This is a genomic window from Streptacidiphilus sp. PB12-B1b (assembly GCF_014084125.1).
Lineage (GTDB): Bacteria > Actinomycetota > Actinomycetes > Streptomycetales > Streptomycetaceae > Streptacidiphilus.
In genome coordinates this window covers 6,387,909-6,444,928 of sequence record NZ_CP048405.1, presented here as the reverse complement: position 1 = coordinate 6,444,928, position 57,020 = coordinate 6,387,909, and the positions used below count along the sequence as shown (strand labels likewise).

Sequence of the window (57,020 nt, the reverse complement as noted above, 5' to 3'; positions counted from 1 at the left end):
GGGGAAGGTGTCGTCGTACGGGCCGACCGGGCCGAAGTCGCCGCCGTACTGCTGCCCGTCGTCGTACCGGGTGTCCGGGTAGCGGGCCTCGGCGTACTGCGCGTCCGGGTACTGCTCCTGCTGGTACGGGTCGCGCGGGTAGCCGGTGTCGGCGGGGTAGGGCTCCTCCGGGTACTGCGTGTCCGCGCCGTAGCCCCCGGCGGGCCCCTGCTCGTAGCCGGTGTCGGCGGCGGGCTGGTCCGGGGTGCCCGGCTCCAGGGCGACCGCCTCGCGGCGCTGGCCGAGGCGCAGCGCGCGCTGCACCGGGCCGAGGGCCGCCGTCTGCTCGGCCTCGGGGAGCTCCCCGGCGGCCTCGTAGCGGCTGTCGTCGAAGCCCAGGTCGCTTGCGGTGCGGGCACCGGGCTCGGCGAAGGCGCTGGGCTCGGCCTCGGCGTAGACCCGGGAGACGGTGAACTGCTCCTCGGGCTCGCCGACCCGGGGCAGCTGGGTGAGGTGGTCGGGGACCATGACCAGCGAGGTCGTCCCGGCGGATTCGCCGGACGGGCGGAGCTGGACCCGGATGCCGTGGCGCTCGGCCAGGCGGCCGACCACGAACAGGCCCATCTGCCGGGAGACCGAGGCGTCCACGGTCGGCGGGTCGGCCAGCTTGCTGTTGATCCCGGCGAAGTCCTCGGCGGTGAGGCCGATGCCCTTGTCGTGGATCTCGATCAGCACCCGCTGGTCGGGCAGGCGGGTCGCGGTGACCCGGACCTTGGTCTGCGGGCTGGAGAAGGTGGTGGCGTTCTCCAGGAGCTCGGCCAGCAGGTGCACCAGGTCGGTCACGGCCAGGCCGATGACGTCGGTCTCGGGGATGCCGCTCAGCTCGACGCGCTCGTACTGCTCCACCTCGGAGGCGGCCGCGCGCAGCACGTCCACCAGCGGGATGGGGTCGTTCCACTCGCGGCCGGCGCTCTCACCGGCCAGGACGAGCAGGTTCTCGCCGTTGCGGCGCATGCGGGTGGCCAGGTGGTCCAGCTTGAACAGGCTCTCCAGCTGGTCCGGGTCGCCCTCGTTGTTCTCCAGTTCGGTGATCAGCGCCAGCTGGCGTTCGATCAGGCCCTGGGAGCGGCGGGAGAGGTTGGTGAAGATCGCGTTGACGTTGCCCCGGAGCATGGCCTGCTCGGAGGCGAGCCGGACGGCCTCGCGGTGGACGTCCTCGAAGGCCCGGGCGACCTCGCCGATCTCGTCCCGGCCGTTCAGCGGGATGGGCGCGACGGTGGTGTCCACCCGCTCGGGGTCGGTCTTGGAGAGCTTGCGGACCAGCTCGGGCAGGCGCTCGCTGGCGATGCCCTGGGCGCTGTCGCGCAGGGTCCGCATGCCGCGGACCATGGAGCGGGCCATGATGACCGTCAGCAGCGCGGAGGCCAGGACCGCGGCCAGCGCCTCGGCGGCCAGGATGATGGCCTGCTGGTCGGCGCTGTGCTGGGCGTTCTTGGCGTCCTGCACGATCTGGTCGCTGATGGCCAGCTCGACCGAGCGCTCCTGCTGCATCAGGTCGGTAGCGGCGCCGTACCAGGAGGTCGGGGTCGTCCCGGAGGAGGAGAGCCGCTTGCCCGCCAGGCCCAGCGCCTCGAGCTTCTCCTCGGTGGGGGTGAGCGGCTGGGCGGTGACCGTCTTCTTGTACAGCGCCTGGTCGGCCGGGATGCCGGAGACCACGAACTGGCCGTAGGCGGTGGAGGTGAGCCGGTTGGCGGTCTGGACGCCCACCGACAGGTCGGTCGGCATCCGGTCGCCGACCAGGGCCACTGTCACCAGGTTGCGCTCGTTGGAGGTGGACGCCTTCTGCAGGGTCAGCGCGTACAGCTCGCGGCCGCGGCTGTTGACGTCGTTGTTGCTGAAGCTCAGCTCGTTGTCCAGACCCATGAGGTCGAAGAACAGGTTCGAGTAGTCCGAGTTGGTGGTGATCGGGTCCAGCGTCGAGGAGTTGCCCCGGCTCCGCAGCATGCCCAGGTCCTGCGACTCCAGGGTGCGGAAGGTGCCCAGGTCGGTGGAGATCTGGGCGTCGCTGTGGACGGACTTGGCCGCGTCGAACATGGTCAGGATGTCGGCGTCGGTCTGCCGCTGGGCCTTGAGCACGTCCGGGCTGTTGCGGGTGCCGGCCAGCTCCGGCGCGACCGCGAGGTCCCGCTCGGTCTCCAGGTCGTCGACGACCGTGGTGGCGTCGCGGACCAGGACCGCGATCTTCTCGTTCTGCCCGGCCGCGTTGGCGAGGTCCAGCTGGTCCTTCACGCGCAGTCCGGCGAAGGTCACGCCGGTGAGGACGGGCACCAGGAGGATGGCCGTCAGTCGGGTGGGGACGCGCCAGTTGCGGAAGCGCCAGTTGGCGCCGCCGTCGCCCACGGGGAGTGCACCGTCCTGCCGCGGTCCGGGGTCTGCCTGCTTCTGCCTCACTCGACAACAACCTCTCGGCCGGGGTGGCCAGTTCTACAGATCTGCGCGGATCGCTGGAATTTCAGCACGTACGCGGTGTACGGGCCAAACACCTGGTCGAGGCCCGCGCCTTGACGAAAAATCGGGGCATAGGGCCCCAGTGGTGGCGAATGCGCCCATCGGGATGGGCGCAGTGTGTGCATCCGCCTACGCTCGGTGAACCAGGCGTAGGAAATGCGTGTCGAACCGTTATGAAATTATGAGCCCCCCGGCCGCTGCCCCCGTTCCCCTCTGTGCTGGTGGTCAGCGCAGTCGGGCGAGGAGGGCGTGTTCGACGAGGGTGATGAGCGCGGATTTGGCGCTGTCGCGTCGGCGGGCGTCGGTGGTGATGATGGGGGTCTCGGTGCTGAGTTGGAGGGCTTCGCGGACTTCTTCGGGGTTGTGGGTCTGGGATCCGTCGAAGGCGTTGAGGGCGACGACGAAGGGCAGGCCGCTGTTCTCGAAGTAGTCGATGGCGGGGAAGCAGTCGGCCAGGCGGCGGGTGTCGACCAGGACGACGGCGCCGATGGCGCCGCGGACCAGGTCGTCCCACATGAACCAGAAGCGGTCCTGTCCGGGCGTGCCGAACAGGTACAGGATCAGGTCCTCGTCGAGGGTGATGCGGCCGAAGTCCATGGCCACCGTGGTGGTGGTCTTCCCGGCGACGTGGGTGAGGTCGTCGATGCCGGCGCTGGCGGAGGTCATGACGGCCTCGGTGCGCAGCGGGTTGATCTCGGAGACCGCGCCTACGAGGGTCGTCTTGCCTACGCCGAAGCCGCCCGCCACCACGATCTTCGCGGAGGTCGTGGCACGGGTGGTGGCCGGTGCGGCGGGGCTAGAGCTTGCGTAGTCCACTGAGGACCCTTTCGAGCAGAGTCACGTCCGGGGCACCGCCGGTCGTGGTGGCGGCAGCGGGCTGGTGGATGGCGACCAGGCCGGCTTCGGCCAGGTCGGCGACGAGGATGCGGGCCACACCGAGCGGTATGGGCACCAGTGCGGAGACCTCCGCGATGGACTTCACCTCGCGGCACAGCATCACGATCCGCTGGTGCTCGGGAAGCAGTGACCCCGCCCGGTCAGCCTGGGCCGTGGTCGAGACGAGTGCCTCGATGGCCAGTTGGTACCGGGCCCGGGTACGACCACCGGTCATCGCGTACGGACGCACCAGCGGCTGCTGGGCGCCGCCGCCGGTGTTGCCGTACGGTCCGGTCGAACCGTGTGGCGGGGTCATCTGTCCTCCTTGAACTGCTGCGGTCCGTGGTACCTCTCCGCGCTTGGTGGTGGTGCGAGGGTCCTTGGGAACAGGTGGGGGTCGGGTAATGGCGGTGGATCAGTGCAGCAGGCTGCCCTGGAGTTCGGCGCGCAGGGCCGGGGTGAGCACGTCGCCGGCCCGGTCGACCAGCAGCGCCATCTCGTAGCCGACCAGGCCGATGTCGCTGTCCGGGGAGGCGAGCACGGCCAGCGAGGAGCCGTCCGAGACCGCCATGATGAACAGGAACCCGCGCTCCATCTCGACCACGGTCTGGGTCACCCGGCCGCCCTCGAAGATCCGGGAGGCGCCCTGGGTGAGCGAGGTCAGCCCGGAGGCGACGGCGGCGAGCTGGTCGGCCCGGTCCCGGGGGAAGCCCTCGGACATGGCGAGCAGGAGGCCGTCCGCAGACACCACCACCGTGTGCGAGACCCCGGGGGTGTTGTCCACGAAGTTGGTGATCAACCAGTTCAGATTGTGTGCCGCTTGGGACATCTGGCTCATCTGAGTCAACGCTCCTGGGGTTGGTGCCGTACGGGCCGTTGTCCTGGGGCGGGTTCGCCGTTCCTGCGCTTCGGCCTTGCTGGATGCCGCGGCGCAGGTTGGTGAGGCGTCCGCGGACCTCCTCCGGCGACCGGGAGACCTGCGGCCCGTTGTCGGGCACGGCCTCGGCGGCGCCGGGGACGAGATTCGCCTGCGGAACCCGGCGGGGCAGGCCCGAGGGCATGACCCCGCCCGCGCTGGGCTCGCGCACCTGCTCGGCCCGGCGCCACACCTCGTCGTTGGAGGAGGCGCGCCAGGGAGCGGCGGTGGCCGAGCCGGCGGCTGCGGCGGCGGGGGTTCCGCGCTGCGGCATCGGCCGCTGCGGCGCCTGCTCTGGCTGCGGGGCCTGCGGCTGGGGAGCCGGGGCCTGCTGCTGCGGCGAGCGCTGGGGCTGCTCGGACTGCGGCGGGGACGCCTGGGCGGACTCGCCGTACACCTGCACCGCGCGCATCCGGTCCGCCCGGCCGCTGCGGAACCAGTTGGACTCCATCGCCTCGAAGATCGGCGAGCGGGCCGCGTCCGCCTCGGCGGGCGGCAGCGCACGCGTCAGCGGGTGGTCGGCGGCGTCCTGCTGGACCGGCACCGGCGCGGGCGCCTGCTGCTGCGGGACGACCGGCTGCGGCGGCAGCGGCTGCGGGGCGGCCGGCCGGGGCGGCAGCGGCTGCTGCTGGAACTGCGGCTGCTGCTGCGGTGCCTGCGGCTGCTGCGGGGCGGCCGGACGGACCGGCTGCTCGTCGTCGAAGTGCGGACGGGCGAACTGCGCGGTGCTGTCGTTCAGGTCGGCCGGCAGCGGCCGACCGGCCGGCGAGCCGTGCTGCGGCTGCTCGCTCCAGACGCCGGCCTCGTCCAGCGGCGAGGGCGCGGGCTGCTGCGGCACCTGCTGCTGCGGCGGCAGCTGCTGACCGGGGGCCTGGCCCCGGACCGGCAGCGGACGCCCCGGCAGCTGCTGCTGACCGGGCTGACCCTGCCCGGGCTGACCCTGACCGGGCTGTCCCTGGCCGGGCTGCTGGGCCTGCTGCGGCTGCGGGGCCTGCTGCTGCGGCGCGGGCTGCTCGCGCAGCGGCTGGCCGGGCTGGTTCTGGCCGGGCTGGTTCTGACCGAGCTGGTTCTGACCGGGCTGGTTCTGACCGGGCTGGCCGAACAGGTTCTGCTGCTGGCCGGGCTGCTGCGGCTGCTGCGGCCGTCCGGGCTGCTGCGGGCCGCCGGTGAGCGGGCCGCCCATGCCGCTGCTGCCCTGCGGCAGCGTCGCCTGCGGGCGGCGCGGCGGCAGGCCCTGCTGCGGACCGGCTCCGGGGCCGGAGTTGAGCGGCTGGCCGGGCTGACCGGGCTGGCCCTGACCGGGCTGGCCGGGCAGGGACGGGCGTCCGCCGGGGCCGCCCGACGGGCCGCCCAGCGGAGTGCGTCCGGCGCCCTGCGGCACGCCGCCGCGCTGCGGACCGCCCTGCAGGCCCGGGCCGCGCTGCTGGCCGGGCATCGGGGGCGCTCCGGGGCCGCGGCGCTCGACCGCGTTGGTGACGTCCACCGGCAGCATGACCAGCGCGGTGGTGCCGCCGGAGTCGCTGGGGCGCAGCTGGATCCGGATGCCGTGGCGGAGCGAGAGGCGGCCGACCACGAACAGGCCCATGCGGCGGGAGACCGAGACGTCCACGACCGGCGGGTTGGCCAGGCGCTCGTTGATCTCGGCGAGGTCCTCGGGGGAGAGGCCGATGCCGGTGTCGTGGATCTCGACCAGGACGCGGCCGTCGGGCAGCGCGTGGCCGGTGACCCGGACCCGGGTCTGCGGGCTGGAGAACGAGGTGGCGTTCTCCAGCAGCTCGGCGAGCAGGTGGACGAGGTCGTTGACGACCCGGCCGGCGACCTCGGCGGTGGGCACCGAGGCGAGTTCGATGCGCTCGTACTGCTCCACCTCGGAGGCGGCGGCGCGGAGCACGTCGACCAGCGGGACCGGGCGGGTCCAGCGGCGGCCGGGGTCCTCACCGGCGAGGACGAGCAGGTTCTCGCCGTTGCGGCGCATACGGGTGGCGAGGTGGTCCAGCTTGAAGAGGCTGGCCAGCTGGTCCGGATCGGCCTCGCGGCTCTCCAGCTCGGAGATCATCGACAGCTGGCGCTGGATCAGGCCCTGGGAGCGGCGCGAGAGGTTGGTGAACATCGCGTTGATGTTGCCTCGCAGCAGGGCCTGCTCGGCGGCCAGGCGCACCGCCTGCGCGTGGACCTGGTCGAAGGCCCGGGCCACGTGCCCGATCTCGTCCGTGGTGTTGATGCCGATGGAGGCGACGGAGGTGTCGACGTCCTGCGGGTCGGACTCGGAGAGCGTGTGGACCAGTTCCGGCAGCCGGTGCTCGGCGACGTCCTCGGCGGCCTCCTGCAGCTTGCTCAGGGTGCGCACCATGGAGCGGGCCACCAGGGCGGCGCCGGCGACGGCGACCAGCAGGACCAGCGCGATCAGCGCGGCGTTCAGGATCACGTCGGTCTGCGCCTGCTGGCGCAGGTTGGTGACCTGGTTGTTCAGGTTCTGGACCAGGACGTTCTCGTCGTTGGTCATCTCGTTGATCTGCGAGGACGCCTCGTTGTCCCACGTGGAGTAGGTGGGGAGCGGCTCGCCCTTCTCCGTGTACGCGTCGAACCCGGTGGTGGCGTTCAGGACGGTGGTGGCGAAGAAGTCGGTGGTCTTGATGTTGGTGTTGCTGGACCAGCTGGCGATCAGGTTGTTGGCCGTCGGCCCGTAGAGGGCGACGAACTCGCTCTGCGCCGGACCGGCGTTGATCAGCGCGGTCTGGGCGTAGACGCGGTCCTCGTTCTGCAGCGGGTTGCCGGAGGCCAGCGCGGCGCTGATCACGGCCTGGACGACGGACTGGTCGTCCTTCCACTGCGAGAAGACCTGCAGGGCGCGGGTGGAGACCAGCAGCTGCGAGTTGCTGGACGCCTGGGCGACGTCGGAGCTGAGCGCCAGCAGCTGCTGGATCAGGTTGTCGTAGTCCGACACCGACTGCAGGATGCTGCCGCCGCCCTTGGGGAAGTCCAGCTGCCGGAACCGGTCGAGGTTCTCCAGGGCCTGCTGGATGGTGCGGACGTCGATGCCGCCGCCGGGCAGGTTCGCCATGTCCAGCGAGTTCGTCAGCGTGACGAAGTGCGTCAGCGTGGTGGTCGTCGTCTTCTCGGTGGAGGCGACCAGGTCGTCGTTGCGGTTGCCGGTGTAGGTCACCGTCCCGGCCAGGACGTCGCGCTCGGTCTCCAGCTGGGCCGCCAGGTTGGTGGCGTAGCTGGCGATCTCACCGAGGTTGGACACGTTGGTCAGCTGGTTCTCGGCCGACAGCGAGGTCTGGATGCGCAGACCGCCGAGGACGATGGCCGCGATCACGGGCAGGGTCAGCAGGGCTATCAGACGGGTGCGGATACGCCAGTTGCTGAGGCCGTACCGGCGCATACCGCTGATCCTGGGCGTGCTGGTGATCCGGCCCGCGCGGCTCTTGGCGGCCGCGTCGGCCTTGGGCGCGCCGGGCCTGCCGCCGCCTGCGGGGCCGCCCTTGGCGCCGCCCGCCTGCTGCCCGCCGAGTACGTCGCGCCCGGCCTCGGCGCCGGGCGCCGACTGCGGTGACTGCTGCTGGCGAATGGCTGCTTCGCGGTCCGCCGGGTCGCCCGGGCCGCCGCCACCCCTCTTGATACGTCCCTGCACTAGCGTCGCAACCTCTGGACCAGGCGCCCCGCCGCGTGAACGCGGCCAGGGCGGTGTCGAGTTTCGGGCGGGCGCGGGATTCGTTGGAACCCCTGATGAGTGCCCGTGTGCCGCCGTGGAGTGCGCCCCGGCGCTGGCAGTAGCGCAGTGGAGGGGTGGCCTCCGGCGGTCCGTGGCATTCCAGCACAGTGCCGGACCAGCAACAAGGGGAGGCGGTGGGCCGCCGTGTCGGCTACTCCCCGCGTACGGACCCTTGCTGTCGGTATGCCGCCACCCTTGGAATACTGCACCTTTCGGACAGCTGAACGCCGTTCGCATCGTGGACGCGGTGACGTGCCGTGATAATTTTGTCCCTTATGAACCGTATGTCGGCTTACCTCCCAAGGGCACAATGTCGTAACTGTCGGAACTGAGGCCGATGTAAGTGGTCAAAATCACACGAGTTCGGGTAGTGCGAAGCGTGTCCTCTGTGGAATGAGATCCTGGATGGGCAACTGCATGCCCCCGGTTCTCTTCCATGAGTGAGGTAGTCCGCGTGTCCACCAAGACGACGATGAGCTTCCGTCCGACGGCCAACCCCCGCCGGACCACGCTCGCCTCCCTGCCCGCCAACGGCGGCCCCGCGCTGCGCGCGTCCGCCTCCGAGCAGACGCCGCTGCCCCAGCAGACCGCCAACCCCCGCCGCACCAACCTCATGGTCGCCCCCGAGCGCACCGAGGCCGTCTGACCGCCACGCCTCTGAAGACCCCTCGGGCCCCGTGCCCGCGAAGGCCCTGCCGGACCCCGTCCAGCAGGGCCTTCGGCATGTCGGCCGATAGTCTGGACGGCGATCCATCCGCCAGTCCGAGGGGACACCAGCCACCGTGCGCATCGCCAGGTTTTCCAGCGAGGGGACCGTATCGTTCGGCGTCGTCGAGGGCGACGCCGCCCAACCCGAGACGCTGACCCTGCACGTCCTGTCCGGACACCCCTTCGGTGAGCTCCAGCCCACCGGGCAGGTCCTGCCGCTCTCCGGGGTGCGGCTGCTGCCGCCCATGCTGCCCAACAAGATCGTCGCGGTCGCCCGCAACTACGCGGAGCACGCGGCCGAACTGAGCAACGAGGTCCCGGAGACCCCGGTCACCTTCTTCAAGCCCTCGACCGCCGTCGTGGGCCCCACCGAGAACATCGCCTACCCGCCGTTCTCCTCCGACGTCCAGTACGAGGCGGAGCTGGCCGTGGTCATCGGCCGGATGTGCCGGGACGTGCCGCGCGAGCGGGTGCCCGAGGTGATCTTCGGCTACACCTGCGCCAACGACGTGACCGCGCGCGACGTCCAGCGGCGCGAGGGGCAGTGGGCCCGGGCCAAGGGCTTCGACACCTCCTGCCCGCTCGGCCCGTGGATCGAGACCGAGCTGGACCCGGCCGACCTGGCGATCACCTGCACCGTCAACGGCGAACTGCGCCAGGCCGGGCGCACCTCGCAGATGGTGCACTCGATCGCCGACCTGATCGTGCACATCACCGAGGCGATGACGCTGCTCCCCGGCGACGTGATCCTCACCGGCACCCCGGCCGGGGTCGGCCCGCTGGCCGTCGGTGACGAGGTGGCGGTCTCGATCGAGGGCATCGGCACGCTGGGCAACCGCGTCGTCAAGCGCGGCTGACACTCCGCCCAACTGCCGCGCCCTGCCGGGCCGCCGGCGCCGGGCCGTCGGCGGTGACCGCCGCCGACCCCCGTCGGCGGCCCGCCGCCGCACCCGGGCTGACCTGCCAGGAGGGGCGGGGCTTATCGATTTTGGAGCGGTGCCCAGGATCGGGTAGTGTTCTTCTTGTTGCGCCGCCCGGGAGGGACAGGGGAGACCGAAAGGTTCTCACCAAGATCACCTGGACAGCCAATGGGGTATGGTGTAATTGGCAGCACGAGTGATTCTGGTTCATTTAGTCTAGGTTCGAGTCCTGGTACCCCAGCGTAAGTCCTCGCCAGAACGAGGCTTGCACAATCGAGTTCATTCTCGATGCCCCCGTTGTGTAGCGGCCTAGCACGCTGCCCTCTCACGGCAGTAGCGCCGGTTCGAATCCGGTCGGGGGTACGCATAACAGAAGCACAACAGAACAAGCCCCCGTTGTGTAGCGGCCTAGCACGCTGCCCTCTCACGGCAGTAGCGCCGGTTCGAATCCGGTCGGGGGTACCAGATCCTTACCCCTCACCATCGGAATGTTCAATCTCCGAGGCGAAGACGCGGGATCACCAAGCTTGCCCCCGTTGTGTAGCGGCCTAGCACGCTGCCCTCTCACGGCAGTAGCGCCGGTTCGAATCCGGTCGGGGGTACGCCAGCAGGACCGGTCAGGCCCCCGATTCCGTCGGGGGCCTGACTGCGTTTTCCCCGCATTCCCGGCGGCGTCCGCCCCCGGCGTCCACTCCGACGCGGCCGGGCCGTTGTCAGCAGGAGTCCCGCTGGTCAGGTAGTGTTCTTCTCGCACTGTTCGGCGGGGAGACCTGCGTGAACGGTCCATGGGGTATGGTGTAATTGGCAGCACGAGTGATTCTGGTTCACTTAGTCTAGGTTCGAGTCCTGGTACCCCAGCAAGGCCCGCGGCGGAGCCGCGGAAACGCCGGCGCGGTACCGAAGCGCTCAGGATCGAAGCGCAGGACAGACTTGAAGGCCCGTAAGGGCCTTTTCGTGTTTTGAGAGGCCGGCAGTACGCATGGCGAAGCCCAAGAAGGCCGCACGTCCACCCCTGCTGGCGCTCCGCCAGGTCAGCCGTCGCTACGGCGGCCGGCTGGCGCTTCAGCCGATCGACCTGGCCGTCTCCGCGGGCGAGTGCGTCGCGCTGGTCGGCCACAACGGCTCCGGCAAGTCCACCCTGCTGCGCCTGGCCGCCGGCCGCGACACCCCCACCAGCGGCACCGTCAAGCTCGACGGCGAGCCGGTGGACGAGAACGACCCCCGGGTCCGGGCCAGGCTGGCCGTGGTGGGCGACGTCTCCGCCTGCTACCCCGACCTGACGGTCCGTGAGCACCTGGCCCTGGTCGCCGTCGCCCACGGCGTGGAGGAGCCGCTGACCTGGGTGGACCGCGCGCTCGCCGACCGCGGCCTGGCCGAGCACGCCGAGGCGCTGCCCGACTCGCTCTCCTCCGGCCAGCTCCAGTCGCTGCTGCTGGCCTCCGCGCTGGTCCGCCCGCGCGACCTGCTGATCCTGGACGAGCCCGAGCAGCGGCTCGACCCGGGCGCGCGCAAGCGCCTGGCCGACCTGCTCAAGGCCGAACTCGCGGACGGCGTCGCGGTGCTGCTCGCCACCCACCACCCCGACCTGGCCTTCACCGTCGCCGACCGGGTGGTGCTGCTGGAGGACGGCGCGGTACTCGCCCAGGGCGCGCCGCAGACCGTCCTGCCGACCGCGTTCCCCGGCAGCGTCCTCGGCGGCGACCGGTGAGCGGCGACGACGCCGCAGCCGCCGACAGCGCGCAGGCCGACGCCGGAGCGGGCGCCCTGGACACCGGCGACTGGACCGACGAGACCCTGGCCCTGCTGCGCGCCCTGCGCGCCCCGCACCGCCGCTCCCGGGCCGGACAGATCGGCTACGCCGTCTACAGCATGCTGCTGTTCGTGCTGTCCTGGGGCGGCCTGTTCTCGCTCGGGCTGTTCGCCAACGCCTCCATGGGCGCGGACTACACCGCCGACGGCCCGCACCTGCTGGCCGCGCTGCCGTCCGGGGTGACCGCGCTCAGCCTGGGCTTCCTGCTGGTGGTGGCCCGGGACGCGCTGTGGCGCGGCCCGGTGGTCGCACCCCGGGCGACCGTGGACTGGCTGCTGATGCAGCCGGTGCGCCCCGGGCCGGTGCTGCGGCCCTGGTTCGCGGTCTCCTGCGCCATCGCGCTGGTCCCCGGCGTGCTGGCGGCCGCCGCGGCCGCGGTGGCGCTGGGGCTGATGGAGAAGGTGCCGTTCCTGTCCGGGCTGGGCTGGGCGCTGGTCGGCGGCGTGCTGGTGCCGCTGCTGGCCACCGCCGGCGGCGTCGCCGTGGAGCGCTTCTCCGGGGTGGCCCGCTGGGTGCGCCGGGCCACCCCGGTGGTGGCGACGGCCGTGCTGCTGCTCGCGGGGCAGAGCGTGCTGGCGGTCATGGGGCACCGCAGCGTCCCGCTGGAGCGGGTCGAGATGTGGTCCGGGCCGTGGGGCTGGCCGGCCCTGGCCGGGCTGCAGTCCACCGGCGCCGCGCAGTCCGGCGGCTGGCTCGGCGCGGTGCTGCTGGCGGTGCTGACCGTGCTCGCGGTCGGCTGGGCCCACCGCGCGGCCGCCGGCATCCCGCTGGGCAGCCTGCGGCTGCGCGCCCGGACCGCCGCCGGGGTGGCCGCGGCCCTGCGCACCGCCGAACTGCGCTCGGCCCGGCTGGTGCTGGCGCAGGGCGAGCAGCGGGGCCGCAAGGTCCGGCTGCGGATCCCGCCGCCGCAGCGGGCGGCGCTGATCGTCCCCTGGCGCGACCTGACCGCGCTGCTGCGCGCGCCCTCCCGGTTCGGCCGGGCGGTGCTGTTCGCCGCCCCGGCGCTGCTGCTGGTGCAGCCCGCCGCGTCCGCCCGGGGTGCGGACCGGGTGCTGCTGACCGCGCTGGCGGTGGCCTTCGGCTACCTGGGCGTGGCGCAGTTGGCCGAGCCGGCCCGGGTGGAGGCCGACGACCCGCGCCGCGCGGGCTGGTCGCCGTACCCGTACGCCCAGCTCATGCTGCGGCACGCGATGGTCCCGGCGGCTGCCGCGGTGCTGCTGATGGCGGTCGGCGCGGGGATCGCCACCGCGCTGGGGGTGTCCGCGGCGGTGTGGCTGGCCCCGGCCGCGGCGCTGCCGCTGACGGCCGCGGCGATGGTCAACGCCTGCCGGGGGCCGTCGCGCCAGGAACTCATGTACACCCCGCGCGGAGCGGGCGGCATGGGGCCGTTCCTCTTCCTCGCCTGGTACGCGGCCGGGCCGCTGACCACCGTCCCGGCCTTGGCCTTTGCGCTGGGCAGCCGTCCGCTGTCGGCGGCGCTGTGGTGCCTGCTGTGCGCGGCGGTTCTCATGTACTGGTCTTACCAACGCGCGCTCACGCTCTCCGGACGCCACCGTCCGAAGGACTGACAAGCTGTGTATCGCCTACGCTGATCCTCTGTGACCCGTACCCCCGCCGCCGACGACCGCGTCATCCTGCCCCCGGGCCCGGCCGACGCCTCCGGCGACCGCGCCGACGCCCGGCCGGACCGGGCGCCCGCCCCGTCCGAGCGGTTCCGCCGGGCGCTGCGCCGGGCCGCCCCCGCGCTGTACGGGTACGCGCTGACCCGGGTGGCGCTGCTGGGGCTGCTGGCCGTGCGCGGCGGCCCGCACCGGGCCGTCACCCGGCTGGCCAGCGACTGGGACGCCACCTGGTACGCCCGGATCGTCCGGCACGGCTACGCGGGCCACAGCGGCCTGTTCAACGCCCACGGCATGGAGTACTCCGCCCGGGCCTTCTTCCCACTGTTCCCGGCGCTGGCGGCGCCGCTGAACCGGGCGCTGCCGGTCAGCGCCGGGGTGGCGCTGCTGATCGTGGCCTGGGTGTCCGGGCTGGTCGCCGCCTGGGGCGTGTACGCCTGCGGCGCGTTCACCGGCAGCCGCCGGGCGGGCGTGGTGGCAGCGGTGCTGTGGGGGGTGCTGCCGCTGGCCGCGGTCGAGAGCATGGCCTACTCGGAGTCGCTGTTCACCGCGCTGGCGGCCTGGTCGCTGTACGCGGCGCTGCGGCGGCGCTGGATCTGGGCCGGCGGGCTGTGCCTGCTGGCCGGGCTGGTGCGGCCCAACGCCATGGCGCTGACCGGCGCGATCGGCGTGGCCGCGCTGGTCCAGCTGTACCGGTGGCGCCGGGCGGGCACGGCCCCGGCGGACTGGTGGCGTCCGCTGGTGGGCGCGCTGCTCTCGCCGCTGGGCTGGCTCGGCTACATGCTGTGGACGGCCTGGGCGGAGCGGTCCTGGACGGCCTACTTCCACATCCAGGACGCCTGGGGCAGCAGCTTCGACGGCGGCCTGTCCACGCTGCGCTGGGTGGCCGCGCTGTCCAGCCCGTACGACCACGGGCGCGGCGACTCCACCACCAACCTGATGATCGCCGCGACGGTGCTGGCCTACCTGGTGCTCTGGGCCTGCACGCTGCGGCAGCGGCAGCCGCTGGTCCTGGTGCTGTTCAGCACCCTGCTACTGGCCATGGACCTGGGCAACTCCTCGCCGTACCCGCCGCTGGCGCGGTTCCTCATCCCGGCCTTCCCGCTGCTGTTCCCGCTGGCGGAGCGGCTGGCGCGGATCCCGCGCCGCTGGGTGCTGGCGGCGCTGCTGGCCGTGCTGGCGCTGCTCTCCGGCTACCACGGCACGGACGTGGTGTTCTTCGGCGGCGCCCCGGCCTGAGCCGACCCGAGCGGGCGTGAGCAGGCCCGGGCGGGCGCACCCGACCAGGTGCGCCCGCCCGGGCGGCGCGGTCCGCAGTAGCGGCCTCAGGCGCGGCGCAGCGCCTCGGTGAGCCGCCCGGCCGCCTCGATGATCGCCTGCGCGTGCAGCCGGCCCGGGTGCCGGGAGAGCCGCTCGATCGGTCCGGATACCGAGACGGCCGCGACCACCCGGTTGGACGGCCCGCGCACCGGCGCGGAGACCGAGGCCACGCCCGGCTCCCGCTCGCCGATGGACTGCGCCCAGCCGCGCCGACGGACGCCGGAGAGCGCGGTGGCGGTGAACCGCGCGCCCTGCAGGCCCCGGTGCAGCCGCTCCGGCTCCTCCCAGGCCAGCAGCACCTGCGCGGCCGAACCGGCCTTCATCGGCAGGGTGCTGCCGACCGGCACGGTGTCCCGCAGCCCGGAGAGCCGCTCGGCGGCCGCCACGCAGATGCGCAGGTCGCCCTGGCGGCGGTAGAGCTGCGCGCTCTCGCCGGTCACGTCGCGCAGGTGGGTGAGGACCGGCCCGGCCGTGGCCAGCAGCCGGTCCTCGCCCGCCGCCGCGGAGAGCTCGGAGAGTCTGGGGCCCAGGATGAACCGGCCCTGCATGTCGCGGGTGACCAGGCGATGATGTTCGAGGGCCACCGCGAGCCGGTGCGCGGTGGGCCGGGCCAGTCCGGTCGCGGCGACCAGGCCGGCGAGGGTTGCGGGGCCTGACTCCAGCGCGCTCAGCACCAGAGCAGCCTTGTCGAGAACGCCGACGCCACTAGAGTTGTCCATGCCCTGATATTGCAGTCTCAGATCTCGAGACGCAAGTTCAATCTTCCGGGATCTGCGTCACTCTGGGGTGCAGGAGCCCCGCGGGACGTCGCCCGCCGGGAGGCCAGAACACGATGCAGACCGACGAGGCAGCCGGTCGGAGGGACAGTGATGGGACGCACACTCGCGGAGAAGGTCTGGGACGACCACGTCGTCCGGCGCGCCGACGGCGAGCCTGACCTCCTCTTCATCGACCTGCACCTGCTCCACGAGGTGACCAGCCCGCAGGCGTTCGACGGGCTGCGGCTGGCCGGGCGCAAGGTGCGGCGGACCGACCTCACCATCGCCACCGAGGACCACAACACCCCGACGCTGGACATCGACAAGCCCATCGCCGACCCGGTCTCCCGGGTCCAGCTGGAGACGCTGCGCGCCAACTGCGCCGAGTTCGGCGTCCGGCTGCACTCGCTGGGCGACGTCGAGCAGGGCGTCGTCCACGTGGTGGGACCGCAGCTGGGACTGACCCAGCCCGGCACCACGGTGGTCTGCGGCGACTCCCACACCTCCACCCACGGCGCGTTCGGCGCGCTGGCCTTCGGCATCGGCACCAGTCAGGTCGAGCACGTGCTGGCCACCCAGACCCTGCCGCTGGCCCCGTTCCGCACCATGGCGATCACCGTCGAGGGCGAACTGCCCGACGGCGTCACCGCCAAGGACCTGATCCTCGCGGTCATCGCCAGGATCGGCACCGGCGGCGGCCAGGGCTACGTCCTGGAGTACCGCGGCTCGGCCATCCGCGGCCTCTCCATGGAGGCCCGGATGACCATCTGCAACATGTCGATCGAGGCCGGCGCCCGGGCCGGGATGATCGCCCCCGACGAGACCACCTTCGCCTACCTGGAGGGCCGCGCCCACGCCCCCAAGGGCGAGGACTGGGACGCCGCGGTGGACTACTGGAAGACCCTGGTCACCGACGAGGACGCGGTCTTCGACGCCGAGGTGCTCATCGACGCCTCCGAGCTGACCCCGTTCGTCACCTGGGGCACCAACCCCGGCCAGGGCGCCCCGCTGGGCGCCAGCGTGCCCGACCCGGCCTCCTTCGAGGACCCCTCGGAGCGCGTCGCCGCCGAGAACGCCCTGCGCTACATGGGCCTCACCGCCGGAACCCCGCTGCGCGAGGTGCCCGTGGACGCCGTGTTCGTCGGCTCCTGCACCAACGGCCGGATCGAGGACCTGCGCGCCGCCGCCGCCGTGGTCGAGGGCCGGACCATCGCCGAGGGCGTGCGGATGCTGGTCGTCCCCGGCTCGGTGCGGGTCGCGCTGCAGGCCGTGGACGAGGGCCTGGACAAGGTCTTCACCGCCGCAGGCGCCGAATGGCGGCACGCGGGCTGCTCGATGTGCCTGGGCATGAACCCGGACCAGTTGGCCCCCGGCGAGCGCTGCGCCTCCACCTCGAACCGCAACTTCGAAGGGCGGCAGGGCAAGGGCGGGCGCACGCACCTGGTCTCGCCGCAGGTGGCCGCCGCCACCGCGGTCCTGGGGCGGCTGGCCTCGCCCGCCGATCTGTCCGACGCTCGCGCGACTGCGGAGGTCTGAGCACCATGGAGAAGTTCACCACCCACACCGGCCGGGTCGTCCCGCTGCGCCGCAGCAACGTCGACACCGACCAGATCATCCCGGCGCACTGGCTGAAGAAGGTCACCCGCACCGGTTTTGAGGACGGCCTGTTCGAAGCCTGGCGCAAGGACGAGGCATTCGTCCTCAACCAGCCGCAGTACGCGGGCGCCAGCGTCCTGGTCGCCGGGCCCGAGTTCGGCACCGGCTCCTCGCGCGAGCACGCCGTCTGGGCGCTGGAGAACTACGGCTTCCGGGCGGTCATCTCCTCGCGCTTCGCGGACATCTTCCGCGGCAACTCGCTGAAGAACGGCCTGCTCACGGTGATCCTGCCGCAGGAGACGGTGGAGCGGATCTGGGAGCTGGCCGAGGCCGACCCCACTGCCGAGGTCACCGTGGACCTGGAGGCCCGCGAGGTCCGCGCCGAGGGCGTGCGGGCGTCGTTCGAGCTGGACGAGAACGTCCGCTGGCGGCTGCTGAACGGCCTGGACGACATCAGCATCACCCTTCAGCAGGAGTCGCAGATCGCGGCGTTCGAGGCCGAGCGCCCGAGCTTCAAGCCCAGCACCGTCGTCGTGGGCTGATGCCTTCGCAGCAACGACTTTGAGACACCGTCACCACGGCCCCCTGCCCCGGTCACCAGCCGGGACAGGGGGCCGTTGCCATGCCCCCGGTGACTCTGTGTAAGGTTGAACCAAGGCTGAACAGGGAGTATCTCGCGGTGGGTGGCACAATCGGTACATGAGTACGGTCGATCAGCCCTCCCCTGACCCTGAACCAGGGGAGTCGTCAGAGGCCGTGTTCTATGCGTTCTTGGCCGAACGACTGCGGCAGGCGCACGCTCGTGTGCGTGCGTTGGAGGTGTCGGACGCCACGAGGGCGTCGCTGACCCGTTCGTTGCTCCGGGTGACCGAGGTGGCGAAGCGCGATCTCCCGGAGGCTGCACGGAGGTTGGCGCGATTCATCGCCGACCTGGACAGCGGTCGCCTCCCGCCCCCATCCGCTCACTGAAAGCCGAATCCATTGCGACACAAGGGTGATTCGCCCGTTTGGTAATTGAAATGCCGTATATACATGCCTAACGTGCGAAAAGCCCGGATCAAATCCGAATCATCCGGGCATCGGTTTCTGAAGGGGAAGACGTGAACAAGGCGCAGCTTGTTGAAGCGGTGGCCGAGCAGCTGGGTGGCCGTCGCGCCGCCGCAGAAGCAGTGGACGCTGTGCTCGACACCATCGTCCGCGCGGTGACGGCCGGGGAGCGGGTGTCCGTGACCGGCTTCGGCACCTTCGAGAAGGTGGACCGCTCCGCGCGGTTCGCCCGCAACCCGCAGACCGGCGAGCGGGTCAAGGTCAAGAAGACCGCCGTGCCCCGGTTCCGTCCGGGCCAGGGCTTCAAGGACCTCGTCAGCGGCTCCAAGAAGCTGCCGAAGACCGGCCCCTCGGTGAAGAAGGCCCCCAAGGGCTCGCTCACCCCCGGCAAGAGCGGCATGGTCGCCCCGGCCGGTTCGCCCGCCGCCAAGAAGGCGGCGGCCGCGGCCAAGAAGGTGACCGCGAAGAAGTCCACCCCCACGGTGAAGAAGGCGGCGGCCAAGAAGACCAGCGCCGCCGCCAAGAAGGCCGCCCCCGCGGTCAAGGCCACCACCGCCGCCCCGGCCGCCAAGAAGACCACCGCGAAGAAGACCTCCGCGGCGGTCAAGGCCCCGGCCAAGAAGACCGTGACCGCCTCGGCCGCCCGCCCGGCGACCAAGACCGCGGTCACCGGCGCCGCCAAGACGGCTGCGGCCAAGAAGACCACGGCCACGGCGGCGAAGAAGACCACCGCCAAGAAGGCCCCCGCCAAGCGCGCCGCCAAGAGCAGCTGAGCGGTACTGGCACGACACGCGGTAACGGCACGACACGCAGGAGCAGTACCACACAGAGCACGACGCACGGCGCTGGTGCGCGGGCCGGGTCCGGGAGTTCCGGGCCCGGCCCGCGCCGTCCCGGCGGCCGTCGCCTGCGGAGCGGTCAGGAGGTCTGCTCAGAAGGTCTGGAGGGTGACCAGGGTGATGCGGCGCTCCGCGCCGGTGCCCTCGGTCTCGATCCGCACCCGCTGCCCGGCCCGCAGCAGCCGCAACCCGCCGGCGTCGAACGCCTCGGCGTCGAACGGCAGCGGCGTGCCGTCATCGAGCAGCACCGAACCGCTGCGGGTGTCGGGGGAGTACGTGAACGCTGTCGCCTGCATGGCCCCAGGTTAGGCCCTGTGCCGCGGGCCCAGGGCGACCAGCGCCGACAGCGAGGCGGTGCGGGGGCCCGCGCCGAGCTCCAGGGCGGTCCGCAGGTCGTCCGGGGTGTCCACGTCCCGCCGCAGCGAGGGGACGTCCGCCAGCGTCAGTTCGCGTGCCCCGGAGGCGGCGTGGCGCAGCCGGGAGGCGCCGCCGAACGCGGGCCCCAGCGGGACGCCGGCCGCCGCCGCCAGCAGCGTGGTGCCGACGCCCTGGGTGTCCGCCAGGAACGCCCGCGGGTGTCCGGCCGCGGCGCGCAGCACCCGCCCCAGCTCCGCGGGCCGCAGCGCGGGCAGGTCGGCCGACATGGCGGCGACCGGCCCGGCCCCGTGCGCGGTGCGGGCGACCGCCGCGCCGTGCCGCAGCGCGGCGTTGAGCCCGGCGGCGGGCGCGTCCGGGACCACCAGTGCGCCCAGCGCGGCCAGTTCCGCACCGGCCACCGGATCGTCGGTGACCACCAGCAGCCGGCCGACCTCGGCGCACTCCAGCGCGGCGGCGGCGGTGTCCAGCGCGAACGCCAGCGCCAGCCCCGGCCGCAGCTCCCCGGTGGCCTGCGCCAACCGGCTCTTGGCCAGGGCCAGCGGCTTCAGCGGCAGCACCAGCGACCACGCGCCCGGGCGGGCCGCGGAGGGCAGCGGGCGCCCCTGGCCGGGCGGGGGTGTCGGGCGGTTGTCCACCTGCGCCATTCTGCACCCCGCCGCCGCAGCGCCGGGGGTGCCTCGACAGTCCGTCGAGGCAGGAGGGACACTTGTACGGTCATTCAGGTAGAGGTGGAGTGCGAGAAGGAGTTCGCGTGCCCGGCAGCAGCACCAAGGCGGCCCGTCGCCAGTACGGTTTCTGGTACCGCCTCGCGGCGGCCATCGGCAAGCCACCGCTGTTCCTGCTGACCAAGCGTGACTGGCGGGGCTACGAGAACTTCCCGCAGAGCGGCGGCTTCATCACCGCGGTCAACCACAACTCCTACCTGGACCCGCTGGTCTACGGCCACTTCCAGTACGACTCCGGGCGCCCGGCGCGGTTCCTGGGCAAGGCCGGGCTGTTCAAGGTGCCGGTGATCGGCCGCATCCTGCACGGCGCCGGGCAGATCCCGGTGTACCGGGGCTCCACCGACGCCGCGCACGCCTTCCGGGCCGCCGTCGAGGCGGTGAACGCGGGGGAGTGCGTGACCTTCTACCCGGAGGGCACGCTGACCCGCGATCCCGGCCTGTGGCCGATGACCGCGAAGACCGGCGTCGCCCGGGTGGCGCTGATGACCGGCGCCCCGGTCATCCCGGTGGCCCAGTGGGGCGCGCACGAGATCATCCCGCGCTACGCCAAGGGCGGGCGGGGCGACCGGCGTTTCAAACCCTTTCCCCGGCACACGGTCCAGGTGGTGGCCGGGCCGCCGGTCGACCTGAGCGCCTTTCAGGGCAAGGAGATCAACGGGCCGCTGCTGCGCGAGGCCACCGAGGCGATCATGGACGGCATCACCGCGCTGCTGGAGGAGCTGCGCGGCGAGAAGGCGCCCCCCGTACGCTACGACGTGCAGCGCGCTGCGGCCGAGCAGCGCAAGGAGAGGGAGGCCGGTCGGTGACGACCCGTACCGCCGTATTCGGGACCGGGTCCTGGGGCACAGCTTTCGCCATGATCCTGGCCGACGCGGGCTGCGAGGTCTCGCTGTGGGGCCGCCGCCCCGAACTGGTCGACGCCATCAACGCCACCAGGACCAACCCCGACTACTTCCCCGGCATCGAGCTGCCGGCCGGGATCACCGCCACCGCCGACGCCGCCGAGGCCGCCGAGGGCGCCGAGTTCGCGGTGCTGGCCGGCACCTCGCAGACGCTGCGGGCCAGCCTGGGCCGCTGGGCGCCGGCGATCGGGCCGCGGACGGTCCTGGTCAGCCTGATGAAGGGGGTCGAGCTGGGCACGGCCAAGCGGATGAGCGAGGTCATCGCGGAGGTCGCGGGCGTGGGCCCGGAGCGGATCGCCGTGGTCTCCGGTCCCAACCTGGCCCCGGAGATCGTCCGCCGCCAGCCCGCCGCCAGCGTCGTCGCCTGCACCGACGAGTCCGTCGCCAAGCGGCTTCAGGCCGCCTGCCACACCGGCTACTTCCGCCCGTACACCACTGCCGACGTGGTCGGCTGCGAGCTGGGCGGCGCGGTGAAGAACGTCATCGGCCTGGCCGTCGGGATCGCCGACGGCATGGGCCTGGGCGACAACGCCAAGGCGTCGCTGATCACCCGGGGCCTGGCCGAGACCACCCGGCTGGGCCTGGTGATGGGCGCCGACCCGTACACCTTCGCCGGGCTGGCCGGCATGGGCGACCTGGTCGCCACCTGCTCCTCGCCGCTGTCGCGGAACCACACCTTCGGCAGCAACCTGGGCCGCGGGATGACGCTGCAGGAGACCATCGCGGCGACCAAGCAGACCGCCGAGGGCGTCAAGTCCTGCGTGTCGGTGCTGGATCTCGCCCGGCGGCACGGGGTGGACATGCCCATCACCGAGACCGTGGTGGACGTCGTCCACGACGGCAAGCCGCCGCTGGTGGCGGTGAAGGAGCTGATGTCGCGCTCGGCCAAGCCCGAGCGCCGCTGACGCGCGAGCCGCTGACCAGCGGCGTACGCCCGACCGGCGGTCGCCCGACTGCCCCGCCGCCGAGACGCCGCCGCCACCCTGCGGGTAGTCTCCATCGGAATATGAGCACTGAGTCCTCCTCCCCTGTCCCCGTGCCCGCCGCAGCGGGCACTCCCCGCAAGCCGCGCGTTGCGATCGTCTTCGGCGGACGCAGCTCCGAGCACGCCGTCTCGGTCTCCACCGCCGGCAGCGTGCTGCGCGCCATCGACCGCGACGCCTACGAGGTGCTGCCGATCGGCATCGCCACCGACGGCCGCTGGGCGCTCACCGCCGACGAGCCCGACCGGATGGCGATCACCGAGGGTCGGCTGCCCTCGGTCGAGGACATCGCCGAGTCGGCCGACGGCCAGGTCAACCTCCCGGCCAGCCCGGTGGACCGGGGGCTGGTCTACACCGAGCCGGGCGCGGTGCCCAAGGCTCTCGGCGAGGTGGACGTCGTCCTGCCGCTGCTGCACGGCCCGTGGGGCGAGGACGGCACGGTCCAGGGCCTGCTGGAGCTCTCCGGCGTGCCGTACGTCGGCTCGGGCGTGCTGTCCAGCGCCGTCGGCATGGACAAGGAGTACACCAAGCGGGTGCTGGCCTCGTTCGGGCTGCCGGTCGGCCCGTACACCGTGGTCCGGCCGCGCGAGTGGGCCGACCAGGCCGCCCGCCCCGCCGTCCGCGACCGCATCGCCGAGCTGGGCTACCCGGTGTTCGTGAAGCCCGCCCGGGCCGGTTCCAGCATCGGCATCACCCGGGTGACCGGGCCGCAGGGCCTGGACGAGGCCATCGAGGAGGCCCGCCGGCACGACCCCAAGGTGGTGGTCGAGGCCGGCCTGACCGGCCGCGAACTGGAGTGCGGCGTCCTGGAGTTCGAGGACGGTCCGCGCGCCAGCCTGCCCGCCGAGGTGCTGGTCGGCGAGGGCTACGACTTCTACGACTTCGAGGCCAAGTACATCGACTCCAGCGAGGTGCGCATCCCGGCCGCGCTGACCGGGGAGGAGACCGCGCGGCTGCGCGCCCTGGCCGTCGACGTGTTCGAGGCGCTGGCCTGCGAGGGCCTGGCCCGGGTGGACGTCTTCCTGCTGGAGGACGGCTCGTTCGTGGTCAACGAGATCAACACCATGCCCGGTTTCACGCCCATCTCGGCCTTCCCCCGGATGTGGGAGGCCACCGGCGTGCCCTACCCGGAGTTGATCGACCGGCTGATCCGGGCCGCGCTGAGCCGCTCCACCGGCCTGCGCTAGCGGGCGCCCCGGGCCCGGCGCCAGCGCGCCCGGCCCCGGGGCGCCGGGCTCAGGAGCTGTACGGCTCCAGGCAGAGGACGAAGTCGTCGCCGCTCTCCTGCTGCGTGTACGACACCGTGGTCGGCTGCGGGCAGCCGCTGTCGTCGGTGGTGTCGCCCAGCTTGTCGATCACCTTGTAGGTGCCCGGCGCGCAGGTGACCACCGACACGTCCGGGTTGTCCGAGGTGCCGTGGTTCTGCACGCAGCTGCCGACCGAGGCGTAGCTGGGATCGCTGGACGAGGCGGTGATGCCCGCGACGACCAGGGCGACCACCGCCACCGGCACCAGCAGCCCGATCGCGCCGGGGCGCGCCAGCAGCGGCCTGCCCAGCTCCAGCGGCTGCCCGGGACGGCCCGGGGCGGGCTCCGGCAGCGCCTTGATCCTCCGGTAGGCGAGCGCGTTCTGGACCAGGGTGACCGGCGTCCGGAAGAAGGACTGCAGCCCCCACCAGCCCTGGATCAGGGTGTCGGCGGTGAGCTTGCGCACACTGGCCACGCCGCAGGTGCGGCAGAACGGCCCGTGCTGGGTGCGCCACTGCATCATCAGGACCATGCCCCGGTGCGCCCGCACGGTGGCCTCCACCGCGGGCTGCGCCCCGCAGAAGCGGCAGCCGACGCCGGACTGCGGCCCCGGGTACGACTGCTGCGGGTAAGGCTGCGGCGGGTAGGGCTGCTGCGGCGGCGCGAACGGCGCCTGCGCGGGCTGCTGCGGGTGCGGGGGCTGCTGGGCGTACGGGGGCTGCGGCGGGAGGGGCGGCTGCTGCGGTGGGTACGGCGGGGCGTACGGGTTGGCCGGGGCCGGTGCCTGGGCCCGGTCGGCGTAGGGGTTCCCGGCGGCCGGCTGGGCATAGGGATTGCCCGCAACAGGCTGGGGCGGGGTGGTCATCGGTGCTACCTCGTCGCAGAAGGGTCTGTGTGTTCGAACGTGCGGACCCTACCGAGCACCGGTGGCGCCGGTTTTCCGGCCGCCGGATCGGATACCGAGCCGTTATCCGCACCGGCACAGAGCCGCGCTTCGCGTCAGGCGCAGTCGTACGCGCTGTCGGGGTTGGCCGGGTCGGCCTTCAGCACCGGCCCGGCCAGCGCGGGCAGCGGGTAGCTCTGTCCGGCGTACGCGCCGGGGACGTGCACCTGGACGTACGTCTGCTGCTTGACGGTGGTGAAGGTGAAGCCGCCGCCGTTGTCGGCGGGCGGCTGGGTGAGCCAGCACACGCCGTCCACCAGCACCCAGACGGTGTGTAGCTCGGTGGGGTCGTAGTCGGCCGCCCTCGGGTCCAGCGGGCCCGGCTCGGCCACCCCGCAGCGCACGGTGATCGCCGGGTCGCCCCAGGCGGCGGTGTTGTCGGAGGCCGGGCTGCTGCTGCGGCGCTTCTGGCCCATCAGCGTCGGCGGCAGCAGCGCGTGCAGCGAGCGGCACTGCGCGGCGGCGGCGCCGGTGGTCACCGGTGCGGGCACGTGCAGACCGCCGGAGCAGCCGGCCAGCAGGGCCAGGGCCGCTCCGGTGGTCGCGGTCACGACGGCGGGACGCCTGGAGCAAAGGGGCACCAGGCGATGCTAGAGGGTGGCTAGAGGTGGACCACCGGGCAGGTCAGGGTTCGGGTGATCCCCTCCACCTGCTGGATCTGGGCCACGACCAGACGCCCCAGGTCATCCACGGTGGATGCCTCGGCGCGGACGATGACGTCGTAGGGACCGGTGACGTCCTCGGCCTGGAGCACCCCGGGGATCTCGGAGATCACTCCGGCCACGGCTGTGGCCTTTCCGACCTCGGTCTGGATGAGGATGTATGCCTGTACCACGGTGGACCCCCAAGCGGCTCGGTGCGGAGATCGTACGAGTAGTGCTCTCTCCAGGGTGCGTCCCAGCGCGGTGGCGCGCTCCCAGGAGCTGGCCACGCTATCGCGGCGCGTACCGCCAGGGGGAGCCCTGCGACGCGGCTTCAGGGCGTACGCTGCGCGCGGGGAGCGTACGGGTCCGTCCCGCGCGGCCGACCCCGGCAGTCACCCCCACCGGCCGGCCCCCCGGGCCGACATCCTCAGGAAGGACGCAGATGCAGGGCACCGTCGGCGAGCTGGGCGAGTTCGGACTGATCCGGGAGCTGACCTCCAGGCTGCCGCGGACCGCCGCGGTGGAACTCGGGCCCGGCGACGACGCGGCGGTCGTGGCCGCCCCCGACGGCCGGGTGGTCGCCACCACGGACGTCCTGCTGGAGGGCCGGCACTTCCGCCGCGACTGGTCCACCGCCTACGACGTGGGCCGCAAGTCCGCCGCGCAGAACCTCGCCGACATCGCCGCCATGGGCGCCACGCCCACCGCGCTGCTGCTGGGCCTGGTGGCCCCGGCCGACCTGCCGGCCACCTGGGCGCTGGAGCTGATGGACGGCATCCGGGACGAGTGCCAGGTCGCGGGCGCGGCCGTGGTCGGCGGCGACGTCGTCCGGGGGGAGACCATCACCGTCGCCATCACCGCCCTCGGCGACCTGCAGGGCCGCCCGCCGGTGACCCGCTCCGGCGCCCGCCCGGGCGACCTGGTCGCGGTGACCGGCTGGCTGGGCTGGTCCGCGGCCGGGCTGACCGTGCTCTCCCGGGGCTTCCGCTCGCCCCGGGCCTTCGTCGAGGCGCACCGCCGCCCGGAGCCGCCGTACCACGCCGGTCCGGCCGCCGCCCGGCTGGGCGCGACCTCGATGATCGACGTCAGCGACGGCCTGGTGGCCGACCTGGGCCATGTCGCGGCCTCCAGCGGCGTGCACATAGATCTGCACGCGGCCGACTTCGACATCCCCGCGCAGATGTCCGACATCGGCCAGGCCGTCGGCGTCGACCCGCTGAGCTGGGTGCTGTCCGGGGGCGAGGACCACGCCCTGGTGGCGACCTTCCCGCCGGACACCCACCTGCCCTCGCGCTGGCGCGTGGTCGGCGAGGTCACCCGGCCCGCCGGGCTGTCCAAGACCGGCACGGTCACCGTGGACGGCGCGCCCTGGGACGCGGTCGGCGGCTGGGACCACTTCGGCTGACGCCCGCCCGGCGACCGAATCGGACACACCATGGCAAACCGGGTGCTTCTGCATAAGCTGCACCCATGCGAATCGGAGTGCTGACCAGCGGCGGCGACTGCCCCGGGCTGAACGCGGTGATCCGCTCGGTGGTGCACCGGGCGGTGGCCGACCACGGCGACACCGTCATCGGCATCCAGGACGGCTTCCTCGGCCTGATCGAGGGGCGGGCCGCCCCGCTGGCGCTGGACGACGTCCAGGGCATCCTCACCCTCGGCGGCACCGTCCTCGGCTCCGCCCGGGTCGCCCGCGACCGGCTGCGCGAGGGCGTCGGCCGGGCCGGGGAGCTGCGCGCCGCCCTCGGCATCGACGCCCTGGTCGCCATCGGCGGCGAGGGCACGCTGACCGCCGCCAAGCTGTTCAGCGACGCCGGGCTGCCGGTCGTGGCCGTGCCCAAGACCATCGACAACGACATCGAGGCCACCGACGTCACGTTCGGCCACGACACCGCCGTGCACGTCGCCACCGAGGCCATCGACCGGCTGAAGACCACCGCCGAGTCGCACCAGCGGGTGATGGTGGTGGAGCTCATGGGCCGCCACACCGGCTGGATCACGCTGCACGCCGGGATGGCCGGGGGAGCCCACGGCATCCTCATCCCGGAACGGCCCTTCGACGTCGAGGAGGTCTGCCAGGTGGTGGAGGAGCGCTTCGCGCGCGGCAAGAAGTTCGCCATCCTCGCCGTCGCCGAGGGCGCCGAGCCCCGCCCGGGCACCATGCGCTTCGCCCACGGCGACACCGACGCCTACGGCCACCGCCTCTTCGGCGGCATCGGCACCGTGCTGGCCGGGGAGATCGCCCAGTGGATCGGCAAGGAGTCCAAGCCGGTCATCCTCGGCCATGTGCAGCGTGGGGGCACCCCGACCGCCCAGGACAGGGTGCTCGCCACCCGCTTCGGCTGGCACGCCGTCGAGGCCGTCCACAAGGGTGCTTTCGGCCACATGACGGCGCTGCGCGGCACGGAGGTCCGGCTGGTCCCGCTGGCCGACGCCGTGGTCCGGCTGAAGACCGTGCCGGAGAGCCGCTGGACCGAGGCCGAGGCGGTGCTCTGACCGCCGGGCCGGCGGATAGGTTGGACCTATGTCGAACGTTCCCCCCGCTGCTCCGAACGGGGTAACCGCCCCGCCCCGCGTGCTCACCGTCGCCGGATCCGACTCCGGCGGCGGCGCGGGCATCCAGGCCGACCTGAAGACCATGCTCGCCCTGGGCGTCCACGGCATGAGCGTGATCACCGCCGTCACCGCGCAGAACTCGGTCGGCGTCCAGGGCTACTGGGAGCTGCCCGCCGAGGCCGTCCGGGCGCAGTACCGCAGCGTCGTCGACGACATCGGGGTGCAGGCCGTCAAGACCGGGATGCTGGCCTCCGCCGAGCTGGTGCAGACCGTCGCCGAGCTGTTCGCCGACGTGGCCGCCCCGGTCGTGGTCGACCCGGTCGGGGTGTCCAAGCACGGCGACGCGCTGCTGGCCGGATCCGCCGTCTCGGTGCTGCGGGACCGGCTGCTGCCGGTCGCCACCGTCGCCACGCCCAACCTGCACGAGGTGACCCAGCTCACCGGGATCACCGTCACCGGCGAGGGCGGCATGCCCGACGCCGCCCGGGCGCTGCGCGACCTCGGCCCGGACTGGGCCCTGATCAAGGGCGGCCACCTGCACGGCGACGCCGCCGACCTGCTGCTCGGCCCGGACGGCGAGCAGCACTGGTTCCGCGCTCCGCGCTACGACAACCGGCACACCCACGGCACCGGCTGCACCCTGGCCAGCGCCATCGCCTCGCACCTGGCCCTCGGCCTGGCCGTCCCGGACGCCGTGGCCGCCGCCAAGGCGTACGTCACCGGCGCCATCGCCGGCGGCTTCGCCCTCGGCGCCGGCATCGGCCCGGTCGACCACGGCTGGCGGCTGCGCGGCCCGGACGCCGCCCGGGGGCCGCTGCCCGGATAACCTGCCACAAGCCCGCTCGCACGCACCACCCGCGACGCACGAACCGCGACGCACCATCCGCGTACCCAAGGAGAACCCAGGTGCTGGACACCCTCGACGCTCCGGCTGTGCGCACCTGGTGCAGGCTCTCGCTGGCCGCCCTCGGCCAGGCCCGCGAGGAGATCGACGCGCTCAACGTCTACCCCGTCCCGGACGGCGACACCGGCACCAACCTCTACCTCACCGTCGAGTCCGCCGCCGAGGAGGTCGACCGGCTCTTCGACGCCGGGACGCCCTCCCTGGCCGACGCCCTGCGGGCGATGGCGCACGGCGCGCTGCTGGGCGCGCGCGGCAACTCCGGCGTGATCCTGGCCCAGCTGCTGCGCGGCATCGCCGCCGCCTTCGGCACCGACCCGGCCGTCGCCGCCGACGCCGCCGCCCTGTGCCGGGCCCTGCGCGGCGCCGCCGACGCCGGCTACGAGGCCGTGGCCGAGCCGGTCGAGGGGACGGTGCTGACCGTCGCCGCAGCCGCCGCCGACGCCGCCGAGGCCGCCGCCGGGCGCGACCCCCGGGCGGATCTGGCCGCCGTCGCCCAGGCCGCCTACGAGGCCGCCCGCAGCGCCCTGGCCCGCACCCCCTCGCAGCTGGAGGTGCTCAGCCGGGCCGGGGTGGTCGACGCCGGCGGGCGCGGCCTGGTCACCGTCCTCGGCGCGCTCGCCGACGCCGTCAGCGGCCACAGCCCGATGGGCCCGCTGGCCCTGGCCGGCAGCCGGGCCGCCGAACCCGTCCCCTCCGGCCCGCACACCGCCGCCCCCGGCTCCCCCGGCTACGAGGTGATCTACCTGCTGGACGCCGAGGACGACCGGCTGCCCGCCCTGCGCGCCGCCCTCGGCGGCCTCGGCGACTCCCTGGTCGTGGTCGGCGGCGACGGCCTGTGGAACGTCCACGTCCACGTGGACGACCCCGGCGCCGCCGTCGAGGCCGGGATAGCGGCCGGGCGCCCGCACCGGATCAGGATCACCCACTTCGCCGCCGCCGACGGCTCGGCCCGCACCGGCTACCCCGACGGCTGGCCCGGCCCCGGCGCCGACCCGGCCGGCTCGCCGCGCGGCGTGGTCAGCGTGGTCCACGGCCAGGGCCTGGCCGGACTGTGCACCGACTCCGGCGCCACCGTCGTCCACGCCGACCCGGACCGCCCCCCCTCCAGCACCGAGCTGGCCGCGGCCGTCCGCCGGGCCCGCTCGCGCGAGGTGGTGCTGCTGCTCAACGACGCGGAACTGCGCCCGGCGGCCGGGGCCGCCGCCGAGCAGCTGCGCCGCGAGGGCGTCCGGGTCGCGGTCATTCCCACCCGCTCGCCGGTCCAGGGCCTGGCCGCGCTGGCCGTCCACGAGCCCGGCCGCCGCTTCGACGAGGACGTCGTCGCCATGACCTCCGCCGCGGGCGCCACCCGCTACGCCGAACTGGCCGTCGCCGAGGGCGAGTCCTGGACCATGGCCGGCGTCTGCCAGGCGGGCGACGTGCTCGGGCTGATCGACGGCGACGTCGCCGTCATCGGCGCCGTCATCGGCGAGACCGCCGCCGTCGTGCTGGACCGGATGCTGGCCGCGGGCGGCGAACTGGTCACGCTGATCCTCGGCGAGGGCGTGCCCGACACCGTCGCCGACCACCTCGTCGCCCACGTCCGCCGGGCCAACCCGGTGGTGGACACCGTCGTCTACCGCGGCGACCAGGCGTCCTCCCCGCTGCTCATCGGTGTGGAGTGAGGCCGGTGTCAGTGGCGTGCGGTAAGGCTGCGGTGTGGTGACCACAAGGAAGGAGGCGGAGACCGTGTCCGCGCTCGACCAACCGCTCAAGCGGCTCGTCGGCGGCCCCAGCGCCAAGGCCCTGGCCGACCACCTGGACCTGCACACCGCCGGTGACCTGCTGCACCACTACCCGCGCCGCTACGCCGAGCGCGGCGAGCTGACCAGCCTGGACGACCTGGTGCTGGACGAGCACGTCACGGTGATGGCCCGGATCGAGGAGTCCCGGGTCATCCCGTTCCAGGGGCGCAAGGGCGACCGGCTCGAAGTCGTGGTCACCGACGGCCGCAGCCGGCTCCGGCTGACCTTCTTCAACCAGGCCCGGCGCGTCCACGAACTGCGCCCCGGCCGCCAGGGGCTGTTCGCGGGCAAGGTCGGCGTCTTCAACCGGGTCCGCCAACTCGCCAACCCCGAGTACGAGTTGATGGACGAGGAGGACACTGGGCTGGCCCGGGAGTTCGCCGGGCGGCTGATCCCGGTCTACCCGGCCGCCGCCAAGGTCCCCTCCTGGCGGATCTCCAAGGCCGTCGACGCCCTGCTCGGCAGCCTCGACTGGGACGAACTGGCCGACCCGCTGCCCGAGGAGCTGCGCGCGGGCCGCGGCCTGCTGCCGCTGCGCGACGCCCTGCAGCAGATCCACCGCCCCGCCGACCAGGCCGAGTGCCACGCCGCCAGGGCCCGGCTGAAATGGGACGAGGCCTTCGTGCTGCAGGTCGCCCTGGCCCAGCGCCGCGCCGCCGACAGCGCGCAGACCGCCACCCCCCGGGTACCCGGCCGGGACGGCCTGCTGGACGCCTTCGACGCCCGGCTGCCGTTCACCCTGACCGACGGCCAGCAGAAGGTCTCCGCCGAGATCTTCGCCGACCTGGCCCGGGAACACCCCATGCACCGGCTGCTGCAGGGCGAGGTCGGCTCGGGCAAGACCCTGGTGGCGCTGCGCGCCATGCTGGCCGTGGTCGACGCCGGCGGCCAGGCGGCGATGCTCGCGCCGACCGAGGTGCTGGCCCAGCAGCACCACCGCTCCATCGTGGAGATGATGGGCGACCTGGCCGAGGCCGGGCTGCTCGGCGGCTCCGAGCTGGGCACCAGGATCGCGCTGCTCACCGGCTCCATGGGCGTCGCCGCCCGCCGCCGCGCCCTGCTCGACCTGGTCACCGGCGACGCCGGGATCGTCATCGGCACCCACGCCCTGATCGAGGACGGCGTCCGGTTCCACCAGGACGACCTGGGCCTGGTGGTGGTGGACGAGCAGCACCGCTTCGGCGTCGAGCAGCGCGACGCGCTCCGCGCCAAGGCCGCTCGCCCGCCGCACCTGCTGGTGATGACGGCCACGCCCATCCCGCGCACGGTCGCCATGACCGTCTTCGGCGACCTGGAGACTTCCGTCCTGGACCAGCTCCCGGCCGGGCGCTCGCCGATCGCCACCCACGTCGTCCCGGCCCTGGAGAAGCCCAACTTCCTCACCCGCGCCTGGGAGCGGGTCCGCGAGGAGGTCGCGGCCGGTCACCAGGCGTACGTGGTCTGCCCGCGCATCGGCGACGAGGAGGACGACAGGAAGGCCAAGCAGGCGGCCGGAGACGACCGCCGCCCGCCGCTGGCGGTGCTGGACACCGCCGAGAAGCTGCTCCGCGGCCCGCTGGCCGGGCTGCGGGTGGAGGTCCTGCACGGCAGGATGGCGCCGGACGCCAAGGACGACGTCATGCGCCGCTTCACCGCCGGGCAGGTGGACGTGCTGGTGGCGACCACCGTCATCGAGGTCGGCGTCAACGTCCCCAACGCCACCGTCATGGCCGTGCTGGACGCCGACCGCTTCGGCGTCTCCCAGCTGCACCAGCTGCGCGGCCGGGTCGGCCGGGGTTCCGCACCCGGCCTGTGCCTGCTGGTCAGCGAGATGCCCGACGGCAGCCCGGCCCGGCGCCGGCTGGACGCGGTCGCCGCCACCCTGGACGGCTTCGAGCTGTCCCGGATCGACCTGGAGCAGCGCCGCGAGGGGGACGTCCTCGGCCAGGCCCAGTCCGGCGTCCGCTCCTCGCTGCGGGTGCTGTCGGTGCTGGAGGACGAGGAGGTGATCGCCGCCGCCCGCGAGGAGGCCACTGCCGTGGTCGCCGCCGACCCCCGGTTGGAGGGCCATCCGGAGCTGGCCGCGGCCCTGCGCAGCCTGGTCGACGAGGAGCGCGCGGACTTCCTGGAGAAGGGCTGACCGGCCCCGCCGAGGACCCCGGATTGTCAGTGCCGCGCGCGACAATGGAGGTGTTCAGGACAGCGCTTCACGTGCACTGACCTACTGGGGGCACTCGCATGGCATTCCGTCACCTCAACGAGCTTCCGCTCGGCGACAAGGTGTTCCGCATCGAACTCACCAGCGACGACGACCGCGAGGTCGTCATCGCGCTCACCGGCTGGCGCGAGGGCCACGCCGCCGACCCCATCGCCAGCGGCCGGCTGCGGCTGCCGGTGGAGGACGTCGCCTCGCTGCGCATCGCGTTCAACCGCGCGCTGCGGGCGCTGGCGATCGTCGCCGACGTCTCCGAGCCCATCCCCGACCGCGACGTCCTGCGCGAGCTGTACCCCGGACACGGCGCCCCCTGGGTGCCCGTGCACGAGGAGGAGCTGCTGCGCCGCTTCCACGACAACGAGACCGTCGCCCGGATAGCGGCCCGCTTCGGCCGCACCCCCGACTCGGTCCGGACCAAGCTGCGCGAGCTGGGCCACGACCCGCGCCGCCCCGAGTACTGCCCGCCCGACGGCTGCCTGTCCTGGTCCCGCTACGCCTCCCCGGCGACGCTCGGCGCGGCCGGGCCGGTCGAGGCGGGCGGACCGGCCTAGCGCGGCCGGGCTGTCGCGGTCGCCCGCCGCGTCTGCGGGCGGCCGCTACGGATAGCGTGGTGGGCGACCGCGACAGCACCGCACCGCAAGGACCACTGATGACCCGCGTGATCGCCGGATCCGCCCGAGGCCGCCACCTGGCCGTGCCGCCGGGCGAGGGCACCCGTCCGACCTCCGACCGGGCCCGCGAGGGCCTGTTCTCCAGCTGGGAGGCGCAGCGCGGCTCGCTGGCCGGGGCCCGGGTGCTGGACCTGTACGCCGGGTCCGGCGCCGTGGGCCTGGAGGCGCTGTCGCGCGGCGCCGGGCACGCGCTGCTGGTGGAGTCCGATCCGGGGGCGGTGAAGGCGATCCTGGCCAACGTCCGCACCCTGGGCCTGTCCGGCGCCGAGGTGCGCCCGGGCCAGGTCGAGAAGGTGCTCGCCGGCGAGCCGCCGGCGACCCGCTACGACATGCTCTTCATGGACCCGCCGTACGTGGTGACGGACGACGAGGTCCGCGAGATTCTGATCACACTGTGTTCCCGGGGATGGCTCGCCGACGGGACGATTGCCACCGTGGAGCGCGGCACCAGGGGCGGCGAGTTCGTCTGGCCCGCCGGGTTCCAGGCGCTCCGTTCGCGCCGGTACGGCGAGGCGACCCTCTGGTACGGCCGCCCCGTCGCCGAGGGGGCCGACAGCGCCGACCCAGTCGCCTGACCGTTCTGACGAGTGAATGAGGTATCGCCGTGTCTGCCAGCAATGATGCTGCGGGTTACCGGGAGATCCGCCGTGCTGTCTGTCCGGGGTCGTTCGACCCGATCACCAACGGGCACCTCGACATCATCGAGCGGGCCTCCCGGCTCTACGACGTGGTCCATGTCGCCGTCCTGATCAACAAGTCCAAGAGCGGGTTGTTCACGGTCGAGGAGCGGATCCGGATGATCGAGGAGGTGTCCGCGCCCTACGGCAACGTGGTCGTGGAGTCCCACCACGGGCTGCTGGTCGACTTCTGCAAGGAGCGCGGCATCCCGGCGATCGTCAAGGGGCTGCGGGCGGTCAGCGACTTCGACTACGAGCTGCAGATGGCGCAGATGAACCACGGCCTCTCCGGCGTCGAGACGCTGTTCGTCCCGACCAGCCCCACCTGGAGCTTCCTGTCCTCCTCGCTGGTGAAGGAGGTCGCCGCATACGGGGGCGATGTGTCCCATCTCGTACCGGAGTTGGTCCACAGCCGGCTCAGCGCGAGGATCGCGGAGCGCGGGTAGCGCAGTAGAGTTCGTGCTTCCACTCCATTGCCTCCTCTGGAAGACGTGAGCTAGGTGGACGTGCAGCAGAAGCTTGACGAGATCACCACAACGGTCGAGAACGCGAGATCCATGCCGATGTCGGCGTCGATCGTGGTGAACAAGGCCGAGATGGTCGCCATGCTGGGCGCGCTGCGGGAGGCGCTGCCGACCGAGCTGGCGCAGGCGCAGCAGACCGTGGAGCAGGGCGACCAGGTCGTCGAGGAGGCCCGCCGGGAGGCGGAGCGGATCGTCGCCGCGGCGCACGACGAGCGGGCCCGGCTGATCGCCGGGACCGACCTGGTGATGCGCGCCCAGGCCGAGGCCGACCGGCTGCTCGCCGAGGCCCGCGCGGAGTCCGAGGAGGAGCGCCGCGAGGCCGACGACTACGTCGACAGCAAACTCGCCAACTTCGAGGTGGTGCTCACCAAGACCCTCGGCGCGATCGGTCGCGGCCGGGCCAAGCTCCGCGCCGGCGGCGCCCCGGTCGAGGGCGAGGACGGCGAGGAGTTCGCCCAGGACGCCTTCCACTCGCCCAGCCCCGAGGTGGACGAGTACGTCGACGTGAAGCTGGCCGCGCTGGAGACGGCGCTGGGCAAGACCCTGGAGGCGGTCGGCCGGGGCCGCGACAAGCTGCTCGGCAAGCGCCCCATCGACGACCTGGGCGCCTACCTGGAGGCCGCCGACCAGGCGTCCGGCGCCCAGGGCGGCGACCGGCACGCCGCCGTCGCCGCCGAGCTGGCCTCGGCCGGGCTGCTGCCGCCGCAGGAGCACGAGCAGGGCGCGGGCCACGGCGCGCAGGAGCACGGCGCCCCCGATCACGCCCTGCCCGCCCATGGCGTCCCGGCCCAGTCCACCGGCCAGGAGCCGCAGCCCGAGTACTGGCCGCAGCAGGGCCAGCCGCAGCAGCAGGACCCCAACGGCTACCCGTACCAGGAGCAGTACCAGCTCCAGGCCCAGCACCAGGCCGGCTACGAGCAGCAGCAGGGCTATGACCCCTACGGCTACCCGCAGCAGCCCCCGCAGCCCGGTTACGACGCGTACGGCTACGCCCAGCAGCCCGCACAGCCCCAGCAGCCCGCACAGCCCCAGCAGCCCGCGCAGCCCCAGCAGCCCGGCTACGACCCGTACGTCCAGCAGCCGCACCTGCCGCACCAGCAGCAGGGCGAGGGCCTGGACGAGACCAGCTTCTTCGACACCGGTTTCATCGACGTCACCAAGCTGCGGGAGCTGGGCGGATACCAGTAGCCGGCCCCGGGGCCGCGGGCCCCGGGGGCCGCGAGTTGGGTCAGGGTCCGCCCTTCCGGTACTCTGACCTCTCCGGCCTGTTCAGCGCCGGGGATTGTCGGCTGCCCCGACCCGGATCACGCATCCGGGTGCCCGCGGCCCTGTGCACCGTAGAGAGCAGGAAACCCTGAACCGCCTCGACCACCGAGACCCGCTCGTGTTCGACACACACGAGCTGGGACGACGGCCTGGTTCGATGCGCAAGGTTTCCCGTTCCCTCCCGGCGCCCGAGGGCCTCGGCATCGAGGTGATCGGCGTTCCCGAAGGAAGCGCTGTCGAGCTGGACCTCCGACTGGAGGCTGTGGTGGAGGGCGTACTCGTCACGGGTACCGCCAAGGCCGCTCTCAAGGGCGAGTGCGTGCGGTGCCTGGAGCCGATCGAGCAGAAGCTCGACGCGGACTTCCAGGAGCTGTACTACTACCCCGAGGGCACCAACCGCTTCGCCACCGCCGAAGAGGACGAGGACGAAGAAGCTTCCCGGCTTGAGGGCGACCTGTTCGACCTCGAGCCGGTGCTGCGTGACGCGGTGGTGCTCGCACTGCCGCTGCAGCCGGTGTGCCAGGACGACTGCCTGGGCCTGTGCTCCGAATGCGGAGCTCGGCTCTCGGACGACCCGGACCACCACCATGACGCCGTCGACCCCCGGTGGGCGGCTCTGCAGGGACTCTCGGCCCCATCACTCGAGGCCGGAAGCAACGACAGCGGTACCCGTGAGGGTGCTGCCGAGAACCAGGAGAAGTAGCCGTGGCTGTTCCGAAGCGGAAGATGTCGCGCAGCAACACGCGCCACCGCCGTTCGCAGTGGAAGGCTGCGGTCCCCGCCCTGGTGGCTTGCGACCGCTGCCACGAGCCCAAGCTGGGCCACATCGCGTGCCCCAGCTGCGGCACGTACAACCGCCGTCAGGTCCTGTCGGTCTGATCGGCTGGTGACCAACACGATGTCAGCGTCTGCGTCGCAACACGCCGACACCGCGTACGCCGTTCTGGAGGGGCGGCTCGGGTACACACTCGAGCCGGCCCTTCTGGTACGTGCGCTCACTCACCGCTCGTACGCCTACGAGAACGGTGGTCTGCCCACCAACGAGCGCCTGGAGTTCCTCGGCGACTCGGTGCTGGGTCTGGTGGTGACGGACACGCTCTACCGCATCCACCCCGACCTCCCGGAGGGGCAGCTGGCCAAGCTGCGCGCCGCGGTGGTCAATTCGCGCGCCCTCGCCCAGGTGGCGCGCGGCCTCGAACTGGGCTCGTTCATCAGCCTCGGTCGCGGCGAGGAGGGCACCGGGGGGCGCGACAAGTCCTCCATCCTCGCCGACACCCTCGAGGCCATCATCGGCGCGGTCTACCTGGACCAGGGCCTGAACGCCGCCGACGAGCTGGTGCACCGGCTGTTCGACCCGCTGATCGAGGAGTCCTCGAACCTCGGCGCCGGACTCGACTGGAAGACCAGCCTGCAGGAGCTGACCGCCTCGGTCGGCATCGGCGTGCCCGAGTACGTCGTCTCCGAGTCGGGCCCCGACCACGAGAAGACCTTCATCGCCGCCGCCCGCGTGGCCGGCGAGGACTACGGCACCGGCAGCGGCCGCTCCAAGAAGGAAGCGGAGCAGAAGGCCGCGCAGAACGCCTGGACCTCCATCCGCGAGAAGCACGGCGACAGCAGCACGTCCGCGAACGGCTAGGACCCGGAATGCCTGAACTGCCCGAGGTCGAGGTGGTTCGACGGGGCCTGGACCGCTGGGTCAGCGGCCGTACGGTGCGCTCGGTCACGGTGTACCACCCCCGCTCGGTGCGCCGCCACGCCGCCGGCCCGGACGACTTCGCGGCGCAGCTCGCCGGACGCACCCTGGGCGCCGCCCAGCGCCGGGGCAAGTACCTGTGGCTGCCGATCCCCGGCACCGGCAGCTCGCTCATCGGCCACCTCGGCATGAGCGGGCAGCTGCTGGTCCAGCCCGAGGACGCCCCCGCCGAGACCCACCTGCGGGTCCGCATCCGCTTCGCCGACGACGCCGGCACCGAGCTGCGCTTCGTCGACCAGCGCACCTTCGGCGGCCTCGCCGTCGAGGACGCCGACCCCAGCGATCCGGAGTCGGCCCCGCTGTCGCTCGGCCACATCGCCCGCGACCCGCTGGACTCCCGCTTCGACGACACCGCCTTCCTGGCCGCGCTGCGCCGCCGGGGCAGCGGGGTGAAGCGCAACCTGCTGGACCAGACGCTGATCAGCGGCGTCGGCAACATCTACGCCGACGAGGCGCTGTGGCGCTCGAAGCTCCACTTCGAACGCCCGGCCGACACCCTGACCCGGGCCCAGGCGGCGCTGCTGCTGGCCTCCGCCCGTGATGTCATGTCAGCGGCCCTGGCCGTGGGCGGCACCAGCTTCGACAGCCTCTACGTCAACGTCAACGGCGAGTCCGGCTACTTCTCCCGCACCCTGGACGCGTACGGCCGCGAGGGCGAGCCCTGCAACCGCTGCGCCACCCCGATGCGGCGCGCGCCGTGGATGAACCGCTCCAGCTACTACTGCCCGCGCTGCCAGCGGCTCCCGCGCCTGCCCGGCCCGCGCTAGAAGCCGAAGTCCTGGGTCCACCACGGCCCGCCGGAGGCGGCGTAGGAGACGCCCACGCCGAGTGAGCGGTAGCGGCAGTCGAGGATGTTGGCGCGATGGCCGGGGCTGCCCATCCAGGCCGCCATCACCGCCTGCGGGGTCGGCTGGCCCATGGCGATGTTCTCACCGCCGAGATTGCGCACGCCCAGCGCCCGGGCCCGGTCCCAGGGGCCGCGCCCGGCCGGATCGGTGTGGCCGAAGAAGCCCCCGGCGGCCATCTCGCCGCTGTAGTCCTGCGCCAGCCGGTTCAGCCGGGCGGAGGCCCTGAGCGCGCGGCAGCCGTGCCGCGCGCGCTCGGCGTTCACCATCCGCAGGATCTGCTGCCGCACGCCCCCGCCCCGGCCCGCCGGGTACGCCACCCGGACGCTCGCCGCCCGGGCCGGTACCGCCGCCGCCACGGACGCCGCCACGGACGTCCGGGCGGGTGACCCGGCGGCGGCCGACCGGCCGGGACCCGGACCGCCGTCCGCCGGGGTCGCCGGGAGGCCGCCCAGCAGCCCGCCGAGCCCGGCGGCCAGCACCGCCCCGCAGACGGCGGCGGCTATTCGGGGGTCGATCGCATGACGAGACATGGTTGCCGTCCTTCCCAGGCCCCCTGACCGGACGGTCACCCGCGCCCTGCGCAGCGGTGGTCCGGGCAGCGGTGATCCAGGGGGAGCGTAGGACAGATCCGGGCCGCGCGTCCGCCGGAATCCCGCACCGGGCGTGATGCGAGGATGTCCCCATGAGTGAGGACGTCCGGATGACCGCGTGGGTGCGCGGAGCCGTGCAGCAGGTCGGTTTCCGCTGGTGGACCCGGTCCCGGGCGCTGGAGATCGGCCTGCTCGGCTACGCCTCCAACCTGGGCGACGGACGGGTCCAGGTGGTCGCCCAGGGCAGCCGCGACCAGTGCGAGCAATTGCTGGAGCTGCTGCGCCACGGCGACACGCCCGGACGCGTCGACGGCGTCACGGAGATATGGGGCGCCCCGGAGGACCGCTATCAGGGATTCGCCATCCGCTGACGCCGCGCCACCGGCGCCCGCCCGGCCGCACCCGCCGCGGCGTTCCCCGAACGTACGCCCCGCGCTTGCGCTTCCGGCCCGGGCGTGGTTGACTCCGCATCGAGCAGTGATCGCCCGGCCACCGGTCGTGACACAGCGGCTCGCAGCGTGAGGACACCGCTGCGCCAGCCGGGCGGCGGACGTCGCACGCTGTGATCGTGTTGACCCATTTCGCGTTTGGTGAGACGCTGGAAACCCGCGCACCCGGACGTACAGCCCAAGGCTTTCGGCCCCTTCAGCCTTGCGAGGGCTGCGCAGCGAGTGCGTACCCCAAACACGACCCCACCTTCAACGGTCGGTCACTCAGCGTGGAGGACCATCCATCATGGCAAAGGCGCTTCTCGGCTACGTCGGCGGCCCCGACCCGCGCGTGCTCTCCGAGATGCGACGTCTCCAGCAGCGTGTCCAGGACCTGGAATCCGAGCTCATGCGGATGCAGGCCGAGAACGACTCGCTGTCTGCCGTCGCGGAACACGAGCAGTTGCTCCGCAGCATCGACGTGCCCCAGGCAGTGCCCGCCTACTCCTGATCTCCGCAGATCAGGCGGCGGAGCTGCCGCTCTGCATGTGCGCGAAAGTCTGTGCGAGGGACGCCCACCGTGGCGTCCCTTCTGCATTGCTCCCCGGTTCCACCCCGTTCCCTGTAGCAGGGATGCCCTCTGCCCCCGCGCGTGAAACCCCGGGAACGCGTCCGGGCCACCGGAGCCCGGCCCGGATAGAGTTCCCAAGGTCAGGCGGCACGGGCCGCGGCGGACGCGACGGCGGCGGAGGGTTCACGGGTGCATCTGAAGAGCCTCACCCTGCGCGGGTTCAAATCCTTCGCCTCCTCCACCACCCTCCGCCTGGAGCCCGGGATCACCTGCGTGGTCGGCCCCAACGGCTCCGGCAAGTCCAACGTCGTGGACGCCCTCTCCTGGGTGATGGGGGAGCAGGGCGCCAAGTCGCTGCGCGGCGGCAAGATGGAGGACGTCATCTTCGCCGGGACCACCGGCCGCGCCCCGCTGGGCCGCGCCGAGGTCGCGCTGACCATCGACAACACCGACGGCGCGCTGCCCATCGAGTACAGCGAAGTCACCATCTCCCGGACCATGTTCCGCAACGGCGGCAGCGAGTACGCCATCAACGGCGCCACCTGCCGACTGCTCGACATCCAGGAGCTGCTGTCCGACTCCGGCATCGGCCGCGAGATGCACGTCATCGTCGGCCAGGGGCAGTTGGACTCGGTGCTGCACGCCGACCCGATGGGCCGCCGGGCCTTCGTCGAGGAGGCCGCGGGCGTCCTCAAGCACCGCAAGCGCAAGGAGAAGGCGCTGCGGAAGCTGGACGCCATGCAGGCCAACATGACCCGGGTGCAGGACCTGGTCGGCGAACTGCGCAGGCAGCTCAAGCCGCTGGGGCGGCAGGCGCAGATCGCCCGGCGCGCCGCCACCATCCAGGCCGACCTGCGCGACGCCCGGCTGCGGCTGCTCGCCGACGACCTGGTCACGCTGCGCCGCGCGGTGGAGGAGGAGGTCGCCGACGAGATGGCGCTGCGGCTGCGGCGCAGCAGCGTCGAGCAGGAGGCCGAGGCGTGCCGGCAGCGCGAGGCGGTGCTGGAGGCCCAGGTCGCCCAGCTCGGGCCACGGGTCGAGCAGGCGCAGCAGACCTGGTTCGCGCTCTCCTCGCAGGCCGAGCGGGTGCGCGGGACGATCGGGCTGGCCGAGGCCCGGCTCCGGCACGCCACCGCGGCGCCGGGCGAGGAGCGGCGCGGCCGCGATCCGGAGGAGCTGGAGCGCGAGGCCGCGCGGATCAGGGCCGAGGAGGCCGAGCTGGCCGAGGCGCTGGAGGAGGCGCAGTACGGCCTCGCCGAGACCGTGGAGCGCCGCGCCGAGCTGGAGCGCCGGCTGGCGCAGGAGGAGCAGCGGCTGCGGGCGGCGGCCCGGGCGCTGGCCGACCGGCGCGAGGGGCTGGCCCGGTTGCAGGGCAAGGTCGCCGCGGCGCGCTCGCGCGCGGTCGGCGCGGCCGAGGAGATCGGCCGCCTGGCCGAGGCCCGGGACGCCGCGGTGGCCCGCGCCGAGGCCGCGACCGAGGAGTACGAGCAGCTCAAGGCCCAGGTGGCGGGCGCGGACGCGGGCGACGCCGAGGCCGAGGCGCAGGCGGCCGAGGTCCGCGCGGCGCTGGCCGGGGCCGAGGAGGCGCAGTCGCGGGCCCGGGAGGAGCTGGCGGCGGTCGAGCGCGAGCGGGCCGGGCTCATCGCCCGCCGTGACGCGCTCGCCCTGGGCCTGCGCCGCAAGGACGGCACCGGCGCGCTGCTGGCCGCCGGGGCGGACGCGGGCGCGCTGACCGGGGTGCTCGGCCCGGCGGCGGAGCTGCTGACGGTCCGCCAGGGCGCGGAGGTCGCGGTCGCCGCCGCCCTCGGCCACGCGGCCGACGCGGTCGCGGTCACCGGGGTCGCCACCGCCGCCGACGCGCTGCGGCTGCTGCGCAAGGACGACGCGGGCCGGGCCGCCCTGCTCATCGCCTCGCCCGAGCCGGAAGCCGAGCCGGAAGCCGAGCCGGAAGCGGCCGCCCGGTCGCTGCCCGGCGGACTCCCGGCGGGCGCGGTCGCCGCCGTCGAGCTGGTCTCCGGCCCGGCCGAGCTGCTGTCCGCGGTGGCGGAGCTGCTGCGGGACACGGTGGTCGTCGGCACCCTCGCCGACGCCGAGGAGCTGCTGCGCGCCCGGCCCGGGCTGACCGCGGTCACCGCCGACGGGGACCTGCTCGGCCGGGGCTTCGGCTACGGCGGCTCGGCCGGCGCGCCGAGCCTGCTGGAGACCCAGGCCGCCGTCGACGAGGCGCAGGGGGCGCTGGACGCCCTGGCCGGACGGCGCGAGGCGCTGGCCGCCGCGCTGGAGCAGTGCACCGAGCGCCGACGGGCGCTCGCCGCCGAGGTGGAGGCGCTCACCGCCCGCCGCCGCGCCGCCGACAAGGAGCGCTCCGCCGTCGCCCAGCAGCTCGGCCGCCTCGGCGGCCAGGCGCGCGGCGCGAGCGGCGAGGCCGAGCGGCTCACCACCGCCGCCGCCAAGGCCGCGGACGCCCGCGAGCAGGCCGAGCTGGAGCTGGCCGAACTCGCCGAGCGGCTGCTCGTCGCCGAGGAGGGCCCCGCCGACGAGGAGCCCGACAGCGGCGTCCGCGACCGGCTCGGCGAGGAGGCGGCCGGGGCCCGGCAGTCCGAGATGGAGGCCAGGCTCGCGGTCCGCACCCACGAGGAGCGGGTGCGCGGCCTGGCCGGGCGCGCCGACGCGCTGGACCGGGGCGCCCGGGCCGAACGCGAGGCCCGCGCCCGCGCCGCCGCGCGGCAGCAGCGGCTGCGGCACGAGACCGGGGTCGCCGCCGCCGTCCGGGACGGCGCCCGCCGACTGCTGGCCTGCGTCGAGGCGTCGCTGCAGGCGGCCGCCGCCGAGAAGGCGGAGGCCGAGCAGGAGCGGGCGGCCCGCGACACCGAGCTGTCCCGGGAGCGGGTCCGCAGCCGCGAGCTGAAGGCCGAGCTGGACAAGCTCACCGACTCCGTCCACCGGGACGAGGTGCTGCGCGCGGAGAAGCGGCTGCGGATCGAGCAGTTGGAGGCCAAGGCGCTGGAGGAGCACGGCATCGAGGCGGACGGCCTGCTCGCCGAGTACGGCCCGGACCAGCCCGTCCCGCCGTCCCCGGCACCGGACGCCGCCCCCGCCCGCCCCGACCGTGACACCGACGCCGATCCCGACCGCGACGCCGATCCGGACACCGACCGTGACACCGACCGTACGGCCGACCCCGATCGTACGGCCGCCGCCGAGCCGCAGCCGGTCCCCGCCGCCGCCCGCCCGTACCGCCGGGAGGAGCAGGAGCGCCGACTGCGCGCCGCCGAGAAGGCGTACGCCCAGCTGGGCAAGGTCAACCCGCTGGCGCTGGAGGAGTTCGCGGCGCTGGAGGAGCGCCACCAGTTCCTCGGGGAGCAGCTGGAGGACCTCAGGTCCACCCGGCGCGACCTGCTCACCGTCGTCAAGGAGGTGGACGAGCGGGTGGAGCAGGTCTTCACCGCCGCCTACCACGACACCGCCCGCGAGTTCGAGGGCGTCTTCTCCCGGCTGTTCCCCGGCGGCGAGGGCAGGCTGGTCCTGACCGACCCGGACAACATGCTCACCACCGGCATCGACGTCGAGGCCCGGCCGCCGGGCAAGAAGGTCAAGCGGCTGTCGCTGCTCTCCGGCGGCGAGCGCTCGCTGACCGCGGTGGCGCTGCTGGTCTCCATCTTCAAGGCCCGGCCCAGCCCGTTCTACGTCATGGACGAGGTCGAGGCGGCCCTGGACGAGAGCAACCTGCGGCGGCTGATCGCCATCATGGAGGAGCTGCGGGACAGCTCCCAGCTGATCGTGATCACCCACCAGAAGCTGACCATGGAGTGCGCGGACGCGCTGTACGGGGTGTCCATGCGCGGCGACGGCATCTCGCAGGTCATCAGCCAGCGGCTGCGGGAGACCCCGCGCCCGGCCCCGCGCCGCACCCTGCCCGCCCAGCAGCAGACCGAGCAGCAGCAGGCCGGGCAGCCGACCGAGCAGCAGCCCGCCGACTAGCGCGCCGCGGCGTTTCCCGGACATGGGTCCGGCGCTGCCCGTTCCCGCACGGACGTACCGGATACTGGGGAAGCCATGGAAATCATCATTCTTACCGTAGTCATCGCGGTGGTCCTCCTCGGAGCCGCCGCCGGTCTCGTCGTCAGCGGCAGGCGGCGCAAGCAGCTGCCGCCACCGCCGGCCGACACGTCGCTGGGCGCTCCGACGCGCCCGGCCCCGGTCGAACGCAAGCCCGAGGGCAGGCCGGCACCGGAGCCGGAGGCCGAACCGGCCGCCGAGCCCGCCGCCCGGCCGGAGCCGGCCGCACCCGCCGAGGCGGAGCCGCAGGCCCCGGCGGCGCCCGCGCTGGACGTCCCCGAGCCCACCGCCGGCCGCCTGGTGCGGCTGCGCTCGCGGCTGTCGCGTTCGCAGAACTCCATGGGCAAGGGCCTGCTCGCCCTGCTCTCCCGGGACCACCTGGACGAGGACACCTGGGAGGAGATCGAGGAGGTCCTGCTGACCGCCGACGTCGGCGTCGCGCCCACGCAGGAGCTGGTGGAGCGGCTGCGCACCCGGGTGAAGGTGCTCGGCACCCGCACCCCGGACGACCTGCGCGCGCTGCTGCGCGAGGAGCTGGTGGCGCTGGTCGACCCGACCATGGACCGCTCCCTGCACACCGCCCGGCACAGCGAGGAGCAGCCGCCGCGCCCGGCCGTGGTCCTGGTGGTCGGCGTCAACGGCGTCGGCAAGACCACCACCAGCGGCAAGCTGGCCCGGGTGCTGGTCGCCGACGGCCGCACCGTGCTGCTGGGCGCGGCCGACACCTTCCGTGCCGCCGCCGCCGACCAGCTGCAGACCTGGGGCGAGCGGGTGGGCGCCCGCACCGTGCGCGGCCCCGAGGGCGGCGACCCGGCCTCGGTGGCCTTCGACGCGGTCAAGCAGGGCATCGCCGACGGCGCCGACACCGTCCTGGTGGACACCGCCGGCCGGCTGCACACCAAGACCGGCCTGATGGACGAGTTGGGCAAGGTCAAGCGGGTCGTCGAGAAGCACGGCCCGGTGGACGAGGTGCTGCTGGTGCTGGACGCCACCACCGGCCAGAACGGCCTGGTCCAGGCGCAGGTCTTCGCCGAGGTGGTGGACATCACCGGGATCGTGCTGACCAAGCTGGACGGCACCGCCAAGGGCGGCATCGTGGTCGCCGTGCAGCGCAAGCTGGGCGTGCCGGTGAAGCTGATCGGCCTGGGCGAGGGCGCGGACGACCTGGCGCCGTTCGAGCCGGGCGCCTTCGTGGACGCGCTCATCGGCTGAGCCGCCGCCACCGCCGAGCCGTGACCGACGCCGCGGGCCGCCTCCCTCCCAGGGGGCGGCCCGCGGCGTTCCGCCGCCTTCAGCGCCTGCCGACCAGTCCGGCGACGCCCCGGTGGCAGGCGTACGCCAGCGTCCCCAGCAGCAGCCGGGCCTCCGGCGGGCGGGCCGCACTCTCCGGGGTCGGTGGTCTCAGCCAGCGGGTGAGCGCGGTCGGCGGCGCGGGCACCGAGCCGCCCACGCCGTGGCAGCGCAGGTCGAGCGCGGCGTCGTCCCAGCCGGTGCGGTAGAGCAGGTCCGGCAGGGTCTCGGCGGTGTGCGGGGCGACCAGGAACAGCGCCCGCCCGGCCGCGGCCAGCACCGGCCCGGGCCGGTGGCCCATCCGCTCCAGCCGGACCAGCGCCTGCAGGCCGGGCTGCTCGGGCACGTCCAGCACGTCGAAGCCGCCCCCGGTGCGCAACCGCACCTCGGCCCCGGGGTGGCGCAGCCACAGGTCGGCGATCTGCGCGGGGCTGCTCGCCGCCGGGAGCTCGGCCCCGGCCAGGGTCGCGGTCCAGCCCGGGTGCAGCGTGTACTCGGCCACCGCCCGGCACCGCCCGGCGTGCGCACGGCCGCGCACGCCCAGCGAGCGGCCGCCGAAGATCGGGGTATCGAACAGGATGTCCAAGTCCACTCACCACCAACAGGTATGGGGGGCCGATGGTTACGCCGGGGGGCGCGGCGGGGGGTGCGATTCGCTGCGGGGGCGCGTGCTCCGTGCCCGTGCTCCAGCTGCGCGGAGGGGTTTGGGTCGATCATGTTGTGCCGACCGCGCGGATGGGGGAGGGTCGAAGCGCGAGAGCGGGCACACACGCGTCCGAGATCCAGTGAAGCGCGCCGGGAGCGCCGGAAGTTCACCCCCAGGGGTGGCGAAAGGTGGCGTTTCGCCGGGCGAACTCCCCCGGATGGCAGCGAGCGCGCTACGTTCACTCCGCAAGGCAGGAACTCCTCCGCCTCATGGGTATGCCAGCGGCAACTGCGGTCAAGTCGCCTTTCGGGCAGAACTCATGACGGAGTGTTGGATCTGCGGATCAGGCTCGGACCTCCCGGCTGACGGGGCGTCACGGGCGCCAGTGGCGGGTGAGCCCGGGATGGGGGCGTTCCGGTGGGCGAGAAGCAACCCAACGAGCAGCTGACGGCGTGGTTCGTCAGGAGCGGTTGGTCCAAAGGCGAGTTGGCGCGGCAGGTGAACCGCCGCGCGCGGCAGATCGGTGCGAGCCATGTCAGCACCGACACCTCCCGGGTGCGCCGCTGGCTGGACGGGGAGTGCCCCCGTGAGCCGATTCCGAAGATCCTCTCCGACCTGTTCTCCGAGCGCTTCGGCTCGCTCGTCAACATCGAGGACCTCGGCCTGCGCGCCACCGTCCAGCTGACCCCGGGCAGCGGCGTGGACCTCCCCTGGAGCGGCCCGCAGACCGTCCAGCTGCTGTCCGACTACTCGCGCAGCGACCTCATGCTCAACCGCCGCGGCTTCCTCGGCACCTCGCTGGCGCTCACCGCCGGCACCGCCCTGATCGAACCCATGCAGCGCTGGCTCGCCCCCGCAGCCAACGGCAGGCCCACCCCGATACTCGCCGCCGCCCGCGAGGGCGCCCAGCCCACCGGCCGGATCTCCGGTCCCGAGCTGGACCTGCTCGAGTCCACCGTGGTCATGTTCCGCCAGTGGGACGCGCAGAACGGCGGCGGCCTGCGCCGCAAGGCGGTCGTCGGCCAGCTGCACGAGGTCTGCGACCTGCTCCAGGAGAGCTACGCCCCGGAGGTCACCCGGCGGCTGTTCCAGACCACCGCCCAGCTGGCCCACCTGGCGGGCTGGATGTCGTACGACATAGGGATGCACCCCAGCGCGCAGAAGTACTACGTGCTGGCCCTGCACGCGGCCAAGGAGGCGGGCGACCGCCCCTTCGGCGCGCTGATCCTGTCGGACATGTGCCGCCAGATGATCCACCTGAACCGCGGCAACGACGCCCTGGAGCTGATCCACCTGGCCCAGTACGGCAGCCGGGACACGGCCACGCCGCGCACCCAGTCGCTGATGCACGTGCTGGAGGCCCGGGCCTACGCCAACCTCGGCGAGGTCAACAAGTGCTACCGGGCGGCCCGGCTGGCCGAGGACTCCTTCCGCGACATCAACGCGGGGGATCCGGAGCCCGACTGGATCTCCTTCTTCTCCGAGGCCGAGCTGAACGCCGAGAACGCCCACTCCTACCGGGACCTCAGCTACCAGACCGGCCGCAGCCAGACCTACGCGCTGCAGTCCCAGCCGGTGATGGAGCGGGCCGTCGAGCTGTTCTCCCAGGATCCGGGCCACCAGCGCTCGTACGCCCTCAACCTGATCGGCATGGCCAGCGTCCACCTGCTGCAGAACGAGCCCGAGGCCGCCGCCGCCTCCGCCCAGCAGGCGGTGGACATAGCGGTACGCATCCGCTCCGAGCGGGTCAACACCCGGCTCCGGAAGACCACCGAGGCGGCGCTGGGCGAGTTCCGCGACGTCTCCGAGGTCAAGCGGCTGCGCGAGCGGATCGACCAGGACCTGCCCGAGTTCAACCGCCAGCAGGCCGTCTGAGCGCCCCGGCGACAGGCCCCCGGGCAGGCCCGCGGCAGGCTGTTTTCGGCCGTCGGCGGTCCCTCGAGTTCCGGCCGCGAAAACCTTCCACACTCGGCTCCCCCACGCCAGGTCTGCGGGACGGTTTTCGCGGTCGGCCTTTTTCCTGGGCGTTCACCGCCGCGTAACAGCGGCGTCAGCTTCGTCACCTTCCGGAAACACGTCGGCGCGTCGGCCGAAACCGCTCCTTGTCAATCTCCTCTTCAACAGCCGACGGCTCCGGTGGTACGGGACGGGATACCGGGGAACGGAGCGGCTCAACACTCGAGGAGACGCCGATGCCCAACGGCTTCAGCGGCGGAGACACCGCTTTTGTGCTCATAAGCGCGGCACTGGTCATGTTGATGACACCCGGCCTCGCCTTCTTCTACGGCGGCATGGTCCGGGCCAAGAGCGCCCTGAACATGCTGGTCATGAGCTTCATCGCCCTGGGGATCGTCACGGTGCTCTGGGTGCTGTTCGGCTTCTCGCTCAGCTTCGGCCCTGATGCCTTCCACGGCCTGATCGGAAATCTGCACTACCTGGGCATGCGCAACATCGGAATGAACAAGCTCTACCTGGGCTACGGAATTCCGATCTTCGCACTGTCGGCCTTCCAGTTGATGTTCGCGGTCATCACCCCGGCGCTGATAAGCGGTGCCATCGCCGACCGCACCCGCTTCGCCGCCTGGGCCCTGTTCGTGGCCCTGTGGACGACCCTGGTCTACTTCCCGGTCGCGCACTGGGTGTTCTACAGCGACAGCGGCAAGGGCGGCTGGCTGGTGGACCACGTCGGCGTGCTCGACTTCGCCGGCGGTACCGCGGTGCACCTCAACGCCGGTATGGCCGGTCTGGCCCTGTGCCTGGTGCTGGGCAAGCGGGTCGGCTTCAAGAAGGACCCGATGCGTCCGCACAGCCTGCCGCTGGTGATGCTCGGCTCCGGGCTGCTCTGGTTCGGCTGGTTCGGCTTCAACGCGGGCTCGGCGCTCTCCGCCAACGGCCTGGCCGGCGTCGCCTTCATGAACACCCAGATCGCCACCGCCGCCGCGATGATCGGCTGGCTGGCCTTCGAGCGGATCAGGCACGGCGCCTTCACCACCCTCGGCGCGGCCTCCGGCGCGGTGGCCGGCCTGGTCGGCATCACCCCCGCCTGCGCCTACATCAGCCCGCTCGGCTCGGTCGCGCTGGGCCTGATCGTCGGCGCCCTGTGCGCCTACACCATCAGCCTGAAGTTCAAGTTCGGCTTCGACGACTCGCTCGACGTGGTCGGCGTGCACGCCGTCGGCGGCGCCACCGGCGCCCTGCTCATCGGCTTCTTCGCCACCGGCAGCCTGGGCTCCCCGGCCAAGGGCCTGTTCTACGGCGGCGGCCTGGACCAGCTCGGCAAGCAGGCCATCGGGGTGGTCTCCGTCGGCGCCTACTCCTTCGTGATGGCCTACATCCTCGGCAAGCTGATCGAGAAGACCATGGGCTTCCGGGTGCCGGAGGAGGTCGAGGTCGCCGGTATCGACCTGGCCGAGCACGCCGAGTCCGCGTACGACTTCAGCGCCCTGGGCAGCGCCCTCTCCAAGGAGCTGGCGTCCCCCGTCAAGGTGGCCAAGGATGAGCCCGAGGCAGTCGCCGCCGGAGCGGTCGACGCCGGAACGAAGGTTGAGGCATGAAGCTCATCACCGCAGTCATCAAGCCGCACCGCCTGGACGAGGTCAAGGACGCCCTGCAGGCGTTCGGGGTCCACGGGCTGACCGTCACCGAGGCCAGCGGCTACGGCCGGCAGCGCGGCCACACCGAGGTCTACCGGGGCGCCGAGTACACCGTCGACCTCGTCCCGAAGGTCCGGATAGAGGTCCTCGCCGAGGACGACGACGCCGACGGACTGGTGGATGTCATCGTCAAGGCCGCCCGCACTGGCAAGATCGGTGACGGCAAGGTCTGGAGCGTCCCGGTGGAGACCACCGTCCGGGTGCGCACCGGAGAACGCGGCCCCGACGCGCTGTGAGCCCCACCGGGCGCCGGACGCAGTAGAGGCCGCAGCAGAGCGGTCACAACAGAACGGTCATAACAGAACGAGGCAGTGGCGGGGGAGACGGGCGACGGAGCCCGGCTTCCCCCGCCGCCGCGTACCGCCCCGCCGGAGGCACCGGAGCCGCAAGGCACCGGCGCCGCACCGGCTGTTTGCGTATTTCGGCACCAGCCACGGGAGACCCGTTGACGGATCGGCAGCAGGCGCAGGCAGGCCAGACCCCCACCACCCCGACGACCGCCCCCGGGTCCGACCGGGCCCCGGAGCCGAGCGGCTACGCCGCCCAGCGGCTGCACCTGCTGCGCGAGGACCCCCGCACCGGGGCGGAGCGCCGGGCCGCGCTGGCCGAGCTGACCGACCGCTGGCTCTCCGGCCTGTTCTCCACCGCCGCCGACGGCCTCACCGGCGTCGCCCTGGTCGCCGTCGGCGGCTACGGCCGCGGCGAGCTGTCCCCGCGCAGCGATCTCGACCTGCTGCTGCTGCACGACGGCAGCGCCAAGGGCGCCGCCGTGCCCAGGCTCGCCGAGCAGATCTGGTACCCGGTCTGGGACAACGGCATCGCCCTGGACCACTCGGTGCGCGACCTGGGCACCGCCCGCAAGGTCGCCGCCGCCGACCTGAAGGCCCAGCTCGGGCTGCTGGACGCCCGGCACCTGGCCGGCGACCCCGGCCTGACCAGCGCGCTGCGCTCGGCCGTCCTGGCCGACTGGCGCGCCGACGCCGCCCGCCGCCTGCCCGAGCTGCACGAGCTGTGCCGGGAGCGGGCGGAGCGCCACGGCGAGCTGTCCTTCCTGCTGGAGCCCGACCTGAAGGAGGCCCGGGGCGGCCTGCGCGACCTGACCGCGCTGGACGCCGTCGCCGCCTCCTGGATCGCCGACGCGCCCCGGGCCGGCCTGGACGCCGCCGGGGCCCGGCTGCGCGACGTCCGCGACACCCTGCACCTGGTCACCGGCCGCGCCACCGACCGGCTCATGCTCCAGGAGCAGGACCAGGTCGCGGCCGAGCTCGGGGTCCTGGACGCCGACATCCTGCTGCGGCAGGTGTACGAGGCGGCCCGCACCGTCGCCTACGCCGGGGACGTCACCTGGCGCGAGGTGGACCGGGTGCTGCGCTCGCGCAGCGGCAGGGTCCGCCGCAGTTCCCGCTTCGGCTTCGGCGCACCGGGCCGGGGGGCCTCCGGCCGCGCGCCGGTCGAGCGCAGCCCGCTCGCCGAGGGCGTCGTCGAGCAGGACGGCGAGGCGGTGCTGGCCGCCGGGGCCCGACCGGGGACCGATCCGGTGCTGCCGCTGCGCGCCGCCGCGGCGGCGGCCCAGGCCGGGCTGCCGCTGGCGCCCTCGACCGTGCGCCGGCTGGCCGCCGAGGCCCGGCCGATGCCGGTGCCGTGGCCGGACGAGGCCCGCGAGCAGCTGGTCACGCTGCTGGGCGCGGGCGAGAGCGCCGTCCCGGTGTGGGAGGCGCTGGAGGCCGAGGGGCTGGTGGCCCGGCTGCTGCCGGACTGGGACCGGGTGCGCTGCCGCCCGCAGCGCAACGCCGTCCACCGCTGGACGGTGGACCGGCACCTGGTGGAGACGGCGGTGCGCGCCGCCGCGCTGACCCGCCGGGTCGCCCGCCCGGACCTGCTGCTGGTGGCGGCGCTGCTGCACGACATCGGCAAGGGCTGGCCGGGCGATCACTCCGAGGCGGGCGAGGTGATCACCCGGGACGTCGCCGCCCGGCTGGGCTTCCCCAAGCCGGACGTCGACACCCTGGCGCTGCTGGTCCGGTACCACCTGCTGCTGGTGGACACGGCCACCCGGCGGGATCTGGACGATCCGGCGACGGTGGCGGCGATCACCTCCGTGGTCGGCAGCACCGGCGTGCTGGAGCTGCTGCAGGCGCTGACCGAGGCCGACGCGCTGGCCACCGGTCCGGCCGCGTGGAGCAGTTGGCGGGCCGCCCTGGTCGGGGACCTGTCCCGGCGGGCGGCGGCCGCGCTGGACGAGGCGTCACAGGCGGCCCCGGCCCCGGCCGCCGGGCAGGGCTCGGCCGAGCCCTCGGCGGAGGAGGAGCGGCTGGCGGTGGAGGCCGCCCGCACCGACGGCCCGGTGCTGTCGCTGCGGGCCGAGTCGGAGCTGTCCGCCGATCCGACCACCGAGCCCATGGGCGTGACGCTCACCCTGGCGCTGCCGGACCGCCCGTCGGTGCTGCCGACCGTCGCCGGGGTGCTGGCGCTGCACCGGCTGACGGTCAGGTCGGCGGCGATCCGCGAGCTCGACCCGATCGGCGCGGGCCCGGTGCTGGCCCTGACCTGGCAGGTCGCCGCCGAGTTCGGGGAGCTGCCGGAGGCTGCGCGGCTGCGCGCGGACATCCGCCGGGCGCTGGACGGCGGCCTGGACGTCACCCGCCGGCTGGCCGAGCGGGACGCCTCCGCGCCCCGCCGCCGGGGGAGCGCGGCCCCGCCGCCGCGGGTGACGGTGGCGGCGGGCGGCTCGGCCAAGGCCACGGTGCTGGAGGTGCGGGCGCACGACGCCCCGGGGCTGCTGCACCGCATCGGGCGGGCGCTGGAGGCCACCGGGGTGCGGGTGCGCACGGCCAGGATCTCGACGCTGGGCGCGGACGCGGTGGACGCCTTCTACGTCACCGGGGCCGACGGCCGCCCGCTGCTGCGGGAGCGGGCGGCGGAGGTCGCCCGGGCGGTGGAGCGGGCCCTGTCCTGACCGGTGCCGGGCCGGGGCGCGGGGCGGCGTTCCGGCCATCCGGCATCCGCCGGGGGCGGGTGGGTTCGGTACCGCGCGCGGCCGGATACCCTGGGGGGCGACTGTTCCATCCGTAACCGAGCCACGAGGACCCGCGACCGACGTGTTCGACACCCTTTCCGACCGCCTCGCAGCGACGTTCAAGAACCTCCGTGGCAAGGGGCGGCTGTCCGAGGAGGACATCGACGCCACCTGCCGTGAGATCCGCATCGCCCTGCTGGAGGCCGATGTCGCGCTTCCGGCGGTGCGCGCGTTCATCAAGCAGGTCAAGGAACGGTCGCTGGGCGTCGCCATCGCCGGTGGTCTGAACCCGGCCCAGCAGGTCATCAAGATCGTCAACGAGGAGCTGATCAGCATCCTCGGCGGCGAGACCCGCCGCCTGCGGTACGCCAAGACCGGCCCGACCGTGATCATGCTCGCCGGCCTCCAGGGCGCGGGCAAGACCACGCTGGCCGGAAAGCTCGGCCACTGGCTCAAGGAGCAGAAGCACACCCCGCTGCTGGTCGCCTGCGACCTCCAGCGCCCCAACGCGGTGACCCAGCTGGGCGTGGTCGCCGAGCGGGCCGGGGTGGCGTTCTTCGCCCCCGAGCCGGGCAACGGCGTCGGTGACCCGGTGAAGGTCGCCCGCGACTCCATCGAGTACGCCAAGACCAAGCAGTACGACGTGGTCATCGTCGACACCGCCGGCCGCCTCGGCATCGACGCCGAGCTGATGCAGCAGGCCGCCGACATCCGGGCCGCGGTCAACCCGGACGAGGTCCTGTTCGTCGTCGACGCGATGATCGGCCAGGACGCGGTCACCACCGCCCAGGCGTTCCTCGAGGGCGTCGACTTCACCGGCGTGGTGCTGTCCAAGCTCGACGGCGACGCCCGCGGCGGCGCCGCGCTGTCGGTGGCGCACCTGACCGGCCGCCAGATCATGTTCGCCTCCAACGGCGAGAAGCTGACCGACTTCGACGCGTTCCACCCGGACCGCATGGCCTCGCGCATCCTCGGCATGGGCGATGTGCTCAGCCTGATCGAGCAGGCCGAGAAGACCTTCAACCAGGACGAGTCCGCCAAGCTGGTCTCCAAGCTGGCCAGCAAGGGCGGCAAGGAGTTCGGCCTCGGCGACTTCCTGGGGCAGCTGGAGCAGGTCGCCAAGATGGGCTCCATCTCCAAGCTGCTGGGGATGCTGCCGGGCATGGCGCAGATGCGCGACCAGATCAACAACATCGACGACCGGGACGTCGCCCGGGTCGGCGCGATCATCAAGTCGATGACCCCGGCCGAGCGGGACGACCCGAAGATCATCAACGGCTCCCGCCGGGCCCGCATCGCCAAGGGCTCGGGCGTGCACGTCTCCGAGGTCAGCGGCCTGGTGGAGCGCTTCTTCGAGGCCCGCAAGATGATGTCGGCGATGGCCGGCGGCAAGGGCATCCCCGGGATGCCCGGCATTCCGGGCATGGGCGGCGGCGGTGCCCGCAAGCCCAAGCAGCAGAAGCAGGCCAAGGGCAAGCAGAAGTCCGGCAACCCGCTGAAGCGCGCCGCCGAGCAGAAGGCGGCGCTGGAGCGCAAGGCCGAGCCGCAGCCGGGCGCCGCCTTCGGCCCGGGCGCGGCCCAGCTGCCGGACAACTTCGAGCTGCCCAAGGAGTTCAAGGACCTGCTCTGAGCGGCCCCGCTCCGCAGGCCCCGACGCACGGCCGCCCGCCCCGCAACCGGGGGCGGGCGGCCGTGCGTGTACGCGATGATGGCCGGATGCGAGTGGAGATCCGTACCCCGAAACTGTCCGACGCCGCCAGCTACGCCGCCGCCGTCCGGCGCTCCGCCGAGCACGTGGGGCGGTGGAACCCGGTGGAGCCGGACGGCCTGGTCGACCTGGTACGCCGTCAGGGTGAAACGCTGCACACCTTCCTGATCCTCGACCTGGAGGACGGCGGCCTGGTCGGCACCTGCAACGTCGCCAACATCGTCCGCGGCCGCTTCCTGAACGGCACGCTGGGCTACAACTCGTACCTCCCGTACAACGGCACCGGGCGGATGACCGAGGGGATGCGGCTGGTGGTCGACCGCTGCTTCGCCCCGCAGCCCAGGGGCGGCCTGGGGCTGCACCGGCTGGAGATCAACGTCCAGCCGGAGAACGGCCCCTCGGTGGCGATGGCCGGGCGCCTGGGCTTCCGGCACGAGGGCACCACCCCGCGGATGCTGTTCCTGCAGGACGCCTGGCGCGACCACGAGCGGTTCGCGCTGACCTCGGAGGAGTGGCCCGGGGTCTGACGCCGCGTGGGCGGGCGGCGCCGGTGCTGGCAGCGGGTATGGAATGTCCGTATTGTCATAAATATGACCAGTCCTGTGCCGCCCCGCCAGAGTCCCGACAAGCTGTGGCGGTCGGAGGGCGCCCCGCCGCCACCGCCTGCGCCCCCGGGCAGGCGGCCGCGCGGCAGCTGGATCCGGCTGGTGCTGTTCGCCGTCGTCATCTACCTGCTGGCCGACCTGCTGCTCAGCCTCTTCGGCAACGGCGGCAGCACCAGCATCACCTACACCGAGTTCACCAAGCAGCTGAACGCCGGCCAGGTCTCCGAGATCTTCGCCAAGGGCGACACCATCCAGGGCAAGCTCAAGAACGCCCAGCCCAAGCCGGACGGGGGCAAGGGCAGCTACACCGAGTTCACCACCCAGCGCCCGGTCTTCGCCGAGGACAATCTGTGGGCCGTGCTGGAGGCCAAGGGCGTGGTGGTGGACGCCGAACCGGTCGTCAAGGAGCGCAGCTTCCTGGTCAACCTGCTGATCTCGCTCGCCCCCATGCTGCTGCTGGTCGTGGTCTGGCTGCTGGTCGCGCGCAGACTCGGCAGCGGCGGCATGGGCGGGCTGGCCAGGAAGGGCCCGCCCAAACCGGTCACCCCCGGCCCCGGCGAGCGGCGCACCACCTTCGCCGACGTGGCCGGCATCGACGAGGTCAAGGCCGAACTGACCGAGGTGGTCGACTTCCTGCGCAACCCCGAGGTCTACCGGGCCATGGGCGCCAAGATGCCCCGCGGCGTCCTGCTCACCGGCCCGCCCGGCACCGGCAAGACCCTGCTCGCCCGGGCCGTCGCCGGGGAGGCCGGGGTGCCCTTCTTCTCGGCCTCCGCCTCCGAGTTCATCGAGATGATCGTCGGCGTCGGCGCCTCCCGGGTGCGCGAGCTGTTCGCCGAGGCCCGCAAGCTGGCCCCGGCCATCATCTTCATCGACGAGATCGACACCATCGGCCGCGCCCGCGGCGGCAACGCCATGGGCGGCCACGACGAGCGCGAGCAGACGCTCAATCAGATCCTCACCGAGATGGACGGCTTCTCCGGCTCCGAGGGCGTCGTGGTGATCGCGGCCACCAACCGGGCCGAGGTGCTCGATCCGGCGCTGCTGCGCCCCGGCCGCTTCGACCGCACCGTCGTGGTCAGCCCGCCCGACCGCGAGGGCCGCCGCGCCATCCTGGCCATCCACACCCGGGACGTGCCGCTGGCCCCCGACGCCGACCTCGACCAGGTCGCCCGGATCACCCCCGGCATGACCGGCGCCGACCTGGCCAACCTCGCCAACGAGGCCGCGCTGCTGGCGGTCAAGCACGGGCTCACCCAGGTCGGCGCCCGGGAGTTCTCCGACGCCCTGGAGAAGGTCCAGCTCGGCGCGGTCCGCGCACTGGTCATGCCCGCCGAGGAGCGCCGCCGCACCGCCTACCACGAGTCCGGGCACGCGCTGCTGGGCATGCTGCACCCCGGCGCCGACCCGGTGCGCAAGATCACCATCGTGCCGCGCGGCCGCGCCCTGGGCGTCACGCTCTCCACCCCGGACGCCGACCGCTACTCGTACACCGAGGAGTACCTGCGCGGCCGGATCATCGGCGCGCTCGGCGGCATGGCCGCCGAACAGGTCGTCTACGGCGTGATCACCACCGGCGCCGAGAGCGACCTGGAGCAGGTCACCACCATCGCCCGGGGCATGGCCGGACGCTGGGGGATGAGCGAGAAGGTCGGGCGGCTCACCGCCATCCCCGGCGACAGCCAGGGCGCGTACGGCCTCTCCTCCGCCCCGGCCACGCTGGACGCGGTCGACGGCGAGGCCCGCCGGATCGTCGCCGAGTGCTACCAGGAGGCCTGCCGTCAGCTCACCGACCAGCGGACCAGGCTGGACGCGCTCGCCGACGCGCTGATGGAGCACGAGACCCTGGACGAGGAGGCCGCCTACCGCGCCGCGGGACTGCCGCGCACCGCCAAGTCCGGCGGCTGAGCCCGCGCCGCCGGGCCGCCGGACTGCCGGGCCGCCGCATCGTCGGCGGGACGCGCTACCGGATCCGCTCGGCCAGGGTGTAGCGGAAGACGTTCTCCATCCGCACCGAGCCGTCCCGCCGCAGGTACGGGTGGAGCGCCTCGACCACCTCCTTGCGCACCTGCTGCTCGCCGGAGTACCCGGTGGCCGCGTCGAACACCCCGGTCGACAGCAGCCCGCGGACCGCGCTGTCCAGATCCGGGTAGGCGAACGGGCAGCACACCCGGCCGCCGCCGCCCAGCCGCAGCCCGGCCCGCTCGACCAGGCGCTCGACCGCGCCCGGCCCGCTCAGCGCGAACGGCGCGTACGGGTCGCGCCGCAGCGGGTCGGCCAGCCGCCGCGCCACCGATAACACCGCCGCGCTCTGGCACCGCTCCGGCGGCCCCCAGGTGGCCAGCGCCACCGAGCCCCCGGGCACGGTCAGCCGGGCGGCGTCGCGGACCAGCGCCTGCGGATCGGCGGTGCACGACAGGTGCTCGAAGGCGGTCACCAGCGAGTGCGCCGGGGCGTGCCCCCCGGCGTCCGGGGCCGGCGCCAGCTCCCGGTAGACGTCGCCCAGCACCCGCAGCGAGCGGTCCTGCGCCAGCGAGCGCAGCTCCGCCTCCGGCTCCAGGCCGACCACCTCCGCGCCCCGGGCGGCGGCCAGCAGCAGCGCCAGCCCGGAACGGCAGCCGAGCCCCAGCACGCTGGTCGCCGGGCCCACCTCCAGCCGCTGGTACACCGCCTCGTAGAGCGGCACCAGCATCCGCTCCTGGATCTCCGCCCAGTCGCGCGCCCGCTGCTGCGCCCGCGTGCGCCGGGTGCCCGTGCCACTTGCCACCAATGCGGAAGCCATCACGTCGGCTCCTTCGAATACGGACCTGCCGCGAGGGGGTGAGGGCGGTACGGCACCGGGCC

At 73.4% G+C, this 57,020-nt stretch carries 49 protein-coding genes, 5 tRNA genes and 1 pseudogene (1 of these 55 only partly in view); 41 read left to right on the top strand and 14 right to left on the bottom strand.

Going from position 1 to position 57,020, the window contains the following annotated elements:
• The 5 genes and pseudogenes from GXW83_RS27975 to GXW83_RS34515 form a co-directional block, all read right to left on the bottom strand.
• Nucleotides 1-2,379 carry the 5' portion of a nitrate- and nitrite sensing domain-containing protein gene (locus GXW83_RS27975; RefSeq protein WP_182445828.1) on the bottom strand. 840 nt of this gene lie to the left of the window's left edge, so the window shows 2,379 of its 3,219 coding nt (coding positions 1-2,379); it begins with the start codon at nt 2,377-2,379; its stop codon lies off the left edge, out of view.
• Between the two features lie 333 nt (nt 2,380-2,712).
• Complete coding sequence (locus tag GXW83_RS27970; RefSeq protein WP_182445827.1) at nt 2,713-3,303, bottom strand: ATP/GTP-binding protein; 591 nt, start codon at nt 3,301-3,303, stop codon at nt 2,713-2,715.
• Nucleotides 3,284-3,679, bottom strand: coding sequence for a DUF742 domain-containing protein (locus GXW83_RS27965; RefSeq protein WP_182445826.1), 396 nt, complete (start codon nt 3,677-3,679; stop codon nt 3,284-3,286). The genes GXW83_RS27970 and GXW83_RS27965 overlap by 20 nt, the downstream gene beginning before the upstream one ends.
• 99 nt (nt 3,680-3,778) lie before the next feature.
• A complete protein-coding gene (locus tag GXW83_RS27960; RefSeq protein ID WP_034090093.1) occupies nt 3,779-4,201 on the bottom strand; it encodes a roadblock/LC7 domain-containing protein in 423 nt (140 codons plus the stop codon).
• A 1,618-nt stretch (nt 4,202-5,819) separates the two neighbouring features.
• Nucleotides 5,820-7,664 (bottom strand): annotated as a pseudogene (locus tag GXW83_RS34515) (nitrate- and nitrite sensing domain-containing protein); the annotation flags it as partial.
• Nucleotides 7,665-8,448: 784 nt separating this feature from the next.
• On the opposite strand from GXW83_RS34515, the gene GXW83_RS27950 reads away from it, so the two are divergent.
• The 10 genes from GXW83_RS27950 (at nt 8,449) to GXW83_RS27905 (ending at nt 14,290) form a co-directional block, all read left to right on the top strand.
• Nucleotides 8,449-8,640 (top strand): hypothetical protein, encoded by a 192-nt coding sequence (locus GXW83_RS27950; protein WP_225447610.1) that lies wholly within the window; start codon nt 8,449-8,451, stop codon nt 8,638-8,640.
• 136 nt (nt 8,641-8,776) lie between these two features.
• Nucleotides 8,777-9,559 (top strand): fumarylacetoacetate hydrolase family protein, encoded by a 783-nt coding sequence (locus tag GXW83_RS27945; protein WP_182445824.1) that lies wholly within the window; start codon nt 8,777-8,779, stop codon nt 9,557-9,559.
• Between the two features lie 232 nt (nt 9,560-9,791).
• Nucleotides 9,792-9,863, top strand: a tRNA-Gln gene (locus GXW83_RS27940).
• Nucleotides 9,864-9,912: 49 nt separating this feature from the next.
• Nucleotides 9,913-9,985 (top strand) — tRNA-Glu (locus GXW83_RS27935).
• Between the two features lie 26 nt (nt 9,986-10,011).
• Nucleotides 10,012-10,087: transfer RNA gene (locus tag GXW83_RS27930), tRNA-Glu, on the top strand.
• A gap of 64 nt (nt 10,088-10,151) precedes the next feature.
• Nucleotides 10,152-10,224 (top strand) — tRNA-Glu (locus GXW83_RS27925).
• 184 nt (nt 10,225-10,408) lie between these two features.
• Nucleotides 10,409-10,480, top strand: a tRNA-Gln gene (locus tag GXW83_RS27920).
• Between the two features lie 121 nt (nt 10,481-10,601).
• Nucleotides 10,602-11,330, top strand: a complete 729-nt coding sequence (locus GXW83_RS27915) for an ABC transporter ATP-binding protein (RefSeq protein ID WP_182445823.1) — start codon at nt 10,602-10,604, stop codon at nt 11,328-11,330.
• On the top strand, nt 11,327-13,000 hold the full coding sequence (locus GXW83_RS35145; RefSeq protein ID WP_182445822.1) for a hypothetical protein: 1,674 nt from the start codon (nt 11,327-11,329) through the stop codon (nt 12,998-13,000). Before GXW83_RS27915 ends, GXW83_RS35145 begins: the two co-directional genes overlap by 4 nt.
• A gap of 30 nt (nt 13,001-13,030) precedes the next feature.
• Nucleotides 13,031-14,290: a hypothetical protein gene (locus tag GXW83_RS27905; protein ID WP_182445821.1), complete on the top strand. Its 1,260-nt coding sequence runs from the start codon at nt 13,031-13,033 to the stop codon at nt 14,288-14,290.
• A gap of 86 nt (nt 14,291-14,376) precedes the next feature.
• On the opposite strand, the gene ndgR is transcribed toward GXW83_RS27905, so the two are convergent.
• Nucleotides 14,377-15,090 carry an IclR family transcriptional regulator NdgR gene (gene ndgR, locus GXW83_RS27900; protein WP_030263993.1) on the bottom strand — a complete coding sequence of 238 codons (714 nt, stop codon included), beginning with the start codon at nt 15,088-15,090 and terminating at the stop codon, nt 14,377-14,379.
• A 150-nt stretch (nt 15,091-15,240) separates the two neighbouring features.
• Here ndgR and leuC point away from each other — a divergent pair, with 150 nt between their 5' ends.
• The 4 genes from leuC to GXW83_RS27885 all read left to right on the top strand — a co-directional run bounded on the left by leuC (nt 15,241) and on the right by GXW83_RS27885 (nt 18,545).
• Complete coding sequence (gene leuC, locus GXW83_RS27895; protein WP_182445820.1) at nt 15,241-16,665, top strand: 3-isopropylmalate dehydratase large subunit; 1,425 nt, start codon at nt 15,241-15,243, stop codon at nt 16,663-16,665.
• 5 nt (nt 16,666-16,670) lie between these two features.
• Entirely contained in the window at nt 16,671-17,267 is a 597-nt protein-coding gene (gene leuD, locus GXW83_RS27890; RefSeq protein ID WP_182445819.1) for a 3-isopropylmalate dehydratase small subunit, read from the top strand.
• Nucleotides 17,268-17,424: 157 nt separating this feature from the next.
• The gene (locus GXW83_RS34505; protein ID WP_370466790.1) at nt 17,425-17,694 is read left to right on the top strand and encodes a hypothetical protein; all 270 of its coding nucleotides are present in this window, start codon (nt 17,425-17,427) and stop codon (nt 17,692-17,694) included.
• Between the two features lie 131 nt (nt 17,695-17,825).
• Nucleotides 17,826-18,545, top strand: coding sequence for an HU family DNA-binding protein (locus GXW83_RS27885; RefSeq protein ID WP_182445818.1), 720 nt, complete (start codon nt 17,826-17,828; stop codon nt 18,543-18,545).
• Nucleotides 18,546-18,703: 158 nt separating this feature from the next.
• On the opposite strand, the gene GXW83_RS27880 is transcribed toward GXW83_RS27885, so the two are convergent.
• Together GXW83_RS27880 and cofC are read right to left on the bottom strand one after the other, a co-directional pair.
• Nucleotides 18,704-18,907 carry a hypothetical protein gene (locus GXW83_RS27880; protein WP_182445817.1) on the bottom strand — a complete coding sequence of 68 codons (204 nt, stop codon included), beginning with the start codon at nt 18,905-18,907 and terminating at the stop codon, nt 18,704-18,706.
• A gap of 9 nt (nt 18,908-18,916) precedes the next feature.
• Nucleotides 18,917-19,582 carry a 2-phospho-L-lactate guanylyltransferase gene (gene cofC / locus GXW83_RS27875; protein ID WP_225447563.1) on the bottom strand — a complete coding sequence of 222 codons (666 nt, stop codon included), beginning with the start codon at nt 19,580-19,582 and terminating at the stop codon, nt 18,917-18,919.
• A 158-nt stretch (nt 19,583-19,740) separates the two neighbouring features.
• On the opposite strand from cofC, the gene GXW83_RS27870 reads away from it, so the two are divergent.
• The 3 genes from GXW83_RS27870 (at nt 19,741) to GXW83_RS27860 (ending at nt 22,786) form a co-directional block, all read left to right on the top strand.
• Nucleotides 19,741-20,520 carry a 1-acyl-sn-glycerol-3-phosphate acyltransferase gene (locus tag GXW83_RS27870; RefSeq protein ID WP_182445815.1) on the top strand — a complete coding sequence of 260 codons (780 nt, stop codon included), beginning with the start codon at nt 19,741-19,743 and terminating at the stop codon, nt 20,518-20,520.
• Complete coding sequence (locus GXW83_RS27865; RefSeq protein ID WP_182445814.1) at nt 20,517-21,521, top strand: NAD(P)H-dependent glycerol-3-phosphate dehydrogenase; 1,005 nt, start codon at nt 20,517-20,519, stop codon at nt 21,519-21,521. Before GXW83_RS27870 ends, GXW83_RS27865 begins: the two co-directional genes overlap by 4 nt.
• A gap of 101 nt (nt 21,522-21,622) precedes the next feature.
• Nucleotides 21,623-22,786 carry a D-alanine--D-alanine ligase family protein gene (locus GXW83_RS27860; protein ID WP_182445813.1) on the top strand — a complete coding sequence of 388 codons (1,164 nt, stop codon included), beginning with the start codon at nt 21,623-21,625 and terminating at the stop codon, nt 22,784-22,786.
• A gap of 49 nt (nt 22,787-22,835) precedes the next feature.
• On the opposite strand, the gene GXW83_RS27855 is transcribed toward GXW83_RS27860, so the two are convergent.
• The 3 genes from GXW83_RS27855 to GXW83_RS27845 all read right to left on the bottom strand — a co-directional run bounded on the left by GXW83_RS27855 (nt 22,836) and on the right by GXW83_RS27845 (nt 24,624).
• A complete protein-coding gene (locus GXW83_RS27855) occupies nt 22,836-23,711 on the bottom strand; it encodes a toxin-antitoxin system, toxin component (RefSeq protein WP_182445812.1) in 876 nt (291 codons plus the stop codon).
• Nucleotides 23,712-23,845: 134 nt separating this feature from the next.
• Nucleotides 23,846-24,340 carry a DUF3515 family protein gene (locus GXW83_RS27850; protein WP_182445811.1) on the bottom strand — a complete coding sequence of 165 codons (495 nt, stop codon included), beginning with the start codon at nt 24,338-24,340 and terminating at the stop codon, nt 23,846-23,848.
• A 50-nt stretch (nt 24,341-24,390) separates the two neighbouring features.
• Nucleotides 24,391-24,624, bottom strand: coding sequence for an Lrp/AsnC family transcriptional regulator (locus GXW83_RS27845; RefSeq protein ID WP_182445810.1), 234 nt, complete (start codon nt 24,622-24,624; stop codon nt 24,391-24,393).
• 251 nt (nt 24,625-24,875) lie between these two features.
• Between GXW83_RS27845 and GXW83_RS27840 the strand changes: the two genes are divergently transcribed.
• The 13 genes from GXW83_RS27840 (at nt 24,876) to mutM (ending at nt 37,529) form a co-directional block, all read left to right on the top strand.
• Complete coding sequence (locus GXW83_RS27840) at nt 24,876-25,838, top strand: thiamine-phosphate kinase (protein ID WP_182445809.1); 963 nt, start codon at nt 24,876-24,878, stop codon at nt 25,836-25,838.
• A 65-nt stretch (nt 25,839-25,903) separates the two neighbouring features.
• Nucleotides 25,904-26,929: an ATP-dependent 6-phosphofructokinase gene (locus GXW83_RS27835; protein ID WP_182445808.1), complete on the top strand. Its 1,026-nt coding sequence runs from the start codon at nt 25,904-25,906 to the stop codon at nt 26,927-26,929.
• Between the two features lie 28 nt (nt 26,930-26,957).
• Complete coding sequence (gene thiD / locus GXW83_RS27830; RefSeq protein ID WP_182445807.1) at nt 26,958-27,815, top strand: bifunctional hydroxymethylpyrimidine kinase/phosphomethylpyrimidine kinase; 858 nt, start codon at nt 26,958-26,960, stop codon at nt 27,813-27,815.
• 80 nt (nt 27,816-27,895) lie between these two features.
• Nucleotides 27,896-29,557: a DAK2 domain-containing protein gene (locus GXW83_RS27825; RefSeq protein WP_182445806.1), complete on the top strand. Its 1,662-nt coding sequence runs from the start codon at nt 27,896-27,898 to the stop codon at nt 29,555-29,557.
• A gap of 64 nt (nt 29,558-29,621) precedes the next feature.
• On the top strand, nt 29,622-31,796 hold the full coding sequence (gene recG / locus GXW83_RS27820; RefSeq protein ID WP_182445805.1) for an ATP-dependent DNA helicase RecG: 2,175 nt from the start codon (nt 29,622-29,624) through the stop codon (nt 31,794-31,796).
• Between the two features lie 98 nt (nt 31,797-31,894).
• Entirely contained in the window at nt 31,895-32,422 is a 528-nt protein-coding gene (locus GXW83_RS27815) for a hypothetical protein (protein ID WP_182445804.1), read from the top strand.
• A 98-nt stretch (nt 32,423-32,520) separates the two neighbouring features.
• A complete protein-coding gene (gene rsmD / locus GXW83_RS27810; protein WP_182445803.1) occupies nt 32,521-33,117 on the top strand; it encodes a 16S rRNA (guanine(966)-N(2))-methyltransferase RsmD in 597 nt (198 codons plus the stop codon).
• Nucleotides 33,118-33,182: 65 nt separating this feature from the next.
• A complete protein-coding gene (coaD, locus tag GXW83_RS27805) occupies nt 33,183-33,665 on the top strand; it encodes a pantetheine-phosphate adenylyltransferase (RefSeq protein WP_182447604.1) in 483 nt (160 codons plus the stop codon).
• Nucleotides 33,666-33,725: 60 nt separating this feature from the next.
• A complete protein-coding gene (locus tag GXW83_RS27800; protein ID WP_370466789.1) occupies nt 33,726-34,931 on the top strand; it encodes a cell division initiation protein in 1,206 nt (401 codons plus the stop codon).
• Between the two features lie 235 nt (nt 34,932-35,166).
• Nucleotides 35,167-35,712 (top strand): DUF177 domain-containing protein, encoded by a 546-nt coding sequence (locus GXW83_RS27795; RefSeq protein WP_182445801.1) that lies wholly within the window; start codon nt 35,167-35,169, stop codon nt 35,710-35,712.
• A 2-nt stretch (nt 35,713-35,714) separates the two neighbouring features.
• The gene (rpmF, locus tag GXW83_RS27790) at nt 35,715-35,888 is read left to right on the top strand and encodes a 50S ribosomal protein L32 (protein ID WP_030263933.1); all 174 of its coding nucleotides are present in this window, start codon (nt 35,715-35,717) and stop codon (nt 35,886-35,888) included.
• Between the two features lie 19 nt (nt 35,889-35,907).
• On the top strand, nt 35,908-36,645 hold the full coding sequence (rnc, locus tag GXW83_RS27785; protein ID WP_182447603.1) for a ribonuclease III: 738 nt from the start codon (nt 35,908-35,910) through the stop codon (nt 36,643-36,645).
• 8 nt (nt 36,646-36,653) lie between these two features.
• Nucleotides 36,654-37,529 carry a bifunctional DNA-formamidopyrimidine glycosylase/DNA-(apurinic or apyrimidinic site) lyase gene (gene mutM / locus GXW83_RS27780; RefSeq protein WP_182445800.1) on the top strand — a complete coding sequence of 292 codons (876 nt, stop codon included), beginning with the start codon at nt 36,654-36,656 and terminating at the stop codon, nt 37,527-37,529.
• Here mutM and GXW83_RS35470 read toward each other — a convergent pair.
• A complete protein-coding gene (locus GXW83_RS35470) occupies nt 37,526-38,140 on the bottom strand; it encodes a CAP domain-containing protein (RefSeq protein WP_182445799.1) in 615 nt (204 codons plus the stop codon). The genes mutM and GXW83_RS35470 overlap by 4 nt on opposite strands.
• 152 nt (nt 38,141-38,292) lie before the next feature.
• Between GXW83_RS35470 and GXW83_RS27770 the strand changes: the two genes are divergently transcribed.
• From GXW83_RS27770 to ftsY, 4 genes are all read left to right on the top strand, one after another.
• A complete protein-coding gene (locus tag GXW83_RS27770) occupies nt 38,293-38,571 on the top strand; it encodes an acylphosphatase (protein ID WP_182445798.1) in 279 nt (92 codons plus the stop codon).
• 364 nt (nt 38,572-38,935) lie between these two features.
• A complete protein-coding gene (locus GXW83_RS27765; protein WP_182445797.1) occupies nt 38,936-39,139 on the top strand; it encodes a hypothetical protein in 204 nt (67 codons plus the stop codon).
• A gap of 249 nt (nt 39,140-39,388) precedes the next feature.
• Entirely contained in the window at nt 39,389-43,180 is a 3,792-nt protein-coding gene (smc, locus tag GXW83_RS27760) for a chromosome segregation protein SMC (protein ID WP_182445796.1), read from the top strand.
• A 75-nt stretch (nt 43,181-43,255) separates the two neighbouring features.
• Nucleotides 43,256-44,470, top strand: a complete 1,215-nt coding sequence (ftsY, locus tag GXW83_RS27755; protein WP_182445795.1) for a signal recognition particle-docking protein FtsY — start codon at nt 43,256-43,258, stop codon at nt 44,468-44,470.
• A gap of 79 nt (nt 44,471-44,549) precedes the next feature.
• Here ftsY and GXW83_RS27750 read toward each other — a convergent pair whose 3' ends face one another.
• Nucleotides 44,550-45,134: a bifunctional DNA primase/polymerase gene (locus GXW83_RS27750; protein ID WP_182445794.1), complete on the bottom strand. Its 585-nt coding sequence runs from the start codon at nt 45,132-45,134 to the stop codon at nt 44,550-44,552.
• Between the two features lie 477 nt (nt 45,135-45,611).
• Here GXW83_RS27750 and GXW83_RS27745 point away from each other — a divergent pair, with 477 nt between their 5' ends.
• The 7 genes from GXW83_RS27745 to ftsH all read left to right on the top strand — a co-directional run bounded on the left by GXW83_RS27745 (nt 45,612) and on the right by ftsH (nt 56,084).
• Nucleotides 45,612-47,069: a hypothetical protein gene (locus tag GXW83_RS27745; protein ID WP_182445793.1), complete on the top strand. Its 1,458-nt coding sequence runs from the start codon at nt 45,612-45,614 to the stop codon at nt 47,067-47,069.
• 317 nt (nt 47,070-47,386) lie between these two features.
• Entirely contained in the window at nt 47,387-48,748 is a 1,362-nt protein-coding gene (locus tag GXW83_RS27740; protein WP_182445792.1) for an ammonium transporter, read from the top strand.
• Complete coding sequence (locus GXW83_RS27735; RefSeq protein ID WP_182445791.1) at nt 48,745-49,083, top strand: P-II family nitrogen regulator; 339 nt, start codon at nt 48,745-48,747, stop codon at nt 49,081-49,083. The genes GXW83_RS27740 and GXW83_RS27735 overlap by 4 nt, the downstream gene beginning before the upstream one ends.
• A 209-nt stretch (nt 49,084-49,292) precedes the next feature.
• Complete coding sequence (locus GXW83_RS27730; RefSeq protein WP_182445790.1) at nt 49,293-51,803, top strand: [protein-PII] uridylyltransferase; 2,511 nt, start codon at nt 49,293-49,295, stop codon at nt 51,801-51,803.
• Between the two features lie 142 nt (nt 51,804-51,945).
• A complete protein-coding gene (ffh, locus tag GXW83_RS27725; RefSeq protein WP_182445789.1) occupies nt 51,946-53,493 on the top strand; it encodes a signal recognition particle protein in 1,548 nt (515 codons plus the stop codon).
• An 86-nt stretch (nt 53,494-53,579) separates the two neighbouring features.
• The gene (locus GXW83_RS27720; protein ID WP_182445788.1) at nt 53,580-54,098 is read left to right on the top strand and encodes a GNAT family N-acetyltransferase; all 519 of its coding nucleotides are present in this window, start codon (nt 53,580-53,582) and stop codon (nt 54,096-54,098) included.
• Nucleotides 54,099-54,161: 63 nt separating this feature from the next.
• Nucleotides 54,162-56,084 (top strand): ATP-dependent zinc metalloprotease FtsH, encoded by a 1,923-nt coding sequence (gene ftsH, locus GXW83_RS27715; protein WP_182445787.1) that lies wholly within the window; start codon nt 54,162-54,164, stop codon nt 56,082-56,084.
• A gap of 55 nt (nt 56,085-56,139) precedes the next feature.
• Here the strand turns inward: ftsH and GXW83_RS27710 are convergent, their stop codons facing one another.
• The gene (locus GXW83_RS27710) at nt 56,140-56,958 is read right to left on the bottom strand and encodes a class I SAM-dependent methyltransferase (RefSeq protein ID WP_182445786.1); all 819 of its coding nucleotides are present in this window, start codon (nt 56,956-56,958) and stop codon (nt 56,140-56,142) included.
• Nucleotides 56,959-57,020: the final 62 nt, after the last annotated feature.

What these genes read in the sequence shown, in the direction of transcription:
- GXW83_RS27965 (WP_182445826.1), bottom strand. Translation starts at nt 3,679, where the DNA reads ATGACCCCGCCACACGGTTCGACCGGACCGTACGGCAACACCGGCGGC.
- GXW83_RS27960 (WP_034090093.1), bottom strand. Translation starts at nt 4,201, where the DNA reads ATGAGCCAGATGTCCCAAGCGGCACACAATCTGAACTGGTTGATCACC.
- GXW83_RS27915 (WP_182445823.1), top strand. Translation starts at nt 10,602, where the DNA reads ATGGCGAAGCCCAAGAAGGCCGCACGTCCACCCCTGCTGGCGCTCCGC.
- ndgR (WP_030263993.1), bottom strand. Translation starts at nt 15,090, where the DNA reads ATGGACAACTCTAGTGGCGTCGGCGTTCTCGACAAGGCTGCTCTGGTG.
- leuC (WP_182445820.1), top strand. Translation starts at nt 15,241, where the DNA reads ATGGGACGCACACTCGCGGAGAAGGTCTGGGACGACCACGTCGTCCGG.
- leuD (WP_182445819.1), top strand. Translation starts at nt 16,671, where the DNA reads ATGGAGAAGTTCACCACCCACACCGGCCGGGTCGTCCCGCTGCGCCGC.
- GXW83_RS34505 (WP_370466790.1), top strand. Translation starts at nt 17,425, where the DNA reads ATGAGTACGGTCGATCAGCCCTCCCCTGACCCTGAACCAGGGGAGTCG.
- GXW83_RS27880 (WP_182445817.1), bottom strand. Translation starts at nt 18,907, where the DNA reads ATGCAGGCGACAGCGTTCACGTACTCCCCCGACACCCGCAGCGGTTCG.
- GXW83_RS27860 (WP_182445813.1), top strand. Translation starts at nt 21,623, where the DNA reads ATGAGCACTGAGTCCTCCTCCCCTGTCCCCGTGCCCGCCGCAGCGGGC.
- GXW83_RS27855 (WP_182445812.1), bottom strand. Translation starts at nt 23,711, where the DNA reads ATGACCACCCCGCCCCAGCCTGTTGCGGGCAATCCCTATGCCCAGCCG.
- GXW83_RS27840 (WP_182445809.1), top strand. Translation starts at nt 24,876, where the DNA reads ATGCAGGGCACCGTCGGCGAGCTGGGCGAGTTCGGACTGATCCGGGAG.
- GXW83_RS27835 (WP_182445808.1), top strand. Translation starts at nt 25,904, where the DNA reads ATGCGAATCGGAGTGCTGACCAGCGGCGGCGACTGCCCCGGGCTGAAC.
- thiD (WP_182445807.1), top strand. Translation starts at nt 26,958, where the DNA reads ATGTCGAACGTTCCCCCCGCTGCTCCGAACGGGGTAACCGCCCCGCCC.
- GXW83_RS27815 (WP_182445804.1), top strand. Translation starts at nt 31,895, where the DNA reads ATGGCATTCCGTCACCTCAACGAGCTTCCGCTCGGCGACAAGGTGTTC.
- rsmD (WP_182445803.1), top strand. Translation starts at nt 32,521, where the DNA reads ATGACCCGCGTGATCGCCGGATCCGCCCGAGGCCGCCACCTGGCCGTG.
- GXW83_RS27795 (WP_182445801.1), top strand. Translation starts at nt 35,167, where the DNA reads ATGCGCAAGGTTTCCCGTTCCCTCCCGGCGCCCGAGGGCCTCGGCATC.
- rnc (WP_182447603.1), top strand. Translation starts at nt 35,908, where the DNA reads ATGTCAGCGTCTGCGTCGCAACACGCCGACACCGCGTACGCCGTTCTG.
- mutM (WP_182445800.1), top strand. Translation starts at nt 36,654, where the DNA reads ATGCCTGAACTGCCCGAGGTCGAGGTGGTTCGACGGGGCCTGGACCGC.
- GXW83_RS35470 (WP_182445799.1), bottom strand. Translation starts at nt 38,140, where the DNA reads ATGTCTCGTCATGCGATCGACCCCCGAATAGCCGCCGCCGTCTGCGGG.
- GXW83_RS27770 (WP_182445798.1), top strand. Translation starts at nt 38,293, where the DNA reads ATGAGTGAGGACGTCCGGATGACCGCGTGGGTGCGCGGAGCCGTGCAG.
- GXW83_RS27765 (WP_182445797.1), top strand. Translation starts at nt 38,936, where the DNA reads ATGGCAAAGGCGCTTCTCGGCTACGTCGGCGGCCCCGACCCGCGCGTG.
- ftsY (WP_182445795.1), top strand. Translation starts at nt 43,256, where the DNA reads ATGGAAATCATCATTCTTACCGTAGTCATCGCGGTGGTCCTCCTCGGA.
- GXW83_RS27740 (WP_182445792.1), top strand. Translation starts at nt 47,387, where the DNA reads ATGCCCAACGGCTTCAGCGGCGGAGACACCGCTTTTGTGCTCATAAGC.
- GXW83_RS27735 (WP_182445791.1), top strand. Translation starts at nt 48,745, where the DNA reads ATGAAGCTCATCACCGCAGTCATCAAGCCGCACCGCCTGGACGAGGTC.
- GXW83_RS27720 (WP_182445788.1), top strand. Translation starts at nt 53,580, where the DNA reads ATGCGAGTGGAGATCCGTACCCCGAAACTGTCCGACGCCGCCAGCTAC.
- ftsH (WP_182445787.1), top strand. Translation starts at nt 54,162, where the DNA reads ATGACCAGTCCTGTGCCGCCCCGCCAGAGTCCCGACAAGCTGTGGCGG.
- GXW83_RS27710 (WP_182445786.1), bottom strand. Translation starts at nt 56,958, where the DNA reads ATGGCTTCCGCATTGGTGGCAAGTGGCACGGGCACCCGGCGCACGCGG.